The sequence below is a fragment of the Lentzea tibetensis genome (assembly GCF_007845675.1).
Lineage (GTDB): Bacteria > Actinomycetota > Actinomycetes > Mycobacteriales > Pseudonocardiaceae > Lentzea > Lentzea tibetensis.
The window spans coordinates 56,776-112,736 of the sequence record NZ_VOBR01000004.1 but is presented as its reverse complement, the minus strand read 5'-3'; the positions used below and the strand labels follow the sequence as shown (position 1 = coordinate 112,736).

Below are 55,961 nucleotides of genomic sequence, written 5' to 3'. Positions count from 1 at the left end.
GACGTTCAACACCGCGCCGGCGAGCGGCACGCCGTTCACCCGGCCGGCGAACCCGTCGCCGAGCCAGACCCGGTTGAACGAGAAGTACAACTTCGACACCTTCGTGATCGGTGCGTCGAACCGGTTCGCGCACGCCGCGGCAGTCGCCGTGGCGGAGGCGCCCGCTCGTGCGTACAACCCGCTCTTCATCTGGGGCGAGTCCGGTCTCGGCAAGACGCACCTGCTGCACGCGGTCGGGCACTACGCCCAGCGGCTGTTCCCCGGCATGCGGGTGCGGTACGTGTCGACCGAGGAGTTCACGAACGACTTCATCAACTCACTGCGTGACGACCGCAAGGTCGCGTTCCAGCGCCGCTACCGGGACATCGACGTTCTCCTCGTCGACGACATCCAGTTCCTGGAGGGCAAGGAAGGCACGCAGGAGGAGTTCTTCCACACCTTCAACACGCTCCACAACACGAACAAGCAGATCGTGGTCTCGAGCGACCGGCCGCCGAAGCGGCTGGAGACGCTGGAGGACCGCCTGCGCACGCGGTTCGAGTGGGGCTTGATCACGGACATCCAGCCGCCCGAGCTGGAGACCCGGATCGCGATCCTCCGCAAGAAGGCGGCGCAGGACCGGCTCGCGGCTCCGGCCGAGGTGCTGGAGTTCATCGCCGCCCGGATCGAGCGGAACATCCGCGAGCTCGAGGGCGCGCTCATCCGCGTCACGGCGTTCGCGTCGCTCAACCGGCAGCCGGTCGACGTGCAGCTGGCGGAGATCGTCCTGCGGGACCTGATCCCCGACTCGCACGCGCCCGAGATCACCGCACCGACGATCATGGCCGTCACGGCCGAGTTCTTCGGGGTGACGATCGACGACCTGTGCGGCCCTGGTAAGACGAAGGCGCTCGCGCAGGCGAGGCAGATCTCGATGTACCTGTGCCGCGAGCTGACGGACCTGTCGCTGCCGAAGATCGGCCAGACGTTCGGCGGCCGCGACCACACGACGGTCATGCACGCGGACAAGAAGATCCGCAAGGAGATGGCCGAGCGCCGCCGCATCTACGACCAGGTGCAGGAGCTGACGTCGCGCATCAAGCAGCGCGCCCGGCACACTCCCTGACCCACCGACGACGAAGGGGCTTCCCGCCAGGGGAGCCCCTTTTCTCTTGCGCGGCTAACTCCAAGGGATGGGGACAACTAGAAAAGTCTGAGACCTGGAGCACGATCTGGACACGAACCCCTGTGCACCACCCGGGTACAAGTGCCCCGCACCCGGGGACGCACCCGGGGACAACTGTGGACGATCTGTGGACCGAGGGGTGGGCCCGCCGAGTTACCCCCGGGCACGCCGATCTGTCCCCGGGCGCCGTCCCCCCTTAGTCCACATGGTCGAAGGACTCTCGACCTGCGGCGACAGCCTCCGTCCACACAATCCACAGGACTTACTACTACTGCTGTTCATCCCTTGCTTGAAGAAGAACAAAACAAAAACAGGCGAGGGCAGGGCCCAGGGATCAAGCTCGGCTCAGGCTCAACCCCGAAGTGACGAAGAGGGCCAGGACGCTCTACGGTGGATGCTCCGCCCTCGGACACCGAGGGACGAGGCTCCCCGAACCCCCACTGGCACGTTGTCGTGGTTGGGCTTGCCGACTTTGAGGAAAGGACGCCTCATGAAGATCCGCGTCGAGCGCGACGGCCTTGCCGACGCAGTCGCCTGGGTCGCCCGCAGTCTCCCGTCCAGGCCGCCGGTTCCGGTCCTGGGTGGCGTGCTGCTCGATGCCGAGTCCGAGGAGTCGTTGACGGTCTCGGGCTTCGACTACGAGGTGTCCGCTCAGGTCGGCGTCCCGGCCACCATCGCCGACGGCGGCCGCGCGCTCGTCTCCGGCCGGTTGCTCGCCGACATCACCAAGGCGCTGCCCAACCACCCCGTCGAGATCGCGGTCGACGGCTCCCGCATGATGATCAGCTGCGGCAGCGCCAGGTTCAGCCTCCCGACGATGCCGGTCGAGGACTACCCCGCGCTCCCGTCGATGCCGCAGCTCATCGGCGAGCTCCCCGGCGAGGTCTTCGGTGAGGCCGTCGGCCAGGTCGCCGTCGCGGCCGGCAAGGACGACACGCTCCCGATGCTGACCGGCGTCCGGGTGGAGATCGGTGACGGCAAGCTGACGCTCGTCGCGACCGACCGCTTCCGGCTCGCCATGCGCGAGTTCCCCTGGGAGCCGGACGAGTCGCTCGGCGAGGTCGCCGTGCTCGTCCCGGCCAAGACCCTCGGCGACGCCGCGAAGACGCTCGGCGCGTCCGGTGCCAAGGTCGAGATGTCGCTCGCCGCGAACGACGGGCTGCTCGGTCTGTCCGGCACCGGCAAGCGCACGACGACCCGCCTGCTCGACGCGGACTTCCCGAAGTACCGCCAACTCCTGCCGACCGAGCACTCGGCCGCCGCGATCATCGAGGTCGACTCGCTCGTCCAGGCGATCAAGCGCGTGTCGCTCGTCGCCGAGCGCGGAACGCAGGTGCGGCTCGAGTTCGTCGACGGCGGGCTGCGCCTGTCGGCCGGTGGCGACGACGAGGGTTCCGCCGAGGAAGAGCTCCCGGTCGACTACACCGGCGACCCGGTGACGATCGCGTTCAACCCCGGGTACCTGCTCGACGGTCTCGGTGCCGTCCGCACCCCGCGGGCGCATCTTTCGTTCACCACCCCGAGCCGGCCCGCACTTCTCAAGCCGGTGGACGAGGATGGCAACGTGGCGCCGGGCTACCTCTACCTGTTGATGCCCGTCCGCCTTCCTGGCTGAGCAACAAGAACCAATAGGGGAGAACACCGTGCAGCTCGGACTCGTCGGCCTCGGCAAGATGGGTTTCAACATGCGCGAGCGGGTGCGCCGAGCCGGTCACGAGGTGATCGGCTACGACCGCAACCCGGAGGTCACCGACTCGGAGTCGTTGGCGGACATGGTGTCCAAGCTCGAGTCACCGCGCACGGTGTGGGTCATGGTGCCCGCGGGCGAGATCACCCGGCAGACCGTGCAGGAGCTGAGCGAGCTCCTGTCGCCGGGTGACGTCGTGGTCGACGGCGGCAACTCGAAGTTCACCGACGACCGCGTGCACGCGGACCTGCTGGCGCAGAAGCAGATCGGCTACCTCGACTGCGGTGTGTCCGGCGGCGTGTGGGGCCTCGACAACGGCTACGCGCTGATGGTCGGCGGCAGCAAGGAGCTCGTCGAGCGGACCATGCCGATCTTCGACGCGCTGCGTCCGGAGGGTCCGCGCGAGGAGGGCTTCGCGCACGCGGGCGACGTCGGTGCCGGGCACTACTCGAAGATGGTGCACAACGGCATCGAGTACGGCCTGATGCAGGCGTACGCCGAGGGCTTCGAGCTGATGGACAAGTCCGAGGTCGTGCTCGACGTGCCCGCCGTGATCAAGGCGTGGCAGCGCGGAACCGTTGTGCGGTCGTGGCTGCTGGACCTGCTGGTGCGCGCGCTCGAGTCCGACCCCGAGCTGGACGATCTTCGCGGCTACGTCGAGGACTCCGGTGAGGGCCGGTGGACCGTCGAGGAGGGCATCAACAACGCGGTGCCGCTCCCGGTGATCTCCGCCGCGCTGTTCGCCAGGTTCGCGTCGCGGCAGGAGGACTCGCCCGCGATGCGGACGGTCGCCGCGCTGCGCAACCAGTTCGGCGGGCACTCGGTGCAGAAAGCCTGAGGTGTACGTCCGGCACCTCCAGGTCAGCGACTTCCGCTCGTGGCAGCACGCCGACCTGACCTTCGAACCCGGCGTCACCGTGCTCGTCGGGAGGAACGGCCAGGGCAAGACGAACCTGGTCGAGGCGATCGGGTACACGGCGACGCTCGGGTCGCACCGCGTCGCCTCCGACGCGCCGCTGATCCGGCACGGCGCAGCGCGCGCCGTGGTGCGAACGGCCGTGGTCAACGAAGACCGCGAGCTGCTCGTGGAACTGGAGATCACCGCGGGCAAGGCGAACCGGGCGCGGATCAACCGCGGCCCGGTTCCTCGTCCGCGTGACGTGCTGGGCATCCTGCGCACCGTGCTGTTCGCGCCGGAGGACCTGGCGCTGATCAAGGGCGATCCCGGTGACCGGCGGCGGTTCCTCGACGAGATGCTGGTGTTGCGCGCACCCCGGTACGCGGGGGTGCGCAGTGACTACGAACGGGTGCTGAAGCAGCGCAGCGCGTTGCTCAAGACGGTGAAGCACAGCCGGTCCGCGGACCTCAGCACGCTCGACGTCTGGGACGGGCACCTCGCCAAGCACGGCGCCGAGCTGCTCGCGGCCCGGCTGAAGCTCGTCGGAGACATGGCGCCGCACGTCGCCGCCGCCTACGCGGAGGTGGCACCGGAGTCACGGCCGGCGCTCATCAACTACCGGTCCAGCGTCGGCGAGCTGCCGGAGGACCGGGAGAGCATCGAGGACCTCCTGCTCGCCGAGCTCGACCGGGTCCGCAAGCAGGAGATCGAACGGGGAGTGTGCCTCGTCGGGCCGCACCGGGACGACCTCGACCTCACCCTCGGCGAGCTGCCCGCGAAGGGCTACGCCAGTCACGGAGAGTCATGGTCGTTCGCGCTCGCTCTGCGGCTCGGCGGCTACGAGCTCATGCGTGTCGACGGCGTCGAACCGGTGCTCGTGCTGGACGATGTGTTCGCCGAGCTCGACCGCGGCCGGCGTCAGCAACTGGCGAAAGTCGCGTCGGCGGCGGAGCAGGTGCTGATCACGGCCGCCGTCGCGGAGGACGTGCCGGAGGAGCTCAGCGGCGCCCGGTTCGAGGTCCATGGCGGGGAGGTACGACGTGTCTGACGAAGTCCCCCCATCGGGTGTGTCTCATCGCACATCTGGGGACAACCCTGTGGATGATGTGGATAACTCCGTCACAAAAGCGGACTTGTCCACAGGTTCACACACACCTGAGGGTGAACCACTCCGTGGATCCGACCTCGCACGGGCAGCACTCGAGGCGGCCAAGGCCAGCGCGAAGGCACGCGGGCAGGTCCCCGGCAGCAGGTCCAAGGGGCGGCCGCAGGGCCGTCGCCGGCGTCGCTGGTCGGGTGCCGGGCCAGACGACCGCGATCCACAGCCGCTGGGCAGGGTCGCCTCGCGGATGGCCGTCGACCGCGGCTGGACCGAACGTCTGCAGGGTGGCCAAGTGTTCGGTCGATGGGCCAAACTGGTCGGAGAGGACGTCGCCGAGCACGCGAAACCGATCGCGCTCAGTGACGGGGAACTGACGGTTCAGGCCGACTCGACGGCGTGGGCCACTCAGCTGCGCCTGCTGCAGAGGGAACTGCTCAAGCGCATCGCGGCCGGCGTTGGTCACGGCATCGTCAAGAAGCTCAGGATCAAGGGTCCCGACGCGCCGAGCTGGCGACACGGTCCCAGGCACGTTTCCGGGCGCGGCCCACGCGATACGTACGGGTGAGGGACTCGCGCGTCTCAGCGGCGATTCTGCGGCGCGATGAGCGTTCACCAGCGGATTTCAACCCCGTTGGCAGCCGCCCTGACCCATCTTCGTCCACTTCCGGGCTTCTGTGACCAAATCAGGGGTGTCCTAGACGGCATCCTGTCGGGGTGCCCCGGTAGAATCGAGGGGAGCGTCACCATTAACGTGCGGGCAGGTTCCCGCACCAGTCGAGGAGACACCTGCCCGTGTCAGCTAAGAAGAGTGAGTACAGCGCGTCCTCGATCACCGTCCTCGAGGGTCTCGAGGCGGTGCGCAAGCGCCCCGGTATGTACATCGGGTCGACCGGAGAACGCGGTCTGCACCACCTGATCCAGGAGGTCGTCGACAACTCCGTCGACGAGGCCATGGCCGGCTACGCCACCATGGTCGACGTCACCCTCCTGGCGAACGGCGGCGTGCGGGTCATCGACGACGGCCGCGGCATCCCGGTCGACATGCACCCCGTCGAGGGTGTGCCGACCGTCGAGGTCGTCATGACCAAGCTGCACGCGGGTGGCAAGTTCGACAGCGACTCCTACGCGGTGTCCGGCGGTCTGCACGGCGTCGGCATCTCCGTGGTGAACGCGCTGTCCACCGCCGTCGACCTCGAGATCAGGCGCCAAGGTTTCACGTGGACCCAGCGCTACGAAGGCTCCAAGCCCGCGTTCGAGCTGCGCAAGGGTGAGCCGACTGACAAGACCGGCACGACGACCACCTTCTGGGCCGACCCGGAGATCTTCGAGACGACCGAGTACAACGTCGAGACGATCTCCCGCCGCCTGCAGGAGATGGCGTTCCTCAACAAGGGCCTGACGATCGTCCTGCGCGACGAGCGGGTCGAGGAGTCCGACGTCGAGGCCGACGCCGAGGGCCACGTCGCGCGCGTGAAGGAACGGGTCTTCCACTACCCCGGCGGTCTCGAGGACTTCGTCCGGCACATCAACCACACGCGCGAGGCCGTCCACACCAAGGTCATCTCCTTCGAGGCCAAGGGTGAGGACCTCGAGGTCGAGGTCGCGATGCAGTGGAACACCGGCTACACGGCGTCGGTCTACACGTTCGCGAACACGATCAACACGCACGAGGGCGGCACGCACGAAGAGGGCTTCCGCGCCGCGCTGACCCGCGTGGTCAACGAGTACGCGCGCGAGAAGAAGGTGCTCAAGGAGAAGGACACCAACCTCACCGGTGACGACATCCGCGAGGGTCTCGCGGGGATCATCTCGGTGAAGTTGAAGGAGCCCCAGTTCGAGGGCCAGACGAAGACGAAGCTCGGCAACAGCGAGGCGAAGTCGTTCGTCCAGAAGTCCACCAACGAGCACCTCGCCGACTGGTTCGAGCGGCACCCGAACGAAGCCAAGACGATCGTCACCAAGGCGGTCTCGTCCGCGCAGGCCCGCATCGCCGCCCGCAAGGCGCGCGAGCTGGTCCGCCGCAAGGGCGCGCTCGACATCGGCGGCCTGCCCGGCAAGCTCAAGGACTGCCGCTCCACCAACCCGGAGGAGTGCGAGCTCTACGTCGTCGAGGGTGACTCGGCCGGCGGCTCGGCCAAGGAAGGCCGGGACTCCATGTTCCAGGCGATCCTGCCGATCCGCGGCAAGATCATCAACGTGGAGAAGGCCCGCATCGACCGGGTGCTCAAGAACAACGAAGTGCAGAGCATGATCACCGCTCTCGGCACGGGCATCCACGAGGAGTTCGACCTCTCGAAGCTCCGCTATCACAAGATCATCCTGATGGCCGACGCCGACGTCGACGGCCAGCACATCCGCACGCTGCTGCTGACGCTGCTGTTCCGCTTCATGCAGCCGCTCATCGAGCACGGCCACATCTACCTCGCGTCGCCGCCGCTCTACAAGATCAAGTGGCAGCGGACCGAGCCGGAGTACGCCTACTCCGACCGCGAGCGCGACGGCCTGATCAAGGAAGGCCTCGCGGCGGGCAAGAAGCTCGGCAAGGACGACAACATCCAGCGCTACAAGGGTCTCGGCGAGATGAACGCGGCCGAACTGTGGGAGACCACGATGGACCCGGCGAACCGGGTGCTGATGCAGGTGACCATGGACGACGCCGCCACCGCCGACGAGCTGTTCAGCGTGCTCATGGGTGAGGACGTCGAGGCGCGCCGCGCGTTCATCACGCGCAACGCCAAGGACGTGCGCTTCCTGGACGTGTGAGTTCGTCCTTCCCCTAGACATCCACGGCTGGCGAAGAGGAAACAAGAACCGTGACTGAGACGACCCTTCCGCCGGAGCACGACCGCACCGAGCCGGTCGACATCCAGCAGGAGATGCAGCGCTCCTACATCGACTACGCGATGAGCGTCATCGTCGGCCGAGCACTGCCGGACGTTCGTGACGGGCTCAAGCCCGTGCACATCCGCGTGCTCTACTCGATGTTCGACTCCGGCTTCCGGCCGGACCGCGGGTACAACAAGTGCGCCCGCGTCGTCGGCGACGTGATGGGCAACTACCACCCGCACGGCGACTCGTCGATCTACGACGCGCTCGTGCGGCTCGCCCAGCCATGGGCCTTGCGGTACCCGCTGATCGACGGCCAGGGCAACTTCGGCTCGCAGGGCAACGACCCCGCGGCCGCCATGCGCTACACCGAGTGCCGCCTCACCCCGCTGGCCATGCAGATGCTGGCGGACATCGAGGAGGAGACGGTCGACTTCCGGGCCAACTACGACGGCCGGATCGAGGAGCCGACGGTCCTGCCGTCGCGCATCCCGAACCTGCTGATCAACGGCAGCTCGGGCATCGCGGTCGGCATGGCCACCAACATCCCGCCGCACAACCTGCGCGAGGTCGCGTCGGGCGTGGTGTGGGCGCTGGACAACTGGGAGGCCTCCGACGAGGAGACCCTCGAGGCCATGATCGAGCGGATCAAGGGCCCGGACTTCCCGACCTACGGCCAGATCCTCGGCAACTCGGGCATCCAGGACGCGTACCGCACCGGTCGCGGCTCGGTGAAGATGCGCGCGGTCGTCGAGGTCGACGAGGACACCAAGGGCCGCACGATCCTGGTCGTCACCGAGCTGCCGTACCAGGTCAACCCGGACAACCTGGTCGAGAACATCGCCGCGCTGGTGCGCGACCAGAAGCTCACCGGCATCTCGAACATCGCCGACGAGTCGAACAGCCGCCGCGGCATGCGCATCGTGATCACGCTCAAGCGCGACGCGGTGGCGAAGGTCGTGCTGAACAACCTCTACAAGCACACCCAGCTGCAGTACTCGTTCGGTGTGAACATGCTGGCGCTGGTCGACCAGGTGCCGCGCACGCTGCGCCTCGACCAGATGATCCGGCACTACGTGAAGCACCAGATCGACGTCATCGTCCGGCGGACCAGGTTCCGCCTGCGCAAGGCCGAAGAACGCGCCCACATCCTGCGCGGACTGGTCAAGGCGCTCGACCACCTCGACGAGGTCATCGCGTTGATCCGCCGGTCGCAGACCCCGGACATCGCGCGCACGGGCCTGATGGAGCTCCTCGACGTCGACGAGATCCAGGCGAACGCGATCCTCGAGATGCAGCTGCGCCGCCTGGCCGCACTCGAGCGTCAGAAGATCATCGACCAGCTCGCCGAGATCGAGATCGAGATCGCGGACCTCAAGGACATCCTCGAGAAGCCGGAGCGGCAGCGCGCGATCGTGCGCGACGAGCTCATGGCGATCGTGGACAAGCACGGCGACGACCGGCGCACGGAGATCATCCCGTTCGACGGCGACGTGTCCATGGAGGACCTGATCGCGGTCGAGGACGTGGTCGTCACGATCACCCGCACCGGCTACGCGAAGCGCACCAAGACCGACCTGTACCGGGCGCAGAAGCGCGGCGGCAAGGGCGTCCAGGGCGCGCAGCTCAAGCAGGACGACATCGTCCAGCACTTCTTCGTGTGCTCGACGCACGACTGGATCCTGTTCTTCACGAACAAGGGCCGCGTGTACCGCACGAAGGCCTACGAGCTGCCCGAGGCGAACCGCAACGCACGTGGCCAGCACGTCGCGAACCTCCTGGCGTTCCAGCCGGAGGAGGAGATCGCGCAGGTCATCCAGATCAAGAACTACGAGGTCGCGCCGTACCTCGTGCTCGCCACCAAGAACGGCCTGGTCAAGAAGTCGAAGCTGTCCGACTTCGATTCCAACCGATCGGGTGGTCTCATCGGCATCAACTTGCGCGATGAGGACGAGCTGGTCGGCGCGGTGCTCTGCTCGGCCGACGACGACCTGCTGCTGGTGTCCGCGGACGGCCAGTCGATCCGCTTCCACGCGACCGACGACGCGCTGCGCCCGATGGGTCGTGCCACGTCAGGTGTGCTGGGCATGCGCTTCAACGCAGGCGACGAGCTGCTGTCCGTCGGAGTCGTCCAGGAAGGCCTGTTCGTTTTGGTCGCCACCGACGGTGGGTATTCGAAGCGGACGCCGATCGAGGACTACCCGGTCCAGGGCCGCGGCGGCAAGGGTGTGCTGACCATTCAGCACGACCGCCGACGTGGCAGGCTGGTGGGGGCGCTCATCGTCGACGTCGACGACGAGCTCTACGCCATCACCTCGAGCGGCGGGGTCATCCGGACCAGCGCCGAGCAGGTGCGCAGGGCGGGACGGCAGACCAAGGGAGTGCGGCTGATGAACCTCGGCGAAGGCACCACTTTGATCGCTGTCGCACGCAACGCCGACGAGCCCAGCGACGTCCCCAATGGTGAGGGAACCGCCGGAGAGGGCACCGAACCGGCCACGACTCCAACTGACGACGCCAACTGATGCGGACGAGAGGCTAAGGACAGCTCGTGACTCCACCCGAGAACCCGAAAGGTCGGGACGCGGACAAGACCGCGGTGATCACCAAGCCGACGCCGCCGAAGCCTGCGGAGAAACAGGCCGAGTCGGCGCCCTCGGGTGGAGACAAAGCTGAGCAGGTCACGAAGCCGGTCACCCCGCCCGCCGCGACTCAGGCCAAGCCCGGTCCTCCTCCCGTGAAGAAGGACGAGCCGAAGGCGGAGGCTGAGCCGCAGGCCACGGTCGAGGTCAAGACCCCCGAGGTCAAGACCGAGGCCAAGGTCGAGCCCAAAGCCGAGCCCAAGGTGGAACCGAAGGTCGAGCCGAAGGCGGACGAGAAGACCGTGAAGGTCGACAAGCCCGTCACGGTCGAGGACCAGGCGAAGGCGGCGGCGGTCCAGCCCGTCGCGCCGGTCGTCGAGGAACCCGACGTCGTCGCGGCGGCCCCGCCGCCGTGGCAGCGCGTCACCAGCGACGCCGCGGCGTACGAGGCTCCGGTCGCGTCGATCCCGCCGATCTCCGGTGTGCCGTCGGGCCAGGCGGCCGAGTCGCCCGCCTACCCGTCGACCGACCCGGACCGCGGCGGCTACCCGGCGCACGAGCCGGACACCGTCTCGGTCGCCCGGCCGGTCGTCACCGGCACGGCCGCGTCCGCACTCGGCCTCGGCAGCCGCACGTCGGTCAACCTGGGCACCAACGGCCGTCCCGCGGCCGCCACGCCCAGCGCCCGCCGTCCCGGCCGCGGCCCGCGCCGCGCCAGCCTCCAGATCAAGCGCGTCGACCCGTGGTCGGTGCTGAAGCTGGCACTCGTGCTCGGCGTCGCGCTGTTCTTCGTCTGGCTCGTCGCGGTCGGCGTCCTCTACGGCGTGCTGCACGGCATGGGTGTCTGGGACAAGATCAACAGCACGGCGAACGACCTGCTCCAGTCGAGCGAGCCGACCGGCGAACCGCTCATCAGCGCCGGTCGCGTGTTCGGCGTCTCCGCGATCATCGGAGCCGTCAACATCGTGCTGTTCACCGCACTCGCCACCGTCGGCGCGTTCGTCTACAACGTGTCCGCCGACCTGGCGGGCGGCCTCGAGCTCACGCTTTCCGAGCGGGAGTGATCTGAGACCACCCGATTTGGGGCAGCGCAGGCACTTGTTGTAAGGTTCTCTGCGTTGCCCCGAGGGCCTATAGCTCAGGCGGTTAGAGCGCTTCACTGATAATGAAGAGGTCGGAGGTTCAAGTCCTCCTAGGCCCACTCGGTTCTTTATCGACCATCGTGGTTACTCCCACGGGGGCTCAGCCCCCAACACCCAAGCCGTTCCAGGTATGGTGGCTCTGGGTTGGGGCAACAGACTTGAAGGGGAAGTTGTGAAGAAGATCATCGCGCTCGTCGCCGTAGCCGGTGCGGTCCTGTTCTTCGTCAAGCGCAGCCGTTCGGCGAAGGCCGACGCTGACCTGTGGCGCGAGGCCACCGCTCCCACGGAGTGACGACGAGGGCGGTCTGCCGCCCCCGTTGCGGGGACGTAGCTCAATTGGCAGAGCACCGCCTTTGCAAGGCGGGGGTTAGGGGTTCGATTCCCCTCGTCTCCACGTAATAGAGGCTCGCGCCCGAAGAGGGCGCGAGCCTTTGTCATTGTCAGGCCGGCTGTGGTTCCCGCTGAGGCGTCTTGCGCGACGCCAGGAGATGGTCGATCGACCACGCACCCGCGCCCATGAAAGCGATCAGCAGGAACGCCCAGCTGTAGATCGCGGCCAGCTCGCCTCCGTTGGCGATCGGCAGCAACCCCTTCGGCTGGTGCACGACGAAGTAGGCGTACGCCATCGCGCCGGAGCTGAGCAGGGCAGCCCACCGCGTGCCGAGGCCGATCAACACCAGCGTCCCGCCGACCAGCTCGATCAGGCCGGCGGGACCACCGGGCCACTGCGTGATCGGGACCGCCGCTTTGGTCGTGAAAAGTCCGAACACCTTCTGGGCGCCGTGGATCACGAAGAGCAGGCCCACGACGATGCGGAACAGGGCTAACGCGTGATCTCTGCGGCTCTCGAAGAACTTCACGGGTCTGTTCCTTCCATGCAGGGGAAAGGTATAGACCAATGTAACGGTGCCTCATGAAGTTCACGTAGCGGAATCTGGTTGACTGTTGCTCCTATGAAACGAGCCCTGCTGCTGCCGTTGCTCGGAATTCTCGCCGCGTGCGGCACCACCGAGCATCAAGGCGCACCGAGCGCGGAATCAGCGCCCCGACCTGCGACAACGACGAGTGCGGCACCGACGGTGCCTGCCAAGCCGGAGCCTGCGAAGGATGGGACCTGTCCGTACCTGGACACGAAGTTCGTCGCCGAGGCCAACGGTCAACTGGTGCGGAAGACGATGCTGTCGACCGATCAGCCGCACCCGGCGTGTTTCTTCTACGCCAACGCCACCGAAATCCAACTGACCGTACGCGTCTACGTGGGTGACAAGAAGATCGCCAAGACGCTCGTCGACGAGGCCGCGCCGGTCGACCAGTCCAACGAGGCGACCGTGCCCGCGGGCTGGAAGGGCAGCTACATGGCGACGGCGAACGGCGCCGTCTACGCGGTTGCGAAGGACGGCGCCGCTGTCGTGGTGACGACCAACCAGAAGCAGACGATCAAGGCTCGGCGGATCGCGGAGACCGCGATCGGGAACCTCAAGCTCGGTTACTGAACGGGCTCACGCGCCGGCGTCTGCCCGTTGCGGGCGAACTCCGCGGTCTCGTCGGCCGCAGGCGTCTCGTCGTCCTGCAGGTGGATCTCCTGGGGGCGGCGCGTGAGCGCGACGTACCCGGCGGCACCGATCGCGATCAGCAGGCCGAGCACCCACGGCCAGCGGCGGCGACGCCTCGGCGTGCCCTCCGTCAGCCCGGCCGCGGCCTTGCGGATCTCCTTGGCGCGCGCCTTGGCGTCCTTGCGGGCGCCCTTGGCCGCCTTGCGGACCTCCTTGCGCACCTCTTCCGCCCGGCTCAGCAGCTCCGCGCGGGCCTTGTGGCTCTTCTTCGCGAGACGCTTCCGGGCGCGTCGCGTCTGCTTCTCCACCTCTTCGGCCTTGCCCATCAGCACGTCGGCCTTGTCGACGAGCACGCCGCGGAGCTGGTCGGTCGTCACTCCGCGTTCGGCGAGCTTGTGCTCAGCGGCGTGACCAGCACGAACGACACCCTGGCGGGCTGCCTTCAGGCCGGTGCCCACCGCCTTGCCTACGGACTCCCCGGCGCGGGTCATGACGTCCACCTCATCCATCCTGTGCTCCACGAGTTGTCAGCCAGTGATGTTCCTGAAGTACCCATCCTGCCCCTTCCTGAACATTCCTGCCCGTGGATGGCACGATGGGGGTCGTGGCTGACAGCAACGAATCCTTCGTCGGGACCAAGGTGACGGCGACCCTGCACACCACGCAGGGCGACATCCGGCTCATCCTGTTCCCCGACCACGCCCCCAAGACGGTGGCGAACTTCGTCGGGCTCGCCGAGGGCTCCAAGGACTACAGCGATAAGAACGCCTCGGGCGGTGCGTCCGGCCCGTTCTACGACGGCACCCTGTTCCACCGGGTGATCGAGGGCTTCATGCTGCAGACCGGTGACCCGACCGGAACCGGCCGCGGTGGCCCCGGCTACCGCTTCGCCGACGAGTTCCACCCCGAACTGCAGTTCAACCGCCCTTACCTGCTGGCGATGGCGAACGCGGGCCCCAACACGAACGGCTCGCAGTTCTTCATCACCGTCGCGCCGACCACCTGGCTGAACTTCAAGCACACCATCTTCGGTGAGGTGGCCGACCAGGACTCGCGCAACGTCGTCGACGCGATCGGCGCCGCGGCGACCGGTGCAGGCGACCGTCCCGTCACCGACATCAAGATCGAGCGGGTCTCGATCGAGCGGGCGTGACCAACTACCCGGTTCCACCTGGTGAGCCGGTCGGAGCGCAACCGGAACTTCCGGCATGCGCACGTCATTCCGACCGGCCCACCGGGCTGCGTTGCACCCGTTGCGACCGTCCGGCCTGCCCGGAGTGCCTCCGCGAGGCGTCAGTCGGCTACCAGTGCGTCGACTGCGTCCGCGAAGGGCAGCGCACCGTGCGCCGGGTTCGCACGATCGCGGGTGCGGAGCTGAGCACGAAGCTCGTCGTCACGCCCGCACTCGTGGGCCTGAACGTGCTCGTGTTCGTCGCGACGGCCGTGCAGGCCCAAGGCATCGGCACCAACTACACGTCCCAGCTCTTCCACTCGTGGAGCCTGTTCCCGCCCTCGGTCGCGAACGGCGAGTGGTGGCGGCTGTTCACCGCCGGGTTCCTGCACTTCGGCCCGGCCCACCTCGCGCTGAACATGCTGGCGCTGTGGCTGCTCGGCCGTGAGCTCGAACCTGTGCTCGGCAGGCTCCGCTACGTCGGCGTCTACGTGATGGCGTTGCTCGGCGGCAGTGCGGCCGCGTACACGTTCGGCACGATCTGCGGCGAGACCGCGGGCGCGTCCGGTGCGGTGTTCGGCCTGATGGGCGGGTTGCTCGCGGTGCTGCTGCGGCTCAAGCTGAGCCTCACACCCGCGCTCACCACGATCGGCATCAACGTGCTGATCAGCGTCCTGGTGCCGGGCATCTCGCTGCTGGGGCACCTCGGCGGCCTGGTCGTCGGCGGCCTGCTCACCGCCGGGATGGTCTACCCGCCCGCGAAGCAGCGCAACGCGTGGCAGCTGTCCGCGGTGGTGGCGATCCTCGTGCTGCTGGCGATTGTGGTCGTGACGCGAAATTCCGCCCTGATCGACCAGAACATCATCGTGGTGCCGACCGGTGATGGCGACACCGCTTGTCTGGTGCGCCGCTAAGGACGCAATGCGTGCAGGACCTCGGCGACTTCTTCCGGATCGGCGCCGAGGTCCAGCCGCGTCAGCACGAAGAGGTGCTCCTCGGCGTCCAGCTCCAGCGAGGTGGACTCCCTGCCGAGCCTGCGGGTCCGGGTCAGCTTCACCTTCACCCGGTGCCACGGCAGGTGCCGCGAGCCGGTGAGACCCCGCACGGTCATGCCCGTGTCGTCGACCGCGAGGCGCGGACGTGCGACGGAGCCGAACGCGGCCAGTGCGCCCGCCAGCACCGCGGCCAGGCCGAGCAGGAGGCGTCCGGCGTTGTCATCGGCGAGGAACGCGGCCAGCGCGAGCACTGCGGCGAGCGCCCAAGCGGCGGCGATGGCCGGGGCCGGGGTGGACCAGGTGCGTGTCACACCGTCGAGTGTCCCTTATCGGAATGTGGACAACTGAACGGCCGGACCGGCGCTTGTGCAATATCGCGCAAAGTTGTCCACAGGAGTTGTCCCCAGTGGGGATGACTTACAGCCGTGTGCTTCGGTGACACTCAGATGAACGGGGTAAACCCCTGGAGAACAAAGGACGGCCCGGACGGTGTACGTCCGGGCCGACCATTTACTTCTGGTGATTGCGGGCTACCGCCACCGCATGGTCATCAACAGGCCGATGATCATCAACGCGAAGCCGATCGCGAAGTTCCACGGGCCGAGCTCCAGCATGAACGGGATCTTCTCGGCCGCGATGTAGTTGACCACGAGCCATGCGAGACCGAGCAGCATCATGCCGAGCATGACCGCGATGTAGACCGGATGTGACGGACCCGCCGCCTTGACCTTCACCGGCGTGCGGCGGTCAGTGGGTGCGGTGTAGACCGCCTTCTTCCGGACCTTCGACTTGGGCATGCTGTCCTCGCCTGACGTGGATCCCCGTGTGACGCTAGTTTACGTCCACTACTACATGGACACGTTAACGTAGCCGACGTGGTCAGCGAACCACTATGCAGACCCGGCCCGTTCACATTCTGTCCGGAGGTTCTCAGGTGAGCTCGGGACCCCACCAGCCGCCTCCCCGGCGTCCGGCGCCCCGCCGTGATGACCTGCAGCGACTCCAAGGTGGACCGCCCCCGAGGCCGGCACCTCCACCCGCGGACGCCACGCAGTACACGAACACGTTGTCGGGCAACCTTCCGCAGCCCCCGCCGCGCAGGCCCATGCCGCCTCCCCGGCCGCGTCCGATGCCCGTCGACGCGCCGACCGAGGTCATTCCTCGCATCGACGATGAATACGACTACGACGACGACGATTACTACGAGGAAGACGAGAAGCCCGAGCTGCCGCCGGACGGCCCCGTGCGCAAGACCGTGCGCGGCATCGGCGAACTGCTCATCACCGCCGGCCTCGTCGTGCTCCTCTTCGTCGTCTACGAGGTCTACGTCACCGACCTGATCTCCGCGGGCAAGCAGCAGGACGCGACGCTCGCGCTCGACAGCGAATGGGGCTCGAACACCGTCGAGCCGCCGCCCGTCGACCCGCAGCGCCAGCAGAAGCTGAACCTCATCGAGGGCAAGGCGTTCGCGAAGATGTACATCCCGGTCTTCGGCGAGGACTGGGGTTTCTCGATCGTCGAGGGCACCTCGGACAAGCACTTGGAAGTCGGTCCCGGCCACTACATCGGCACCGCCCAGCCCGGCGAGAACGGCAACTTCGCGATCGCGGGCCACCGCGTCGGCAAGGGCGCGCCGTTCAACGACCTCGACCTGCTCGGCTCGTGCGACGCGATCGTCGTCGAGACCCAGACCCAGTGGTTCGTCTACCGCGTGCTGCCGATGCGCGGCGAGGTTGCCGGCTGGGGCGCCGAGGGCAAGGCGAAGACACCCGAGTGCGCCGGCATCTCGCCGCTGCAGACGACGCTGGGCGACGCGTACGCGAAGACCGTCGGCCAGGAGATCGTCGCGCCCACCCAGGGCGAGGTGATCAGCGCCGTCCCGTACGCGAAGGGCGACGCCGTGCCGGTCGAGCAGCAGGCCAGGCTGCTGACGCTCACCACGTGCCACCCGCGGTTCTCCGACAAGCAACGGCTCATCGTGCACGCCGTGGAAACCCAGACGTATCCCAAGAAGGACGGCTTCGTGCCGCCCGAGATGAAGGGGCAGTGATGTACGGGTGGATCTGGCGGCACCTGCCGGGGCCGCTCTACCTCCGCGTCGCCACGGCGTTCGTGCTCGTGCTGGCGGTCGTGGCGCTGCTGATGTTCGTGGTGTTCCCCTGGGCCGAGCCCAAGCTCCCGTTCAACAACGTCACGACCCCGACCCAGTAGCTCAGCGGCTGGCCTCGATCATCGCGTCGCGGTCGACGACCTTGACGCGGTCGCGGTCCTGCGCCGCACCGAGCGCGATCTCGTGCGCGTCGAGCTTCTTCCAGTCCTCGTTGGTCGTGAACGGCACGGCGCGCTGCTCGAGGAACTGCACGATCGCGTCCGGCTCGGTGAAGATCGGCTGCGGCAGCGTGTCCGCGTCCTCGAGCAGGCTGGTGATCGTCTCGAGCGCGTCGCCCTTGGTGTGGCCGATGAGGCCGATCGGACCGCGCTTGATCCAGCCGGTGACGTAGGTGCCGGGCATCGGCACCTCGTCCAGGTCGAGCACGCGGCCCCTGTCGTGCGGCACCGTGCCGGAGTGGTGGTCGAACGGGATGTCCGAGAGGTGCGTGCTGAGGTAGCCGACCGCCCGGTAGACAGCCTGGACGTCCCACTCGGTGAACTCGCCGGTGCCGCGCACGTTGCCGTCGCCGGTCAGCTCCATGGTCTCCGTGCGCAGACCGGTGACCTCGGTCGAACCGAGCACCTCGACCGGCGCCTCGAGGAAGTGCAGGTGCAGCCGGCGGGGCCGGTTGCCGACGTCGCGGATCGCCCACTCCTGGAGCGTCTTCACGATCATCTCGACCTGCTTGTTCGAGCGGATCGTTGCCATAGACGCCGCATCGAACTCGATGCCCTCGGCGTGCACGATGACCTCGACGTTCGGCGAATGGTCGAGCTCGCGCAGCTCCAGCGGCGTGAACTTCGCCTGCGCAGGGCCGCGGCGGCCGAACACGTGCACGTCCGTGACCGGGCTCGACTTCAGGCTCTGGTGGACGTTGTCCGGGATCTCGGTGACGAGCAGCTCGTCGGCCGTCTTCGCCAGGATGCGCGCGACGTCCAGCGCCACGTTGCCGACGCCGAGCACCGCGACCTTCTCCGCGGTCAGCGGCCACTCGCGCGGCACGTCCGGGTGGCCGTCGTACCAGGAGACGAAGTCCGCCGCGCCGAAGCTGCCGGGCAGGTCGATGCCGGGGAGGTCGAGCTCGCGGTCCTTGTCGGCACCCGTCGAGAAGATCACCGCGTCGTAGAACTGGCGCAGGTCGTCGAGCTTCAGGTCGACGCCGTACTCGACGTTGCCGAACAGCCGGATCTCCGGCTTGTCCAGCACCTTCTGCAACGCCGTGACGATGCCCTTGATGCGCGGGTGGTCCGGCGCGACGCCGTACCGGACCAAGCCGTACGGCGCCGGGAGCTTCTCGAACAGGTCGATGCTCACGTCGGCGTCGGACTTGGTCAGGAGGTCAGCCGCGTACACGCCGGCGGGACCGGCGCCTACGACGGCGATGCGCAAAGGGCGGCTCATGCGATCAGTTTAGGTGAGCCTAACCTCATAAAATGCATGAGGTAACTCACGGCCCAGCAGATGAGAATCACAGTGGCGGCCGCCGTCTAGGCTGACGCCATGCGCGTGCTGGTGGTCGACAACTACGACAGCTTCGTCTACAACCTGGTCCAGTACCTGGCGCAGCTCGGCGCCGAGTGCGTGGTGCGGCGCAACGACGCCGTCGAACTGGACGAGATCGACGAGTTCGGTGGCGTGCTCGTCAGCCCCGGTCCCAGCACACCGGACCGCGCGGGCAAGAGCATGGACGTCATCCGACACTGCGCGAAGGCGGGCAAGCCCGTCTTCGGCGTGTGCCTCGGCCACCAGGCCATCGGCGCGGTGTGGGGCGGCACCGTCGACCTCGCGCCGGAGTTGTTGCACGGCAAGACGAGCATCGTCCACCACAACGGCAACGGTGTGCTGAAAGGCGTGCCGGACCCGTTCACCGCGACGCGCTACCACTCGCTGACCGTGCTGCCCGAGACGATCCCGGACGAGTTCGAGGTCACCGGGCGCACCGACACCGGCATCGTGATGGCCATGCGGCACAAGGAACTTCCCGTCGAAGGCGTGCAGTTCCACCCCGAGTCGGTGCTCACCGACGGCGGGCACCGCATGCTCGCCAACTGGCTCGAGGTGTGCGGGTTCGACGTTCCGGAAGAGACGGTCGCGCACCTCGAGAACGGCATGCGCATGCTCGCCGCGGCAGCGCGTCAGTAAGCACAGCAACAAAAAAGGGGGGCGGCCCGAAGGCCGCCCCCCTTTTTCGACGAGATCGGTTACGTCGACGGCGGGATGATCCCGAACTTCCCGACGGTGATCGTGACGGCTGTCTGCTTGCCGATCGACGACCCCTTGGTCGGGTTCTGGTTGATGACCTTGCCGTTCTGAGAGTTGTCCGAGACGGCCTGGTCCTGAGAGTTGAGCTGACCGTTCCAGCCGAGGTCGGTCAGCTTCTTCTTCGCCTGCGACTCGGTGAGACCCGACAGGTCGGGCATCTCGATCTGGTTGCCCTTCGAGACGTTGATCGTCACCGCTGAGCCCTTGGCCACCCGGCCACCCGGCGGGTTCTGCGAAACGACCTGTCCGGCGGGCTTCCCGCTGTCGACCTCGTTGACGGACACCTGGAAGTCCGACAGCTTCGACTTGGCCTCGTCCTCGTCCAGGCCGACGACGTTCGGCAGCTGGACCTTCTCCGGCGCCTTGCCGAGCTGGATCTTGATCTCGGTGCCCTTGGGCTGACGCAGGCCTCCCGCGGGAACCGTGGCCGCGACCTTGCCCACCTTGGCCTCGTCGTCGACCTCGATCTGCGTCGAGTCCTGGGCGACCTTGAAGCCTTCCTTCTCCAGGATCAGCTGTGCCTCGGCGGGCGTCTTGCCCACCACGTCCGGCACCGTGACGTCGCCGGGCTTGGCGCCGACGCGGAGCTTCACCGTCGAGTTCTTGGCGACCTGCGTGCCCTCGGCCGGGTCCGAGCCGATGACCTTGCCGATGTCGTCCGGACCGCACTCGGCGCCCGTGCCGGGCGTGAGCGCGCACTCGACGTTCACCTGAGTCGGCTTCAGGCTCTTCGCGTTCAGGTCGCTGACCGCGGCGCCGTAGTCCTTGCCGCGCAGCGGAGGCACGGGGACCTTCTCACTGGAGTCGCTGCTGTTGTTCATCAGCGTGGTGGTGATCCACGCGGCGAGTGCCAGCACGGCGATGCAGAGCAGCACCACGAGGCCGATCATGAGGGCCTTCTTGCGCCTGGCGCGGCGCTCCTCTTCCTCCTCGGCCAACGGGTCGTAGTCGTCGTCCGGTTCGGAACGCAGCGACGCCGGGCGGTGCCTGCCGCCGGACACGACCTGGGTGCGGGCCTGGTTCTGCTGGTTCATGACCGCGGTGCGGTCCTCGGCCGTCATCACCGCGGGGGCGGACGGACGCTGGCCGGACAGCACGCGCACGAGGTCCGCGCGCATCTCGGCCGCGGACTGGTAGCGGTTCGCCGGACCCTTCGACATCGCCTTCAGCACGATCGCGTCGAGCTGCGGCGACACCTTCGGGTTCAGCGACGACGGAGGCTTCGGGTCCTCCCGCACGTGCTGGTACGCGACCGCGACGGGGGAGTCGCCGGTGAACGGCGGCTCGCCGGTCATCAGTTCGAACAGCACGCAGCCGGCCGCGTAGACGTCGGATCTGGCGTCGACGGACTCGCCGCGGGCCTGCTCCGGCGAGAGGTACTGGGCGGTGCCGATCACCGCGGCGGTCTGCGTGACGGCGGCCTGGCCGTCGTGCACGGCGCGCGCGATGCCGAAGTCCATCACCTTGACCGCGCCCGACTTCGTGATCATCACGTTCGCGGGCTTCACGTCGCGGTGCACGATGCCGTGGCGGTGGCTGAAGTCCAGTGCGGCCGACACGTCGGCCATGACCTCGCAGGCGCGCTTGCCGGTCAGCGGTCCCTGCGTCTTGACGATGTCGCGCAGCGTTCGTCCATCGACGAACTCCATGACGATGTAGGGCAAGGGGCCGTACTCGGTCTGCGTCTCGCCGGTGTCGTAGACGGCGACGATGGCCGGGTGGTTCAGCGCCGCCGAGTTCTGCGCCTCGCGTCGGAACCGCTCCTGGAACTGGGCGTCGCGGGCGAGGTCTGCACGCAGCACCTTGATCGCCACGTCTCTGCCCAGACGGACGTCCCGGCCCTTGTGGACCTCGGACATACCGCCGTAGCCGAGGGTTTCACCCAGTTCGTAGCGGTTGGAGAGCAGTCGCGGAGTGCTCATCGGTGCTTCGTCCCGCTCCTCGTCAACGGTGTTCCCAACTCGGTCTCGGTCATCATCGCGGTGCGCACGTCACCTTCACCTGCGTTCCGACCGCGAGGTCGCCCGTCGGGGCGATGGCAGTGACCTGACATCGCTTCAGGTCGCCGGGTGCGGTGCCCTGCTGGGTCTGCACGCGCGGCTCCAGTTCGTAGTCGGTCAGCTTCGCCTTGACCTCGTCGCCCATGAGACCGATGTAATCGTCCTCGTTGATGCGCACTGCCTTGGCGGGAATCCGATCAGCCGAATCGGATCGCGGCGACCGGCTTTCGGTCGACGGCGCACCCGCTGGCGGGTCGGACGTGTTCCCCACGACCAGCTTCCAAGCGAAGAAAATGCCAAGAGCCAGCATCAGGGCCACCAGGACAGCGACGATAACCCACTGCCCTGCCCGGTTGCGCCCCGGTGGAGGCGGCAGCGGGGGTGGTGGCCTGAAGGTACCGGTGTGAGCCGCACCGACGGGACCGGTTGGCTGCACCGGCTGGATTCCCGGCCGCGAGCCGGGGTTGATCCCCGGATGCGTGTGCGGGTTCCCCTGCGCGGGGTGCCCCATCGGCGGCGACGGTGGAATCGGCAGGGGCATCGACGGCGGTGGTGGGGACATCACCAGACCGGACGGCGTCGGCAACGGCTGGCCGACGCGCACCGCGCTGACCGCCGCCGCGAACTCGCCACCGTTGCGGTAGCGCTGCCGCGGGTCCTTCACCAGCGTCGCCTCGATCAACGCCCGCGCACCCGGCGGCACGTCCACCGGGAGCGGCGGCGCCATGTCGCGGATGTGCATCATCGCGACCGTCACCGCGTTCTCCGACAGGAACGGCCGGTGCCCGGTGAGGCACTCGTAGCCGCACACCGCGAGCGAGTACACGTCGCTCGCCGGCTCGGCCTCGTTGCCGAGCGCCTGCTCGGGTGCGATGTAGTGCGCGGTGCCCATCACCATGCCGGACCGGGTGACCGGAGCGGCGTCGGCGGCCTTCGCGATGCCGAAGTCGGTGATCTTCACCTTGCCGGACGGCGTCACCAGGATGTTGCCCGGCTTCACGTCCCGGTGCACCAGGCCGCGTTCGTGCGCGGCCTGCAACGCGTTCGCGGTCTGCTCCAGCAGGTCCAGCGTCACGTCCGCGCCGAGCCTGCCGCGCGCGATGATCCCCGCGAGCGGCTCGCCCTCGACGAGCTCCATGACGAGGTACGCGGTGTCCTCCGGCCCGTCCGGCACGGATGCCGTCTCGCCGTAGTCGTGCACCGCGGCGATGCCGGGGTGGTTCAGCGACGCGGTCATCCGCGCCTCGACGCGGAAGCGGTGCAGGAACTCGGCGTCACCGCTGAGCTCGGCCTTGAGCACCTTGACCGCGACCTTGCGGTCGAGCCTGGTGTCCGCGGCCTCCCAGACCTCGCCCATGCCGCCGACCGCGATCCGCCTGCTCAGGCGGTAGCGGTCGGCGAGGAGCTGGCCTGAAGTCAGCATCAGCGACCCGCCAGATAAGCGCCCATGACGGCACGACCGATCGGGGCGGCGACTTTGCCGCCGGTGGCACCGAGACCGCGGTCGCCGCCGTCCTCGACGAGCACCGCGATGGCGATCTTCGGGTCGTTCGCCGGGGCGAACGCCACGTACCAGGCGTGCGGGTTCGTCTGCTGCGGGTTCTCGCCGTGCTCGGCGGTACCGGTCTTCGACGCGATCTGCAGACCCTGGATCCGGCCTTCACCGCCGGTGTTCTGCTCCGACAGGATCATCATGTCGCGCAGCGTGTCCGCGTCCTTCTTGTCCATCGCGTCTTCGACCTCGTCCGGGTCGGCCTCGTCGATGGGCTCCAGTCCGGGGCCGAGGATCTTGTCCACCAGGTACGGCTTCATCCGCGTGCCGCCGTTGGCGATCGTCGCGGCGACCACGGCGTTCTGCAGCGGGGTCATCCGCACGTCGCGCTGGCCGAGACCCGTCTGGTACACCGACGGCAGGTCGGCCATGGGGCCGACGTCCGACGCCGCGACCGGCAGCGGGATCGTCTCGCCCTTCTCGCCGATGCCGAACTTCTCGGCCTGCTTGCGCAGCTTGTCCTTGCCCAGCTGGCCCGCCAGTTCCGCGAACGCCGTGTTGCACGACTTCGCGAGCGCGTTCTCCAGCGAGGTCTTCACGCCGTCGCCGCACGGGGTGTTGTTGAAGTTCTCGAGCGTCGTGTTCGTCTGCGGCAGGGTGATCTGCCGCTCGCCGGTGAACTGGTCGTCCTTGGTCTTGCCGTCCGCGAGCGCGGCCGCCGTCACCACGAGCTTGAACGTCGAGCCGGGCGGCTCGGTCGAACCCGTGGCGCGGTTGAACATCGGGTTGCCCGCGCTCTTGGCGTTGTAGTTCTCCCACGCCGCGGTCTGCTCGGCGCCGTCGTGGCTGGCGAGCGGGTTCGGGTCGTACGACGGCGTGCTCGCCATCGCCAGGATCGCGCCCGTCTTCGGGTCCATCGCGACGACGGCGCCCTTGAAGCCCTTCTGCGCGAGCTGCTGGTACGCGACCTCCTGGACCTTCGGCACGATGCTCAGCTGCACCGAGCCGCCCTCGGGGTCGCGACCGGTGATCAGCGCCGACACCCGGCGCGCGAACAGCCGGTCGTCCGAGCCGTTCAGCAGGTCGTTCTCGGTGCGCTCCAGCCCACCCGTGCCGTACGTGACGGAGAAGTAGCCGGTCACCGGCGCGTACACCGCGCCGTTCGCGTACGTGCGGAGGAACCGCAGGCGGTCCGTCGTCTCCTGCACGTTCGCGATCGTCGTGCCCTCGGAGGCGATGATCATGCCGCGCTTGCGCGAGTACTCGTCGAGCAGGACGCGCCGGTTGCGGCTGTCCTTGCGGTAGTCGTCGGCGTTGATGACCTGGACCCAGGTCGCGTTGCCCAGTAGCAACAGGATCATCGCCATCATGGCGAGACCCACGCGGCGGAGCGGTGTGTTCATTTCGGACGCTCCACCATGACAGTGTGCTGGTCGGCGATCGCCGGCTGCGGGAGCTTCGGCTTGGCGACGACCTTCGGGCCGCGCGCCGCGTCGGAGATCCGCAGCAGCAACGCCACGAGGATGTAGTTCGCCAGGAGCGACGAACCACCTGCGGACAGGAACGGTGCGGTGATACCCGTCATCGGGATCAGCTTCGTGACACCGCCGACGATGATGAAGACCTGGAAGCACACGGCGAAGGCGAGACCGCCGCCGAGCAGCTTGCCGAAGCTGTCGCGCACCGCGATGGCACTGCGCAGGCCGCGCAACGCGAAGATCATGTAGATCAGCAGGAGAGCGGCGAACCCGACGAAGCCGAGCTCCTCACCGATCACCGCGGTGATGAAGTCCGTGTTGGACTCCGGGATCATCTCCGGACGTCCGGCGCCGAGACCGGCGCCGCCGATGCCGCCCGTGCCGAGCGCGAACAGCGACTGGGCGATCTGGAACCCCGTGTCGTTGTAGTCCGCGAACGGGTCGAGCCAGTTCTGCACGCGGATCTGCACGTGGGAGAACAGCTTCCACGCGATCACCGCGCCGCCCGAGAACAGCCCGATGCCGAGCACGACCCACGCGGCCCGTTCCGTCGCCACGTAGAGCAGCACGAGCACGATGCCGAAGAACAGCAGCGAGGAGCCGAGGTCCTTCTGCAGGACCATGACGCCGACCGAGACGCCCCACGCGGCGAGCAGCGGACCGAGGTCGCGCGCACGCGGCAGGTCCATGCCGACCACTCGGCGGCCCGCCGCGGTGAACAGGTCCCGCTTCGACACCAGGAACGCGGCGAAGAACACCATCAGGAGGATCTTGGCGAACTCACCGGGCTGGATCGACAGCGGACCGACCCGCAGCCAGATCTTCGCGCCGTTGATGGTCGGCGCGATGAAGCTCGGCAGCACACCGGGCAGCAGCAGCGCGACCAGTCCGAGCAGACCGAACGTGTAGCCGTAGCGGGCCAGCGTGCGGTGGTCGGTGAGGAACTTGAGCACGGCGGCGAACATCGCCAGTGCGATCGCCGTCCAGATGACCTGCTTGAACGCCACCGGGTCCCACTTGGCGGCGTAGTCCTCCTGCGCCAGGTCGATCCGGTGGATCATCACCAGACCGAGTCCGTTGAGCAGCGCGACGCACGGCAGGATCGCCGGATCCGCGTACGGCGCCCACCTGCGCACCGCGAGGTGCGCGAGGCTGAACAGCGCGAGGTACGCGAGGCCCAGGTAGACGATGCGCATCGTCACCGCGCGCTCCTGGTTCAACTCGACCAGGATCAGCGCGAGCGTGACCAGACCTGCCGCGAACGCCAGCATCACCAGCTCGGTACCGCGCTTGGTGGGCGGCTTCAAGCCTGGCGACGTGCTGGTCGCCGCCTGAGCGACTGGCGTGCCTTCCCCGACGGGGATGGGCGAACCCATCAACTACGAACCCTCCCGGCAGTTCACGCCCGGTTGCTGGGTGGACGTGGGGAGCGGGGTCTCGCCGCTCACCGAGGGGTCCGTGGAGGGAACCACTGAGCTGGGTGACGTCGGAGACGTCGGTGACGCGGGGGGCGTGCTGGTGCTCCCCGTGCCGTTCGGCGACTTGTTGTCGCAGGTCGGCAGCAGGTGCTTGGTGCGGAGCAGCCGCACCGCGGCGCGCGCGCCCTCGAGCCCGTCGACGTCGGTGATCCGGTCCGTGACGACGTTGCGGCCGGCGGGCTGCAGGTCGTTGAGCGTGATCTCCGTGCAGCTCGTCGAGCCGCTCGGGCACGAACCCTCGACCTCGGTCTGCAGCTTGATGCCGAAGATGCTGCCGTTCACGCCGCGGAAGATCTTGATCTTGCCGTCCGGCGACGCACCGACGTAGTACTGCCGGTTGATCCACCACCGCGTCGCGAACAGGCCGCCCGCAGCGAGCAGGAGCAGCACGAGGACCACCGCGATGACCTTGATCGCGTTCTTGCGCTTGCGCGCGGGGTCCGGCTGCGGCGCGGGGGGCTCCATGCGCATCGGGGGTGGCGGGCGCGGTGACGTGATCGCACTCGCGCGAGACGCCGCCGAGTCCGGCGGCGGCTGGTGGTCCTCGCTGCCGTCACCGGCGGCACCACCGAGGATCGGGGTGTCCTCGCCGAAGTCGACGTCCTCGACGTCCGCGACGATCACCGTCACGTTGTCCGGTCCGCCGCCCTTGAGCGCGAGCTCGATCATGCGGTCGGCGCACGCCTGCGGGTCCGGGATCCGGATCGCCTCGTCGAGAGTCTCCAGGCTGACCACACCGGACAGGCCGTCCGAGCAGAGCAGGAACCGGTCACCGGCGCGTGCTTCGCGCACGGTGAGGCTCGGCTCGAAGTCGTGCCCGGTGAGCGCGCGCAGCAGGAGTGAGCGCTGCGGGTGGCTCGCCGCCTCGTCGGGCGTGATCCGGCCCTCGTCGATCAGCGACTGCACGAACGTGTCGTCGTGCGTGATCTGCGCGAACATGCTCTCCCGGAGGAGGTACGCGCGAGAGTCGCCGATGTGGACGAGGCCCAGCTTGTTGCCCGCGAACAGGACGGCGGTGAGCGTCGTGCCCATGCCCTCCAGCTCGGGGTCGCTCGCGACGAGCTCGGATATGGCGCCGTTGCCGGCACCGACCGCGTCGCGGAGCTTGCCGAGCAGATCGTCACCCGGCTCGTCGTCGTCGACGTGCGCGAGCGCGGCGATGACCACCTTGCTGGCGACCTCGCCGGCAGCATGGCCACCCATGCCGTCGGCTACCGCGAGCAGGCGGGGACCTGCGTACACGGAGTCCTGGTTGTTGTTGCGAACCAGGCCCCGGTCGCTTCGGGCCGCGTATCGAAGAACGAGGGTCATGAGCGCAGCTCGATCACCGTTTTGCCAATTCGGATCGGGGTGCCGAGCGGGACCCGGAGGGGTGCCGTGACCTTCGCCCGGTCGAGGTAAGTGCCGTTGGTGGAACCGAGGTCCTCCACGTACCAGTCGGTACCGCGCATGGACAGCCTCGCGTGCCTGGTCGACGCGAAGTCGTCGTCCAGCACGAGAGTCGAGTCGTCAGCGCGGCCGATCAGGATCGGCCGTCCGTCGAGGGAGATTCGGGTGCCCGTCAGCGCGCCGTGTGTCACGACGAGCTGGCGAGGCGCCTTGCTGCCCCCTGCCGACTTCTTCGAGTTCCTCCGGAATCCGGGTACGGAGACCCGAAGCCCGGAGGCAGCGTAGAGATCCGAGCGGACCACACGAAGGGCGGCCAGCACGAACAGCCAGAGGAGCACGAGAAAGCCCGCTCTGGTCAGCTGCATCACCAGCTCTGGCACCGGTTGTAACCGCTCCTGCCTTGAGTTGCCTACCGACGCCCGATCGACCTCAGCCCGCGGTGCGGAAGACCAGTGACGAGTGGCCGATGCGGACGACGTCGCCTTCCGCGAGCTGCCAAGTTTGCACTGGAGTGCCGTTCACCGTCGTGCCGTTGGTCGAACCGAGATCAGCGAGCATCGCACTGTGCCCGTCCCAGGTGATTTCCAGGTGCCTCCTGGAGACCCCCGTGTCGGGGAGGCGGAAGTCGGCTTCCTGCCCTCGTCCTACGACGTTTCCACCCTGCTTGAGGTTGTACGTCCGGTTGGATCCGTCATCGAGGTGCAACGTCGCGTTGAGCTGACGGTTGGCGCCCTGGGTGGCCGGAGGAGCGTATCCGCCCTGGCCATAGCCCTGGTCGTACCCCGCGCCCTGCTGACCGTAGCCCGCGCCCTGCTGACCGTAACCCTGGTCATACCCGCCCTGCTGGTACCCCTGCTGGCCGTAGCCCTGGTCGTACCCGCCCTGCTGGTAACCCTGGTCGTAGCCCTGCTGCTGGCCGGCGCCGTAGCCGCCGCCCTGCTGGCCGCCGCCGTAGCCCTGGTCGTAACCCTGCTGGCCGTAGCCCTGGTCATAACCCTGCTGGCCCTGCTGGCCGCCTGCGTAACCCTGGTCGTAGCCCTGCTGGCCGTAGCCCGGCTGACCACCCTGGCCGTAGCCCTGGTCGTAGCCCTGCTGGCCTTGCTGGCCCTGCTGGCCGTACGGGTCAGGCTGGCCGTAGCCCTGGTCGTAACCCTGGCCATAGCCGCCCTGCTGCCCATAAGGGTCCTGGCCGGGCTGGCCCTGTCCTTGTTGTCCGTAGCCGGGAGGCTGGCTCATGGATTTGTCTCCTGCGGTACTAGGTGGTGCTGACCGTCGGCTGGCTGCTTTCACGTCGGGGTCGACGGACGAGCTGGTTCGGAACTGTCCGGTGTGCAGCGCGTCGGAGCGCTCCAGGGAGACTACGACGTCACCATAGGTATCCCACCCGAACTCGGCCAGGTGCTCCTGGAGCTCCTCGGCGAGCAGCTGGGTGATGCGTAGTTCATCCTGCTCGTTCCCGGCAAGCCGATCATGATCCTGGGGGCCGAGCAGAACCTTGTAGTGGTTGGGTGCGAGCAGCCGTCCACCAGCGAGTTCGCGGATGTTGCTCTCGCTTTCCCGCTGCAACTCCTGCGCAACCTCCTGAGGCACCACGTTGCCGCCGAAGACACGTGCGAAGGAGTTGCCGACGAGACCTTCGAGTCGGCGCTCGAAGCGCTGAAGGCCCACGGTTCAACACCTCCGGTCAGGACGGTCCTGACACCGATCGTATCCGGGGTCTTCTGGGCCTACACGGGGCAATTGGAAACCCGCTCACGCACCGTGCTAGTGTTCCTCCCGTCGCCGAGGGCAAGTGGCGGAATGGCAGACGCGCACGGTTCAGGTCCGTGTGTCCGAAAGGACGTGGGGGTTCAACTCCCCCCTTGCCCACTCGATAGCAGGAGAGCCCTGTTCGCGGAATGCGCGAACAGGGCTCTCTTCGTGTGTGTCTTCTGGGGCCAAGCCCCCAGACCCCAGCCGGGGCCCCGCCCCCGGACCCCCGTAAGTTGGCCAGCCAACAGGTGATGTCTGTCACTCGATCGGGGTGCTGCATGTGGGCGATCGCGGCTGATGAGTTCGGCGGACCGGTCCGCTCGGTGGAACTTCCCGAGCCCTCGCCGGGGCCGGGGGAGCTGAAGGTCCGGGTGCTCGCGGCCGGCGTGAACCCGTTCGACCGCAAGGTCGTCGACGGGATGATGCGCGACTCGATGCCGCACGTGTTCCCGCTCGTGCCCGGAACGGACGGCGCGGGCGAGGTCGTCGGGTCCGGTGAGCGGATCTTCGGCACCTTCTTCCACAAACCGGTCGGCGTCGGCACCTTCGCCGAGTACGTCACAGTGCCCTCCACGAACGCGCTGGCGCCGTTGCCGGACGGGCTGGACCCCGTGGTGGCCGCCGCGCTGCCGACGGCAGGGATGACGGCGCTGCAGCTGTTCGACCGGCTCGGTGCCGCGGACAGCGTGCTGGTGGTCGGTGCGCGCGGTGGCGTCGGCTCGTTCCTGACGCAGCTGCTCGGCGACCGCGCGATCCCCATCGGCCGCGGCGACTCGCTCGTCGAGGCGGACGCGCTGGTGGACCTTGTGAGAGACGCGGACGGCTACGCGGCGAACCTCCCGTACGCGCGTTCGCTGGCGTTCACGACGAACTACGCCGCCGCTGATCCGGCGCAGAACTTCGGCATGAAGGGGTCCGCCGAAGCGCTGACCAGGCTCGCTTCCCTGGTGCTGGACGGAACATTGGACGTTCCGATCACTCGACGACTGTCCTTGCGCGACGCCGCGGACGTTTTCGCTGGTAGCGGCGGTGGAAAGACCGTCATCGTCATGTAGGACGCACGTCGTCCGGTCGTTCTGACGCGCTGAGCGGTCGATCACCGGTGAGCGGCGCCACTTGTTCCTACGCGTGCGGCACGCCTGAGCAACCCACTCTGAGCAGCACTTTTGGTGCCGCCGACCGGGTTAACGTCACCCGGACGGCAGCACCGTCGGACCGAACTCCCGACGGCCGCCATCGACCGGTCACCGACCGGTCTGAGCCGCCGATCGCAGGCCCCCATCCGCCCTGGGGGCACGCCGCCCGCTTCCTGGTACCCCTAATCCAGAGCACGAGTCGAAACGCGGCGGAACGCCCGTCGCGGTTGGCGAGGGAGGCCCTGGCGTGAGCAGCACCCCAGCAAGGATCGCGGTCACCGGCAGCGCTCAAGGCCTGTCGGCAACTGCTGTCCCGGTTCCGGAACTGCCTGCCTCCCCCGAGGAGCTGGCGGCCGCCGCGGCGGTCCGCCTCGGCTGGCACGGAGTCGTGCTCCCCGAGATGGTCCTCATGGGCCGCAAGGTGATCGTCGTCGCCGAGTTGCTCGCCGACGCCCACGCCGAGCGCGTCTGCGTCGGTGCGGGTCCCGAGGCCGACAAGACCACCGTCTCCACCTGGGTGTGGCCCGAGATGGAGGGTCGCGTCCCCCCGGCCGCCGTGAAGATCGTCGGTGTGCTGGCCGTCGCCCGTCATTGGCGGACCGCGCTCGCGTCCGCGGTGCCCTTCTCCCGCTACGGCAACGCTGCCGTCGTGCTCCCGTCGTCCGTCGCGTTCTCGCACGACTACCTCGCGAACTGCCTGCCCCGCGTGCGCCGCTACGGCGTCTCGGTGCTGCTGGCCGACGAGGAGACGGACCTGAGCGTCGACGTCACCGGCCGCCAGGAGAACGTGCCCGTCGAGGACACCGCGATCACCCGCTGGGTCAACGAGCTGGTTTACGAGCAGGTGCTGGCGACCGCTTCCTGACCTACGGTCGGTGCATGCGAGTAGTCATAGCCGGCGGGCACGGGCAGATCGCGCTGCTTCTCGAGCAGCTGCTGGCCACCCGTGGAGACGCGGCAACAGCGCTGGTGCGCAACCCAGATCACTTCCTCGACGTGCAGAACGCCGGAGCGGTACCGGTCCTGTGTGACCTGGAGACCTCCGATGCGGACTCCGTCGCCTCGTACCTGAACGGCGCCGACGCCGCGATCTTCGCGGCGGGCGCGGGTGCGGGAAGTGGCAACACCCGCAAGGACACCGTCGACTTCGGCGCTTCGGCCCTCTTCGCTTCGGCGGCCGTCGCGGCCGGAGTGCGGCGCCTCATCCAGGTGAGCACGGTGGGCATCGAGCTCGCGGACTCGCCGACGATGGATCCCGAGTTCGCCGTCTACCTCCGCGCCAAGGGCGCCGCCGAGGAAGACCTGAAGTCGCGCGACCTGGACTGGACGATCCTGCGACCAGGCCCGCTGACCAACGATCAGCCAACGGGCCTGGTCGCGCTCGAACCGAAGCTTCCCCGAGCCTCGGTGAGTCGCGCGGACGTGGCGGGTGTGCTCGTCGCACTGCTCGACGAGCCGCGCACGTCCGGGATGACGCTGGAACTCACGTCCGGCGACACCCCGGTGGTTCAAGCGGTCCGCGCGGTTCTCTAACCGAGTACTCGGTCCAGGTAGGCGTTGGAGAAGGTGCGTCCGGGATCGACCTCGTCCCGGACGCGCAGGAAGTCGTCGAAGTGCGGGTACAGCGGCCGCAGCTCGTCGGCGGTGAGGTTGTGCATCTTGCCCCAGTGCGGGCGGCCACCCACCGACGCCGCGATGCTCGCGTAGGTGTCGAAGAACTCGTGGTAGCCCATGCCGAGCGCCTGGTGCATCGAGATGTACGCGGTGTCGCGGCCCTGCGCGGTCGACAGCCAGATGTCGTCCGCCTGCGCGATCCGCACCTCGCACGGCACGATCAGCGCGTCGCGCACCCGAGCGGCCGCGGCGCGCAGCTCCGCGATGACGTCCATCAGCGACGAGCGGGGGATCGCGAACTCGGTCTCGACGAACTTCACCCGCCGCGGCGTCACGAAGACGTTGTGGGAGTAGTCCGAGTAGGACCGTTCGGAGACGAGCGCACCGCAGATCTCGTTGAGCCGCCTGGTCGAGTTCGGGAACCGCTTGGCGACCTGGCACACCGCGCCGAACGCCGCGTTCTCGAAGACCTCGTACTCGTAGAACTGCCGGAACTTCGACAGCGGCTTCGCGGGCTCGTCGATCCGGTTGTTCCGCTTGAGGATCACCCGGTCGCTGTGGGTGAACCAGTGGAACTCGACGTGGTCCTCGATCGCGCAGAGGTCGTCGAACTCCTCCAGCACCGCGTCCAGCCGGCCAGGTCCCTCGGACGCGCGCAGCACGAACGACGGCACGCAGCGCAGCGTCAACGTGCTGATCACGCCCAGCGCGCCGAGCCCGACGCGCGCGGCGTTGAACAGGTCGGGTCGCTCGGAAGCCGAGCAGTTCACCACCGAGCCGTCCGCGAGCACCAGTTCCATCGACTCGATGAACGTCGCCAGCACGCCGAGCTTGCCGCCCGTTCCGTGCGTCGACGTCGACACCGCGCCCGCGATGGTCTGCGCGTCGATGTCGCCGAGGTTCGGCATCGCGAGGCCCAGCCGGTGCAGGTCGGGGTTCAGCTGGTGCAGCGGCGTGCCGGACCGGACGGTCACCAGACCGGTCTCGGTGTCCGCGCGGACGATGCCGGTCCACCGGTCGAGGTCCATCGCGACCTCGGGTGCGACGGCGATGTCGTTGAAGGAGTGACCGCTGCCGCGAGCGCGGACTCGACCAGCGGACGTGACCGCCGCCGCGATCTCATCTGTGCTGGCTGGGTGCACCACCCGCACCGGGTTGGCCGTGGCCGTGCGCGCCCAGTTCGTCCACACGCGAACCTCCTAGGGAGTGTGACCCATTGCACGCAACGTAGGTGAAAGCTATTCACATTTCAAGGTCTGAAGACGTACCGTGACCCCATGCGCCGAACTCGACTCGACACCGCGACGAAGGAATTCGACCCTCCGTTCGCGGTTGTCGACCTGGACGCCTTCGACCGCAACGCGACGGACCTCGCCCGCCGCGCTGCCGGCAAGCCCATCCGGGTCGCCAGCAAGTCGATTCGAGTTCGGCGCTTGCTCGACCGGGTGATTGAACGCCCTGGTTATGCGGGTGTCATGTGCTACTCGCTCGCCGAGGCGCTGTGGCTCAGCGACCAGGACACGAGCGAAGACCTGCTGGTCGCGTACCCGACGGTCGACCACGCCGCACTGCGCGAGCTGGCCAGGAACGACGTGGCCCGCGCCCGGATCACCATCATGATCGACTCGACCGAGCACCTCGACCTGGTCGACGCCGCGCTCGGCGCGCACCACCCGGACATCCGGGTGTGTCTGGAACTGGACGTCTCCTGGCGGCCGCTGCCGTTCGTGCACATCGGGCCGCGGCGCAGCCCCATCCACACCGCGGCCGAGGCGGGAACGTTCGCCGCGCGCGTCGTGAAGCGCGCCGGGTTCAAGCTCGTCGGCGTCATGGCCTACGAGGGACAGATCGCCGGACTCGGCGACAACCCGCCAGGACAACCCGTTCGAGCGGCCGCCATTCGTGTGATTCAGCGGAAGTCCGGCCCCGAGCTGGTCGAGCGGCGCACCGCTGCCGTCCGCGCCATCAGCCGCGTCGCCGACCTCGAGTTCGTGAACGGCGGCGGCACCGGCAGCCTCGAGCTGACCGGGAGCGACCCGTCGGTGACCGAGCTGGCCGCCGGGTCGGGGCTCATCGGCCCGACTCTGTTCGACGCCTATCAGAAGTTCCACCCCGAGCACGCGGCGCTGTTCGCGTTGCCGGTGGTGCGCAGGCCCGGACCCGACACCGCGACGCTCTACTCCGGTGGTTACATCGCGTCCGGCACGCCGACCGCCGACCGCCAGCCGAGCCCGTACCTGCCGGAGGGTCTCAAGATCCTGGCGCTGGAAGGCGCAGGAGAGGTGCAGACGCCGGTCGTCGGCAAGGCGGCCGACTCGTTGCGGCTGGGGGACCGGGTGTGGATGCGGCACGCCAAGGCGGGTGAGCTGTTCGAGCGCTTCAACGAGGTGCACCTCGTGCGCGGCGACGTCGTCGAGCAGACCGTCCCCACCTACCGCGGGGAAGGCAAGAACTTCGGCTAGCTCGGCAGCCTGGACGACAGGTAGCCCCTGACCAGTGCCTTCGCTTCGGCCAGCACGCGCGGCTCGCCGTTGGGCTCGATGCGGAACGCGAGCTTCAGCACCGCGTCGGCCGCCTCGACGGCGATCGCGATCGGCAGCTGGACCTCGTCCATCGGGATGCCGAAGTTCGCCGAGATGAGCTCGGAGATGCGGTCGGAGATGACGGCGTTGTTGTCCCGGCGGTCGTCCAGCAGGCGCATGTCCACGACGTCACCGAAGTGGAGCTTGCCGAAGCCCGGGATCTCGCGGTGCATCGCGACGAACAGGTCGAAGATCGTGTCGACCGCGTCCCACCAGTGCTCGAGCGTCGTCGTCGCCAGCTTCTCCGTGATGCCCTGTGAGAATCTGTCGACGTTTCGCAAGGTCAGGGCCTGTACGACCGCCCGCTTGTCCGGGAAGAACTGGTACAGCGAGCCGACCGCGACACCGGCACGTTCGGCGATGAGCGTGGTGGTCACCCCGTCGTATCCCACTTCGTCGATCAGCGAAGCGCATGCCTCGAGCATTCGCTCGACGCGTTTGGCGCTGCGCTGCTGGACCGGTTGGCGGCGAAGTGGGGTACTGCTGGTCACGGCGACTCCAACGAGCTCGGGGCTTCCATCTTGCCTGCTCCGGCTGCGATTCACTTCCTTGTGAGGCGCAACACGCCTACGATCCGAATGCGATTCATGTTTCAGGCCGTGAGAAAGAGGCGCCTCATGACCGACTTCCTCTGGGGAGTGTCCACCTCCGCGTTCCAGATCGAAGGCGCATTAGGCGAAGACGGCCGCGGGCCGTCTGTCTGGGACAACTTCCGCAACGTGCACGCCGGGCAGACCGCCGAGGTGGCCTGCGACCACTACCACCGGTGGCGCGAGGACGTGGCGCTGATGACCCAGCTCGGGGTCAACGCCTACCGATTCTCTGTCTCTTGGACTCGGGTCCAGCCCACGGGCAAGGGACCGGTCAACACCGAGGGACTCGACTTCTACGACCGGCTCGTCGACGCGCTCGTCGACGTCGACATCGCACCGGTCGTCACGCTCTACCACTGGGACACGCCGCAACCGCTCGAGGACGAGGGCGGCTGGCTGAACAGGGACATCGTCGAGCGGTTCGCCGAGTACACGGCGATCGTGGCCGACCGGCTGGCCGACCGGGTCAAGCTGTGGATCCCGATCAACGAGCCGGCGATGGTGACGCTGCTCGGCTACGCCACCGGCCAGCACGCGCCGGGCAAGCAGCTGCTGTTCGACGCGCTGCCCACCGCGCACCACCTCAACCTCGCGCACGGCATGTCCGTGCAGGCGCTGCGCGCGGCCGGCGCGAACCAGGTCGGCACGGCCAACAACCACACGCCCGCGTGGACGCTGAACCCCGAAGACGCCGAGGCGGCCGGTGCGTACAGCGCCATCCACAACTGGCTGTACGCGGACCCGATGCTCGCGGGCAGGTACCCGGACGAGCTCGCCGAACTGATGCCGATCGTCGACGGCGACCTCGAGAACATCAAGCAGCCCTTGGACTTCTACGGCGTCAACTACTACAACCCGACGCAGCTCACGTCGCCGTCCGACGGCAACCCGCTGCCGTTCGAGCTGGTCGACATCGACGACTACCCGAGGACGGGCTTCGGCTGGCCGATCGTCCCCGACGGCCTGCGTCAGATGATCAGCGAGCTGCGCGAGCGGTATCCGGACCTGCCGCCCGTCTACATCACCGAGAGCGGCTGCAGCTTCCCGCACGTCGTCGAGGACAGCGCGCGCATCGAGTACCTCGACGGCCACATCAAGGCCGCGCTCGAGTCGGACGTGCAGGGCTTCTTCGTCTGGTCGCTCATCGACAACTTCGAATGGGACTCGGGGTACTCGCAGCGCTTCGGCCTCGTCCACGTCGACTACGAGACGCAGCGCCGCACACCGCGCGACTCGTTCCACTGGTACCGCAGGGTGATCAGCGGTGAGTGAGACGCAGACGAGAGGCGAGGGGTTCGCCGAACCGGTCGTCCCGGTCCGCCGCGGGTGGATGGCGTGGCTGTTCTTCGCGAACCTCGGTCTCTGGCTCGCGATCTACGCGCCGATCCAGGTGCTGCTGCCGCAACAGGCCGAACTGTTCGACCGGGCCAACAAGGAGTTGGTCTTCGGCCTGGTCACGGGCGTCGGCGCGGCCGTGTCGATGTTCGTCGTTCCCCTGATCGGTTTCCTCTCCGACCGCACCACGTCCCGCTTCGGCCGTCGCCACCCGTGGACGCTCGGCGGTGCGCTGATCGGCGCGGCCGGGCTCGGCGTGCTGGCCACCGCAGGGAACATCACCGTGATGACCATCGGCTGGTGCCTCGTGCAGGCGGGCATCGGCGGCATGCTCGCCGCGCTGACCTCCGCGGTGCCGGACCGGGTGCCCGTTCCGCAACGAGCCCAGGTCGGCGGCCTGATCGGCATCAGCCAGATGCTCGGCACCGTGCTCGGCGCGGTCGTGGTGACGTTGCTGGTGAGCGGGATCTTTTCGGGCTACGTCGCGTGCGCGCTGATCGTCGTCACCGGTGCGCTCTTGTTCGTGCTCCGCACCCCGGACACGCAGATCGCCGTTCGTCCGGTGAAGCCGACGTTCTGGATCTCGCCGAAGGAGAACGCGGACTTCGTGTGGGCGTGGGGCGCCCACCTCATGATCAACATGGGCAACGCGTTCGGGACGCTGTACCTCCTCTACTTCCTCAGCGACTACGTGCACCACGAGAGTCCTGAGGACGGTCTGCTGCTGCTGATGTTGTTCTACGGGGTGGCACTCGCCGCAGGAGCGGTGCTGTTCGGCGCACGATCGGACAAAACCGGGCGCCGCAAGCCGTACGTGCACCTCGCCGCTGGTGTGATGGCCGTCGCAGCGCTGCTGCTCGCCATCTGGCCGACCTGGACGGCCGCGCTCATCGCCGCACCGCTGCTCGGCGTCGGCTTCGGCACGTACTGGGCGGTGGCGATCGCGATCCTGACCCAGGTGCTACCCGCGGCCGAGGACCGGGCCAAGGACCTCGGCGTGCTGAACGTCGCGAACGCGCTTCCGCAGGTGATCGCCCCTGTGCTGACGACGTTGATCTTGGCGAACCTCGGCGGCTACCGCGGTTTGTTCACGGTCTCCGCATGCGCCACCTTGGTGGCGGCGGTGTTGATTTCGCGAGTGAGATCGGTGGTCTAGATGCGGTTGGCAGGTAAGCGGGTCCTCGTCACGGGGGCTTCGCAGGGGATCGGCGCGGCCGCAGCTTCGCGCTACGCCGAACGTGGCGCCCACGTCCTCCTTGTGGCCCGCAGCGCCGAAGGGCTGAAGCGACAGGTCGAACGGATCACCGAGTTCGGCGGAAGTGCCGAGGCGATCACCGCGGATCTCGCGAACGCCGACGAGATCCGTTCACTCGGCGAGAGCGTCGAAGCGCCCGATGTGCTGGTCAACAACGCGGGAATCGGGCGCTGGCTGTTCCTCGACGACACGTCGCCCGACGAGCTCCAGCAGATGACCGCCGTGCCGTACCAGGCGGCCTTGTTGCTGACCAGGGCGTTCCTCGGTGACATGCGCGAGCGCGGTTCCGGCTGGATCGTCAACGTCAACTCACCGGTGTCGCGGCTGCCCATCCCCGGTGCGACCGGGTACGCATCGGCCCGCTGGGCGTTGCGCGGACTGACCGCGTCACTGCGGCTCGACCTGCGGGGAACGGGCGTGGGGATCAGCGAGGTCGTGCCGGGCAAGGTGTCCAGCCAGTACTTCGAGAACAACCCCGGTGCCGAAGAGCGGATCCCGCGGATCGCGAAGCTGATCCCGACGGTGACCCCGGACCGCGTCGCCGACGCGATGGTGGCGGCGGTCGAGAAGGAGAAGGCCGAGATCCACCTGCCGTGGCAGCTCAAGGCGTTCGAGCTGAGCGGCCGCATCTTCCCCGGTCTCACGTCCTATCTGACGTGGAAGACGGGTACGCACCGCTGACGTGGAAACGGCCCCCTTGCCTGCGCGGGAGGTGCAGACAAGGAGGCCGATGTTGGTGACCGCGGACCAGCGCCGGTCGGGGAGGGAAGGTGCACGACACCGGTCCGCGGAAATCTGTGGAGTTGTAGTTGAGGCCGGCGGTCCGTGACGTCGCGGTCGGGGGTTCGCCCGTCCCGGACCGCCGGCCATCAGGCGGTTTGCTCTTACCTGGTCGTGTCGGGGGAACGCCAGGTCATCGCGCAAACAGCCCGCTAGTGGGCTCGAGCCACCGCGCGGCGGCTCCTGGTGACAGGAGGGGTCACCGGAGCTGCGCGCAGGTGGCGAGCCGGGCGCGGGGCGAGCCCGCCCGCAACCAGGTGTTCGTACGCGGCGCGCCACACCGAGCAAGGTGACTTCTGCTGGCGCCAACGGCCGGAACATTCAGGGCAGTTGCCCTTCTCGTCCGGCTCGTGCGCTGCCAGCAGAGCACGCCATCCCTCGGTCAGCCGAGGGAGCTCGGATCGAGCCACCGACAGGAGGGACGGGGCGTCAGCGCGGTTGGCCAGCTCCGTGAGCAGGTCCAGCCGCTCCCACACCGCGTTGCGAAGAACTTGTCCGAGGATCTCGTCCATCCGAAACGTCACCGTCACCTTTCCGCCTGGTCGGCGGCTTCGCGTAGCGCAGCCCTGAGCTGTACGAGCTGGTCGTACGAGAGCACTGCCGTCTCGCCGGGAGGACCGACCAGGACAACTCGTCCCCGGTCCACCGTGACGGTGAGGCAGCGGTCCCGATCGACCACGTCGCCGCAGCTGATCTGCCACGAACGTCGTTGCCCGGTCGTGCCGCGCCATGTGGTGTCGGTGTCACCCGACTCCACAATGGAGGTGGAGTACGAGGAGGAACTCAGGTCCACGTTCGGTCGTTCCTCTCCGTGCTCACTCGCTTACCGGAATCTAGATTGCGATGATTCATGCCGGATGTGGACGTCACAGCGCTGACCGGTGGGAGTCTTACGGTGAGCGGTAAGCAGTGTTCGGCAGGGCCGATCAGCTCCGCCGAAGAGACTTCTCGGGCTCGGGGAAATGCCCCTAGTCTGCCGTTGACGCCCAACGGACTGTGAGGGTGCGCGATGAACACCATGGGTTCCCAGGGCTCTCCTATCCCCGCCGAAGTGTGGGATCAGCAGGAGATGCGGGACGCGTTGGCTCGGCGAGAGATCAGCTCGGTCTACCGGCTGCTCCGACGGCACGGCGTGTCCCAGCGCCAGATCGCGGCGCTCACCGGGCAATCGCAGTCTGAGGTCTCAGAGATCCTCAAGGGTCGTCAGGTCATGGCCTACGACGTCCTGACGAGGATCGCCTGCGGCTTGGGTGTCCCACGTGGATACATGGGTCTCGCCTACGACGAGACAACGGCAGTGAGGGTGGCCGCAACCGCGGACACACCCCATCCTGAGGAGGACGAGTCGGTGAAGCGTCGGAAGTTCCTCGCGCACGCCGCCGCCGTGACAGTCGGCGCGGCCGTGCTCGGTACGGACTCCGGGTCGTGGGTTTCTCACCCCACACAGACTCCGGCTCCAGGACGTATCGGCATGACCGATGTGCGGCAGGTGGAGGCGGCTACCCGCGCCCTGCGTGCTCTGGACTACCAGTACGGCGGCGGCTCGTGCCGCGACGCCGTCGTCGCACAGCTGTCCTGGGGACAGCAGATGCTCGGCGCGAACTCGACCGACCTGGTCAAGGACCGGCTCTTCGTCGCGCTGGCTGACCTGCACAACCTGGCCGGATGGACCTCGTTCGACACCGGACTGATGGACTCGGCCCGCAACCACTTCGGCCAGGCGCTCGACCTCGCCAAGCAGGGCAAGAACGAAGCTCTCGTCGCGAACATCCTGTACCGGATGGGCCGCGTGTACTTGCACCAGAACGCGCCGGACGACGCGCTCAAGGTGTTCCAGCTGGGTCAGCTCGCCGCGCAGAACTCGGGTTCCGAGCTCGCCGTCGGCATCCTCTGCGCCAACGAGGCCTGGGCCTACGCGAAGATGGGCTCCGACGAGCAGGCGCTCAAGCTGCTCGGCCGCGCGCGGGACGAGTTCTCCCGCGCCAACATCACCGAGGCCCCGGCGTGGGCGAAGTTCTTCAACGAGATCGACCTGTCGTCGATGGTCGGCACGGTGCACACCGAGCTGGCGCAGACGGTCGACGCGAAGAAGTACACCCGCACCGCCATCCCCGCGCTGACCAAGGCGATCAACGGGTTCGGCGAGGACATGAGCCGCAACCGCACGTTCAACCTCACCTCGCTGTCCATCAACCACCTGCTGGAGGGTGACATCGACCACGGAGCGAAGGTCGGCCGCCAGGCGGTCGAGATGTCCGAGGGCCTCAAGTCGATCCGCACCAAGGACCGCATGAAGCCGCTGCTGCACGAGGCCGAGAAGCGGCGCAACAACCCAGACGCACGCGAGCTGGCAGACCGTCTCGCCCGCTTCACCGGAGCCGACTCGGCCGCCTGATAGCAGCCCGATCGGATGGTGCGGGACACGAACCGGTAACGCTGGACGCTTCGAACACGAATGGACCATCGACGGGCGCGGACATCCGCGCCTAGGGTGCCGGGTGTTTCGGGGCGAACAGCGAGGTGCGGCGCGTGATCTTGACACGGAGGTGGCGGTCCCGCCGGGCTTTGCGCTCCGCGCAGCTGCTCGACGAGGTCGTGGACACGCAGCTCCCGCTGCTCGCGGCGTTCGACGAGGAACGGCGCCGCCGCTCGGCCGACTACCTCGCCGAGCTCGTCGCACTGGCGCAGGACTACCGGTACTACGCGAACGGCTGGATCGACAGCCGCGAGCTGGACCGCCGCGGCCAGCGGGCGATGAACCGCCTCGCCAGGATGCGGGACGAATCTTCAGCGCGACTGATCGCCGACTAGCTCGTTGGGCGCAGCTCGTCGCGCCGATCGATCCACTCGCCGAGTGTGCGGATGTTTCACGTTGAACATCAACTGACCGGCGCGCGGGACAGCACCACCGCGAGCCCGAACGCCACACCCATGATCGCCACCTCGACGGAAGCCCAGGTCACGACCGCCGTCGTCTGGTGCTTCTCGATCTGCGGCAGCAACCGCCACCGCACGTTCGCGCCCAGCAGCGCGATCGCGCCCGCGCACAGCGCCTTCCCGACGAACACCAGCCCGTAGCCCGTCGTGAAGAGCGAGCCGGGCAGCTCGTGCACCGGGCTGAGGCCCAGCTCCAGCAACCCGTTGAACAGGCCGGTCGCGGTGACGACGATCAGGCTGATCGTGGCGACCTTCGAGAACCTCGGCAGCGCCGCCGCCAGCAGTCCCTTGCGGAACGCGACCAGCGTGATGATCGCCGCCAGCCCGCCGGTCCACGCCGCAGCGCCCAGCACGTGCAGCTCCATGGAGACCATCGAGTAGTCGTGGTACTTCCAGTTCGACGCGTGCCCGGTGACCGGGATCGGCAGCAGTCCGAACATCGAGACCAGAATCCGCAGCTCAGCGGGTACGGACTCGCCGCTGCGCACCGCCATGATCCCGATGAGCACGTAGACCAGCGCGCACCCGGCGCTGAACAGCAGCCCCTTGCCCGCGCCGACGGTGAGGACGTAGTTCCACACCGACTCGACCGTCACCGGCGCGCCCGGCCGGATCTCCGCCGCCTGCAGGACGATCGCCATCAGCGCCGCGAGCACCCACACCGCGGCCGCGACCACGGCGGCAGGCCGTGCGATGCGCATGACCGGCTCGGTGTGCGTCGGCCGGTCGAAGCCCAGCAACTTCGGCAGGAGCGACAGGCCGACCACGGCCGTCGCCGCGATGTCCAGCAGCACCCTGACCGCGGGAATCCCGTACCGGACCGCCGCATCCGGCTCGGCCACACCCGCCACCGGGGCGGGCTGGGCGACGATCAGGCCCGCGAGCACGCCGGCTGCCGCTCCCAGCAGCAGACCGGCGAGCACGGTGAACCTGACGGGCGTGGCGGCCCGGATCTGGGTCATCTCTGCAGGCCTCCGCGATCGTGATCAGCACTCGTTCGCAGACCAGTGACTGTCCGCAGACCAACTGTCCACAGGCCCGCAGTTGTCCACAAGCCCGCAGCGGATGCCCCAGAACTGTCGGTGCTCAGCGATACGCTGGAACCGGGGGGCGCCCCCGCGACCTGGGGTTTGTTCACTCGTAGGCGTCCGCACACTCGAGCCAGGGGCGCGACGGCCAGGCCTTTGTGCGCTCGCGCTTGAGACGCAATTGCCCGGCCTTCGCGATCCCGGCCCGCAGTTGTCCACAGGGCCGCAGTTGTCCACAGACCCGCCGCAGGGCGCCCGAAAACGTCGGTCCTCGCCGATACGCTGGAACCGGGGGGCGCCCCCGTGGGCCTGAAGATCATGATGCTGCCGACCGTACGGCGCGTGCCGTCGCGGAGCAGCCCATTTCCGCGGAGCGGCTCATTTCTGAGCGCCCCCGCCGCGCAGCGCGAACCACACGCCACCGCCGAGCAGCACGACCGCACCGGCGATCCACGGCCAGATCGGCATCCCGCCCTCGTCCGCGGGCGTGAGCGGCGCCGCCGACTGGTTCTCGGGAGCCTTGGTCGCGGTACCGGTGCCCGCCTTGGTCAGCGTGAACGTCAGCGAGCCGCTCACCGGGTGCCCGTCAGCCGACAGGATCCGGTAGCCGACGGTGTACTCACCGGCCGCGCCCAGCGCGTTGACCTGCGCGGTCACCACGTTGCTGCTCACCGTCGGCGCGCCGGCGACCTCGTAGTGGCCGCCGCTGCCGTCGGTGACGCTGACGGTGTTGATGCCCTCGCCGCCCTGCACGGGCTGGTCGAACGTCAGCGTGACGGTCGTCGGCCCGGCGTCGAGCGAGGACTTCTCCTTCGGGTCACTGCTGACCAGCACGTTGTGGGCCGCCGCAGGGGCGGCCATGCCGAGCATGGCCGCACCCACGAACAACGCCACGATCAGGCGCTTCACGCGGACTTCTTCCTGGAACGCAGCACCGCACCGGCCCCGAAGCCGAGACCGAGCGCGCCGACCGCGAGACCGGCGCCGCCCAGGTAACGGGCGGTGGAGTCAGCGGTCTTGGCCTCGGCGGTGGTGGCGTGGTCCGACGACGCCGAAGCGGTGCCGTGGGCGTCCGCACCAGCGGGCTTGTCCTTCAGCTTCAGCACCGGCGCTGGACGCTCGGGCTCGTCGGCACCTTCAGCGGCAGGCGGGGCGGCCCAGTCGACGACCTCGCCGTTCTCGTACGTCTGCTTGGTCGCCAAGATCAGCTTGTCCGTGTTGTCCGGCAGCGGGCCGACCGAGATGAAGAACTCCTGGTACTCGGTGGTCCCGATCTTCGTGCCGGGCTCCGCGGTCCAGGTGACCGACTTGGCGGCCTCCTTGATCTCGGTGCCGTGGTTCATGATCGGCTTGTCGAGCGGGCCCTTGACGACCTCGGCCTTCCAGCCGGGCAGCGGCTTGGTGCGCACGGACGCCAGCGGGTGATCCGCGGGCAGCGTCACCTCGATCTTCACCGTGCCCGCGTTCGGGCGCTCGTTCGGGACGCGGAACGCGAACGCGCCGTACCCGCCCTTGGTGAACTCGGCCGGCTGGGCCGTGACGTGCGCCGATGCGGTGCCGGGCAGGGTGAGCACGGCGATTCCGGCAGCGGCGAAGACGGCGAGCGTGCGCACGCCAAATCGATTTGTCGACATGAAGTTGTGTCTCCTGATTGCCTTCGGGGTTGCGGGGATGTCGAGGCGATCAGGACACAGGGGGACCACGGGTGCCGTGCGCCTTCGTGCGCAGCACCGGGGGCAACGCCACGGGTGCCGCGACGGGCACGAGCAGGGGCGCGGTGGCGGGCATCGGCGTGAACGGGCGGGGGACCAACCGTGTCACGGCCGCCACCAGGGAGAACACGGCGTTCTCCGCGTGGAAGAGCAGGATGCCGGTGAGGATCGCGGCGACCACGTGCGCGGCCACCATCTGCGCGGTGAGCGTCGACGTGTGGACGTGGTCGACCCAGGTCAGCAGCAGGTGCTGCGCGAACTGGGAGACGCCGAGCGCCGCGATCACGGAGAGCTTTCCGCTCCTGCGGTCGGCCAGTGACGCCGCCGCACCCGCGATCAGCACCACCAGCGGGACCACTTCGATGAACTCCGACAGGCTGCCGCCGCCCGCGCCGTGCGCGGCGATGGTGAGCGCTCCGGATGTCACGGCCAGGACAGCACCGCGCAGCGCGCGGGTGTGCGTCGGCCGTTTGTTCACGCCGGTGAGGGTAATTGGCGGAGTTTGCACTTGGCTACGGGCGGGTAAACGCTCGCGCGTGACCAACCAATGCGACAAACCGGGCCGCACCGACTGGACGGTGTTCGGCGTCGCCGCAGGGATCACGCTCGTGTTCGTGACCTGGGGCGTTGTCGGAACCGACTCTCTGGCTTCGGTATCCAAGACTGCTCTCGGGTGGGTGATCGCTCACCTGGGCTGGGCCTTCGTGCTCTCAGCATCTGGATTCGTGGTGTTCGCGCTGTGGCTCGCGTTCAGCCGCTACGGCAAGGTGCCACTCGGCAGGGATGACGAAAAACCCGAGTTCAAGACCGTGTCCTGGGTCGCGATGATGTTCAGCGCCGGCATGGGGATCGGGCTGATGTTCTACGGCGTCAGCGAACCGCTCGCGCACTTCACCTCACCGCCGCCGGGCACGTCCGGCGACGAGCTGCAGACCGCGATGGCGACGACGCTGTTCCACTGGACGCTGCACCCGTGGGCGATCTACGCCGTCGTCGGCATCGCCATCGCGTACGGCAGCTTCCGGCGCGGCCGGAAGTCCCTGATCAGCGCCGCTTTCACGCCGTTGCTCGGCAAGCGGGCCGACGGCGCCTGGGGTCGGGTGATCGACGTGCTGGCGATCTTCGCCACGCTGTTCGGCTCGGCCGCCTCACTCGGGCTCGGCGCGCTGCAGATCGGTTCCGGCCTCGAAGCCGCGGGCTGGACGAGCCAGGTCGGCAAGGGCGCGCTGGTCGCCGTGATCGCGGTGCTGACCGTGGCGTTCGTCGCGTCGGCCGTGTCCGGCGTCGCCAAGGGCATCCAGTGGCTGTCGAACATCAACATGGTGCTGGCCGTCGTGCTCGCCGCGTTCCTGTTCGTCGTCGGCCCGACCGTGTTCATCCTCAACGTGCTGCCCAACGCGGTCGGCTCGTACTTCAGCGACCTGGCCCAGATGGCCGGACGCACCGCGGCCGCCGGTGGTGACGCCACCGAGACGTGGCTGTCCGGCTGGACGGTCTTCTACTGGGCGTGGTGGATCTCGTGGACGCCGTTCGTCGGCATGTTCATCGCGCGGATCAGCCGCGGCCGCACGATCCGGCAGTTCGTCGCGGGCGTGATCCTGGTGCCGTCCGCGGTATCGCTGCTGTGGTTCGGGATTCTGGGCGGCACGGCCATCTTCGAGCAGCGGTCCGGTGTGGACCTCGCCGGTCAGTCGTCGCCCGAGTCGCAGCTCTTCGGTCTGCTGGACCAGTTCCCGCTCGCGACCGTCACCGGGATCGTGGTGATGCTGCTCGTGGCGATCTTCTTCGTGTCCGGCGCGGACGCGGCGTCGATCGTGATGGGCACGCTGTCGCAGTCCGGCTCGATCCAGCCGAAACGTCCCGTGGTGATCTTCTGGGGCGTGCTGACCGGCGCCGTCGCGGCGGTGATGCTGCTGGTCGGCGGGTCGAACGCGCTGACAGGTCTGCAGAACCTCACGGTCATCGCGGCGCTGCCGTTCCTGGTCGTCATGGTCGCGTTGTGCGTCTCGCTCGCGCGCGACCTGCGGTCCGACCCGATGATCCGGCGCGAGGAACGCGTCGCCGAGGTGATGGAGGAGGTCACCGCCCACCTCGACCCCGGCGAGATCGTGGAGGACGCCGCGATCCGCGCGGTCGCCGAGGTGGCCGGCAGGTCCTCTAGGAGGTGAGACCGAGGCGGCGGAGCAGGTCCGCCTCGAGCACGTCCAAGTCCGTGGAGACGGCCCGGTGCACGGCTTTGCGCCGGGCCGTCGGCATCCGCTCGGCCGCCTTCACCGCGGCGGCGAGCTTCGCCAGCCGTGCCTCGGTCTGCTCGACGTACGCGCCTTCCTTGGCGCGCAGCTGGTCCAGCGCCTCGCCGAACCCCACGATCCGCGCGTGCAGCCGCGCACCGCGCCCGGTGAACTTGCCGAGATCAGCGACGTCGACCCCGAGCTGCCGGGCCCGATATCGGTCGTACCGGTCACTCAGGACAGATGCCCCGCGAGCGAGAACGGGTGCCAGCACCGGGATGAGCGCAGGCGCCACCACCTTGGCCACACCGACCAGGTTCTTGGCCGACTTCGGGTTCAACCGCGGGCCCTCTTTGCGCGCCATTCGAGTGCACCTCCTCGTCGAAAGAAACTTACTGGCCAGGTTGCCGCCACGTGCGGTCGACTCGCGACATACCCTGCATCCGTGACTTCCCAGGTGCAGCTCGACGCCGGCGTGGTCACTCGTTGTCGGCGGCGGGTGCACCTCGAAAACGCTCCGGAGATGAGGGACGCCGTCAAGGCGCCGCCCGATCCGGCAGGCGAACAGCGCAAGGCCGATGCGGCGCAGCACCGCCGCAACGTGGCCGACGCGCTGGCCAGAATCGTGGGATCGAACCTCATGGAGATCCCCACCGGTCCGGATGTGCGCAGCTCGGACCGCGAACGCGTGACGCTCGCCGCGATGGAGATGGGCGCCCCGTACATCTGGGGTGCCGTGTTCCCGCGCGACACGCTCGGCGGCCGGCGCGGCGGCATCGACCTGCTGGTCAAGGACTCCACCGGCTACGTGCCGGTGCTCGTCGTCCGGCACAAGATCACCGACCCCGGCCAGGGCGCGCGGACCTCACCGCTGAACGTCCCGCTGCCGCACAGCAGCCGCGTCGACCCGATCAGGAAGGTCCGCCCGCAGCCGCGCGACCAGCTCCGGCTCGCCCACGCGCAACGCCAGCTGCAGGCCGCGGGCTACGCGGTCAACGGCCGCGCGACCGGCGGCGTCATCGGCATGGACGCGGACGTCGTCGTGTGGCACGACCTCGAGGCACCGACGTGGCCGGGCGGCCGCACGGCGCTCGGCGAGTACGACGCCCGGTTCTCCGACCGGCTCCTCGTCGCGAATGCAGCCGCCAACCAGCGCGACCCGATGGCCAAGCCGTCGCGCATCGTCGACTGCAAGTCCTGCCCGTGGTGGCCCATCTGCGAAGCGGAGCTCCGCCGCACCCGCGACGTCAGCCTCGTCGTGCGCGGCGAGGACGCGGCCGCGCTGCGCAAGTCCGGTCTGTCCACTGTGGATGACCTGGCCGAGCTCGACCCGAACAACGACCACGTGCCGCTGGTCGGCATGCCGGTCAGCGACGCGGTCACGCTCGCGAAGGCGTGGCTGCGCGACCTGACCCTCGTCCGCCGCAACGAGTCGATGGTCGTGCCGCGCGCGGACGTCGAGGTCGACGTCGACATGGAGAGCTTCGCGGACCTCGGCGCGTACATGTGGGGCTGCCTGCTGTCCGGAAAGGACATCGACGAACCGCAGGGCTACCGCGCGTTCGTCACCTGGGACCCGCTGCCCTGCCAGGACGAGGCGCGCAGCTTCGCCGAGTTCTGGAACTGGCTCACCGGCGTCCGGCTGCGCGCCAAGGCACGCGGTTACAGCTTCAAGGCGTACTGCTACAACGAGCTCGCCGAGAACCGCTGGCTCATCGCGTCAGCGGAGCGGTTCGCCGGCATGCCGGGCATCCCGACCAAGGCGCAGATCAAGGAGTTCATCGACTCGGACGCGTGGGTCGACCTGTTCGGCATCGTGCGCGAGCAGTTCCTGTGCGCGCACGGCAAGGGGCTCAAGACCATCGCACCGGCCGCCGGGTTCACCTGGCGCGACCCGGAGGCGGGCGGCGAGAACTCCATGCGCTGGTACCGCGACGCCGTCGGGCTCGACGGCAGGGAACCGCTGCCGGAGCAGGGCGAGCGCCTGCTGATCTACAATGAGGACGACGTCCGGGCCACCCACCGCTTGCGAGAGTGGATGGGCTCGGACGCCATGTCCACGTTGCCGTTCGCGGGCGACCTCTAGCGAGGCGCCATCCGGAGAGCGCCGTCCATGCGGATGACCTCGCCGTTCAGGTAGTCGTGCTCGACGATCATCAGCGCCAGCTGCGCGTACTCGGCGGCGCCACCGAGCCGCTTCGGGAACGGGATGCCGGCGGCGAGGCTCGCGCGGAACTCGTCGGACACGGTCGCGAGCATCGGGGTGTCCATGATGCCGGGCGCGATCGTCAGCACCCGGACGCCGACGGACGACAGGTCGCGGGCGGCCGGGAGGGTCATGCCGACGACGCCGCCCTTGGACGACGCGTAGGCGATCTGGCCGATCTGGCCGTCGTACGCGGCGATCGACGCGGTGTTGATGACCACGCCGCGCGCGCCGTGCTCGAGCTCCTCGGTCTTGGCCATCGCGGCGGCCGCGAGGCGCAGCACGTTGAACGTGCCGACCAGGTTGACCTGGACGACCTTCGCGTACAGGTCGAGGTCGTGCGGGCCGGTCTTGCCGAGGGTGCGGACGGCGGGGGCGATGCCCGCGCAGCTCACCGCGATCCGCAGCGGGGCGCCGGAGCCGGCGGCCGTGTCGATCGCGGCCTGGACCTCTTCACCGGACGTGACGTCGGCGGCCAGGTAGGTGACGCCCTCCACGGCGGGGGCGTTGGCGATGGCGTTCGGCAGGTCGAGCGCGAACACCTGCGCTCCACGCGCGGCCAGTGCGGCCGCGGTCGCACCGCCGAGACCGGACGCACCGCCGGTGACGACGGCTGCGGTACCCGAGATCTCCATGACGACATCCTCCTCGAAGCGAAGTGCTCGCGAGGAGGTTAACGGGCGTTACCCGAAACTCATCTATCGGACCAGTGCAGCAGCGCCACCAGCGGCACCGCGGCGAGCAGCGCCAACCCGACGAAGAGCATCGCGACGACCAGGACTCCCATGTGAGAACTGTGCCTCGCAACACACCCGAGACGCATCGGCCGCCGAGGTAGTCCTCTGGGACCACGTTTGTCACGGACAGCTACAACGAAAGTCGGATGCCGTTCTCCAGGCGGCCAACTGGGGCTGTCACGGTCCACCCATGTTCGCGCGGCGTGTCGCTGTGGTGGGAACCGGCTACGTGGGACTGACCACGGGAGCCTGTCTGGCGTCTCTGGGGCACCGCGTCGTGTGCGCGGATCTCGATGCACTCAAGGTCGCCAGGCTCAAGGCGGGTCAGGTCGACATCCTCGAACCGGGACTCAACGAGCTCGTCGTCGAAGGCCAGGCGGCCGGACGGCTGGAGTTCGTCGTCGGGGCGAGAAACGCCGTGGCGGACGCGGAGGTCGTGTTCCTCTGCCTGCCGACGCCGATGGGCGCGGGCGGTGCCGCGGACCTGAGCGCCGTCGAGTCGGTCGCCGAGGAGATCCGCGAGGTCCTGCCGTACGGCTGCGTCGTCGTCTGCAAGTCGACCGTCCCGGTCGGCACGTCCGAGCGGGTCAAGGCGCTGCTGCAGCGCGAGGACGTCGCCGCGGTGTCCAACCCGGAATTCCTCCGCGAGGGCACGGCCGTGCGCGACTTCCTGCACCCGGACCGGATCGTCGTCGGCAGCGACTCACCGCAGGCCGCCGAACGCGTGGCCGCGCTGTTCGCGAAGCTCGGCGCGCCGACCGTGCTCATGGACGCCGCGAGCTCCGAGATGGTCAAGTACGCCGCCAACTGCTTCCTCGCCATGAAGCTCTCCTACGTCAACGCCGTCGCGGAGCTGTGCGAGCTGCTCGGCGCGGACGTCACGTCGGTGTGCGAGGGCATGGGCTACGACAAGCGCATCGGTCAGTCGTTCCTCAAGCCGGGACCGGGCTGGGGCGGGTCCTGCCTGCCGAAGGACACGCACGCGCTGGTGCAGATCGCCGAGTCCGTCGGCGTCGACTTCACGTTGATCAAGTCCACCATCGAGGCCAACGTCCGGCAGCAGCAGCGGATCGTCGGCAAGGTGCGCGACGCCGTCGGCGGCGAGCTGGCCGGTGTGCGCGTCGGGGTGCTCGGCCTCGCGTTCAAGGCCGGGACGAACGACCTGCGCGACTCGCCCGCGCTGGCCGTGGCCGAGCAGCTGGTGCTCGAAGGCGCGGACCTGTCCGCGTACGACCCCGAGGTCACCGGCCCGCTCGCCGGGATGCTGGTGGTCGACGACCCGTACCAGGCGGTCAAGGGTGCGGAAGCCGTCGTGGTGCTCACCGACTGGCCGGTGTTCCGCACGCTCGACTGGGTGCGCATCGCCGACCTGACGGACGGCCACGCGATCATCGACTCGCGCAACCACCTCGACGAGGACGCGTTGGTCCGCGCTGGACTAGTCCATTCAGGTGTAGGACGTGCGCCACTTGCTCGTCCACAATTTAGTTAGCCTCGCATAGTTTGTTGGGGTGTTCACCACCCGTCCTGAGCTCGTCGGCATCTTCGGCATGGTTGCCTCCACCCACTGGCTGGCCTCGTCGGCGGCCATGGCCGTGCTCGAGGACGGTGGGAACGCCTTCGACGCGGCGGTGACCGCCGGTTTCGTGCTGCAGGTCGTCGAACCGCACCTCAACGGACCCGGCGGCGAGGTGCCGATCGTCTTCGCCGCGGCCGGTGAGGCCGCGCCGCGCGTGCTGTGCGGCCAGGGCGTCGCCCCGGCCGCCGCGACGATCGAGCACTACCGCGGCCTCGGGCTGGACCTGGTGCCCGGCAGCGGTCTGCTGGCCGCGACCGTGCCCGGCGCGTGGGACGGCTGGCTGACGCTGCTGCGCGACTACGGCACCAAGACGTTGCGCGAGGTGCTGGACAAGGCGATCGGCTATGCCCGCGACGGTTTCCCGCTGGTGGAGCGCGCCGCGTTCACGATCTCGACGGTCGCGGACCTGTTCCGCGAGCACTGGCAGACCTCGGCCGCCCAGTGGATGCCCGGCGGTGCCGCACCTGTTGCGGGCGCTCGGTTCCGCAACACCAAGCTCGCCGAGACCTGGGAGTGGCTGCTCGCCGCCGCCGAGGCCGCGGGCTCGGACCGTGAAGCGCAGATCGAGGCCGCGCGCCGCGCCTGGTCGCAGGGCTTCATCGCGGCCCAGGTCGACGAGTTCTCCCGCCGGTCGTTCCGCGACGACTCCGGCGCCGACCACGCGGGCGTGCTGACCGGCGAGGACATGGCCACCTGGGAGGCCTCCTACGAGGACGCGCTGTGCGTCGACGTCGACTCCTCGTGGACGCTCGTGAAGGCGGGCGCGTGGACGCAGGGACCCGCTCTGGCGCAACAGCTCCGGCTGCTGGAAGGCCTTGATCTGTCCTATGTGGATGGTGTGCCGACAGCGGAGACGATCCACCTCGCCACCGAGGCCGCGAAGCTCGCGTTCGCCGACCGCGAGGCCTGGTACGGCGACGTCGACGACGTGCCGCTGGAGACGCTGGTCTCCCGTGCGTACGCCGACGAACGCCGCAAGCTGATCACCGCGGAGGCGTCGCTCGAACTGCGTCCCGGCACGCCCGCTGGTGTCGCGCCGCAGCTGGCCTCGCACATCACGCGGGGACCTGGCGTGCTCGTCACGGACCCGACCGGCGCGATCGGTGAGCCGACGGTGGCGCGCTCCGGCGTGACGCGCGGCGACACCGTGCACGTCGACGTCGTGGACCGCTTCGGGAACATCGTGTCCGCGACACCGTCCGGAGGCTGGCTCCAGTCGTCGCCGACGATCCCGTCGCTCGGCTTCTGCCTCGGCAGCCGCGCGCAGATGTTCTGGCTGGACGAAGGCCTGCCGAACTCGCTCGCTCCCGGCAAGCGCCCGCGGATCACGCTGTCGCCGTCGCTCGCGTTGCGGGACGGCCTGCCCGCGCTGGCGTTCGGCACGCCGGGCGGTGACCAGCAGGACCAGTGGCAGCTGGGGTTCTGGCTCGCGCACGTGGTCGGCGAGATGAACCTGCAGGAGGCGATCGACTCGCCGATGTGGCACTCGAACGCGTTCCCCAGCTCGTTCTTCCCGCGGGCGTGGACGCCTGGTGAGCTGGTGGTCGAGTCGCGCGTCGGCGCGGCGGTCATGGACGACCTGCGCTCGCGCGGTCACTCGGTCGTCGACGCCGGCCCGTGGACGCTGGGCCGGATGTCCGCCGTGGCGCAGGACTCCCGAGACGGACTCCTGCGCGCCGGTGCGAATCCACGCGGCGCGCAGGGGTATGCGGTGGGGCGCTAGGGAAGCAGGTCGCTGCCTTCACGCGGGACGTAGGTGGCGTCGATGCCGCCGCCCGTGTTGTGCAGGGTGCTGATGCCCGCGCTGCCCGCGACCTCGCTGACCTTGTCGATCGGGTCGATCTCGACGGCCTGCGCGGTGCTGCTCATCGCCGCGAGCGCGCCGGCGGCGAGGCCGGCACTGGCCACGATCTTCTTGATGCTCAAGGAAAGCTCCTGCTGCGAAAGTGGAACGGCCCCCGATCCGAGGGGGAGGGGATCGGGGACCGTCCCGGCCAGGAAGTTCAGGTCAGGGCGTGGTGTTGACGTGCACGTGGCCCGGCTTGCCGGGGGTGGAGTCGTAGCCCAGTGCGTTCGCGATGACGTCCGCGTCGAGGTTCTCGGCGGCGGCGTCGACGACGTTCATGTTGCGGTCGTTGAGCGCCTGGACCTTGCCATCCGCGTTGTTCGTGTCGACCGAAGCGAGGCCGCCGGCCTCCGCCGCCTCGCCGAGGTGCAGCGGGAGGTTCGGGTTGCTCTCGGCGCCGGCACCGATGGGGCCGGCCAGAGCGGCGGTGCTGCCCAGGCCGAGCATGACGGTAGCGCCGCCGAGGGCGACAGCGGCCCCCGTGATGGTCTTCCTGAGGTTCATGGGCGCGAAAGTTTCGCATCGGGGACCCCTGCAGCAAGCTCCGTAACTCGCGAGAGCGAACTTCTTCACTCGTCGGAGGGGTGCTGTGCGAGGCGTGTTGATCGAGACGCTGCGACGGGGCAGACAAGTAGTCTCCCCGTGGGGGTCCACCGAGAGGTAGGGATCAACGTGTCTGTCGAGATCTCCATCAAGGGCTCGATGTTCCGCGTGCGCGACTCGAAGAACAAGTCCGGCGAGGTCGTGACCCTCCCCGGCTGGGACACGTTCCTGGCGGCGATCAAACGCGGCCAGTTCAGCCGAGTGCACTAGCCGTTAACCCGCATACCCGGCAAACGGGTACGGATGTGAAAGAGCGTCTGAGTTGCTCGCATTCAGATATCTCTGAATGCTCAAAACAAGACAGGGTTTGTCATCAGCGAGCTAGGCGATGGCTCCTGGTGGAAGCTTCAACTTAAATGGCAGCGTCGTGACGACGGCCAAATCGGAAGCGGTCCGCTGCATCAGCGTCGGCGCATTGCGCGAGCCGGGCTCAGGAAGGTCGAGCAGGCGATCCACGGCCTCGACCAGAGGGCCTTCGTAGATCCACACGGCCTGTGCCGGACGGGCGCTGTCGCGCACCGCGGGCAGGCGACCCGCGCGGGCCTCGGTCTCCGACCAGAACAGGATCGAGTCGATGAAGCCTCTGCGCTGCTTGAACGCCATGATGCGATCGAGCTGCCCGTCGTCGTCCCGCAGGTGCAGGAACTGAAAACCGCTCTCGCGCAGCTCGATGACCTTGCTCAGTGCGTGGTCCATGGCGCACCTACCCCTGTGAGGTCCCCGTCAGAAGACCGTTCAGTCATACGACCCAAAAGGATCCTACGGTAAGTCGACGTTCCAACGTAAGCCGTAGTCCGTTCGAGCGATCTCAATTGGTGGACGTCCGTGGCTTACCGTAGTCACCAGACCGCTTTCCTGAGGAAACGGCTCGAACAACCACTACGGTTCGCGTCAGAAAGGCCAAACTCGCCAATGTGACTAACATCACTGTCAGGACCATCGAGTCCTCCACCAGCTTCGGGGTGCTGTCGATGGTAGAGACGCATCGTACCGATGGCAGGTTGCCGCTCCGAAGCGCCCACTATCCTGCGCCTCGTGATCTCGTACGCGCAGAACGCCGAGGACGTCGTCCTCGATCGGTTGTTCCACGGCCGGACGACCGGTCGCTACGTGGACGTCGGGGCGTCCGACCCGGTCGCGGACTCGGTCACGAAGCACTTCTACGACCTCGGCTGGCGCGGGATCAACATCGAACCGATTCCGGCCCAGGTCGAGGCACTCAAAAACGCCCGACCGGGTGACGTCACCCTGGCCGTCGCGCTCGGCGCCGAGAAGGGCACCGCGACCCTGCACCACGTCCTCAACCGCGACGGCTGGTCCACGCTCGACGGTGATCTCGCCCGCAGCTACCACCACGAGTCCGCGCTCGACATCGTCGAGCTCCAGGTCGAGGTCCGCACGCTCGCGGACGTGCTGGACGCGCACCCCGGCCCCGTCGACTTCCTCAAGATCGACGTCGAGGGCGAGGAGCGCAGCGTCATCGAGGGCGCGGACTGGACGAAGCACCGGCCGCGCGTCGTCGTGGTCGAGGCGACCGAGCCCGGTTCGCCGACGCCCGCGCACGAGAGCTGGGACCCGCTGATGGTGAGCGCCGGCTACCGGTGCGCGCTGTTCGACGGGCTCAACCGGTTCTACGCGCAGGAGGACGACGCCGAGGCGCTCGACGTCCTCAGCGTGCCCGCGAACGTGTTCGACAAGTTCACCCGCGCCGAGGTCGCCGAGCAGCGCGCGGCCCGGTTCGCCGAGATCGCCTACATCCGGCGGTTAGAGGACGCCGTGCACGAGGCCCAGGAGGCGCAGGCCAAGGACGCCGCGTGCATCGAGGAGCTGCGCGGCACGACGCGCGACGCCGAGCTCCAGCTCGCAAAGGCGAATCAGCGCATCGCCGCGCTGGAAGCCCGCCTCACCGAGCTGGAGTCGTAGATCTCCGCGACGCGTGACTTGATCAGCTTGCCGACGGCCTCGTAGCTGCAGCGCTCCCAGATCGCCTGCCGGGCGGCCTCGCCCATCCGGGCGCGCAGCGCGGGGCTGTCGGCCAGGCGGCGCAGCCAGCCCGCGGCCTGCGCGACGTTCGGCTCCGCCCACAGCAGACCCGGCCGGTACCAGTCGGCGAACCTCTCGTCGTAGCGGTGGTCGGCCATGGTGATCGGCCTGATGGTGTACCCGACCATCGCGGCCGAACCGGGCGGCATGAAGTCGGTGTTGCCGCTGTACCCGGTGGCCACGACCGGCTTGCCGATCGACATCGCTTCGGCCATGCCCATCCCGAAGCCCTCCGACCGGTGCAGCGACGCGTAGACGTCGCACGAGGCCAGCAGCGAGTCCATCTCGGCACGCGTCAGGTCACCGGTGATCAGGATGCCGTTCACGGACGCCACCGCGTCCTGCAGGGCGGCTGCCATCAGCGGGAAGATGTCCAGGTCGACGACCTTGATCACGAGCTGGGCCGTCGTCCCGCGCTCATGAGGTGCGAACGCGCGCTTGAACGCCTCGATCACACCCCACGGGTTCTTCCGCGCGTCAGAAGAAGAAGCGCTGAACGTGAACAGCACGACGAACGCGTCCTCGGACAGCCCGAAGCGCGCGCGGTCCGGCGTCGACGAGATCTCGGTGACCACGTTCGGCACCACGGTGATCGGCACGGACGTCGCCGTGCGGAACGC

The 55,961-nt window shown here is 68.4% G+C and carries 55 protein-coding genes, 3 tRNA genes and 1 pseudogene (2 of these 59 only partly in view); 33 read left to right on the top strand and 26 right to left on the bottom strand.

From position 1 onward, the window contains the following. From dnaA to FKR81_RS06850, 11 genes and pseudogenes are all read left to right on the top strand, one after another. Positions 1 to 1,105: the 3' portion of a chromosomal replication initiator protein DnaA gene (gene dnaA / locus FKR81_RS06895; RefSeq protein WP_146350094.1), read on the top strand. The gene continues 407 nt to the left of window position 1, outside the view; 1,105 of the gene's 1,512 nt are visible here — the last part of the coding sequence; its start codon lies off the left edge, out of view; the stop codon is at positions 1,103 to 1,105. Positions 1,106 to 1,655: 550 nt separating this feature from the next. Then, a complete protein-coding gene (gene dnaN, locus FKR81_RS06890) occupies positions 1,656 to 2,780 on the top strand; it encodes a DNA polymerase III subunit beta (protein WP_146350093.1) in 1,125 nt (374 codons plus the stop codon). A 28-nt stretch (positions 2,781 to 2,808) separates the two neighbouring features. Continuing rightward, positions 2,809 to 3,690: a phosphogluconate dehydrogenase (NAD(+)-dependent, decarboxylating) gene (gene gnd / locus FKR81_RS06885; RefSeq protein WP_146350092.1), complete on the top strand. Its 882-nt coding sequence runs from the start codon at positions 2,809 to 2,811 to the stop codon at positions 3,688 to 3,690. 1 nt (position 3,691) lies between these two features. Beyond that, a complete protein-coding gene (recF, locus tag FKR81_RS06880; protein WP_146350091.1) occupies positions 3,692 to 4,798 on the top strand; it encodes a DNA replication/repair protein RecF in 1,107 nt (368 codons plus the stop codon). Continuing rightward, complete coding sequence (locus FKR81_RS06875; RefSeq protein WP_186762814.1) at positions 4,773 to 5,417, top strand: DciA family protein; 645 nt, start codon at positions 4,773 to 4,775, stop codon at positions 5,415 to 5,417. The genes recF and FKR81_RS06875 overlap by 26 nt, the downstream gene beginning before the upstream one ends. A 227-nt stretch (positions 5,418 to 5,644) precedes the next feature. Then, positions 5,645 to 7,615, top strand: coding sequence for a DNA topoisomerase (ATP-hydrolyzing) subunit B (gene gyrB / locus FKR81_RS06870; RefSeq protein ID WP_146350090.1), 1,971 nt, complete (start codon positions 5,645 to 5,647; stop codon positions 7,613 to 7,615). Between the two features lie 50 nt (positions 7,616 to 7,665). Further along, on the top strand, positions 7,666 to 10,203 hold the full coding sequence (gene gyrA, locus FKR81_RS06865) for a DNA gyrase subunit A (protein WP_146350089.1): 2,538 nt from the start codon (positions 7,666 to 7,668) through the stop codon (positions 10,201 to 10,203). A 26-nt stretch (positions 10,204 to 10,229) separates the two neighbouring features. Continuing rightward, positions 10,230 to 11,324 carry a DUF3566 domain-containing protein gene (locus FKR81_RS45945; RefSeq protein ID WP_407936506.1) on the top strand — a complete coding sequence of 365 codons (1,095 nt, stop codon included), beginning with the start codon at positions 10,230 to 10,232 and terminating at the stop codon, positions 11,322 to 11,324. Between the two features lie 63 nt (positions 11,325 to 11,387). Then, positions 11,388 to 11,461, top strand: a tRNA-Ile gene (locus tag FKR81_RS06855). Positions 11,462 to 11,574: 113 nt separating this feature from the next. Next, positions 11,575 to 11,691, top strand: a pseudogene (locus tag FKR81_RS44300) (DLW-39 family protein); the annotation flags it as partial. Positions 11,692 to 11,723: 32 nt separating this feature from the next. Next, positions 11,724 to 11,796: transfer RNA gene (locus tag FKR81_RS06850), tRNA-Ala, on the top strand. A gap of 46 nt (positions 11,797 to 11,842) precedes the next feature. Here FKR81_RS06850 and FKR81_RS06845 read toward each other — a convergent pair. Beyond that, positions 11,843 to 12,262, bottom strand: a complete 420-nt coding sequence (locus FKR81_RS06845; RefSeq protein WP_146350088.1) for a DoxX family protein — start codon at positions 12,260 to 12,262, stop codon at positions 11,843 to 11,845. A gap of 93 nt (positions 12,263 to 12,355) precedes the next feature. Between FKR81_RS06845 and FKR81_RS06840 the strand changes: the two genes are divergently transcribed. After that, on the top strand, positions 12,356 to 12,895 hold the full coding sequence (locus FKR81_RS06840; RefSeq protein WP_146350087.1) for a DUF2020 domain-containing protein: 540 nt from the start codon (positions 12,356 to 12,358) through the stop codon (positions 12,893 to 12,895). On the opposite strand, the gene FKR81_RS06835 is transcribed toward FKR81_RS06840, so the two are convergent. Then, positions 12,889 to 13,464: a hypothetical protein gene (locus tag FKR81_RS06835; RefSeq protein WP_235921355.1), complete on the bottom strand. Its 576-nt coding sequence runs from the start codon at positions 13,462 to 13,464 to the stop codon at positions 12,889 to 12,891. The two genes, FKR81_RS06840 and FKR81_RS06835, sit on opposite strands and share 7 nt — an antisense overlap. An 86-nt stretch (positions 13,465 to 13,550) precedes the next feature. Between FKR81_RS06835 and FKR81_RS06830 the strand changes: the two genes are divergently transcribed. Both FKR81_RS06830 and FKR81_RS06825 read left to right on the top strand, forming a co-directional pair. Continuing rightward, positions 13,551 to 14,108 (top strand): peptidylprolyl isomerase, encoded by a 558-nt coding sequence (locus FKR81_RS06830; protein WP_146350086.1) that lies wholly within the window; start codon positions 13,551 to 13,553, stop codon positions 14,106 to 14,108. 188 nt (positions 14,109 to 14,296) lie between these two features. Further along, entirely contained in the window at positions 14,297 to 15,040 is a 744-nt protein-coding gene (locus FKR81_RS06825; protein WP_328593130.1) for a rhomboid family intramembrane serine protease, read from the top strand. Here FKR81_RS06825 and FKR81_RS06820 read toward each other — a convergent pair. Together FKR81_RS06820 and crgA are read right to left on the bottom strand one after the other, a co-directional pair. Beyond that, positions 15,037 to 15,432, bottom strand: coding sequence for a PH domain-containing protein (locus tag FKR81_RS06820; protein ID WP_146350084.1), 396 nt, complete (start codon positions 15,430 to 15,432; stop codon positions 15,037 to 15,039). The two genes, FKR81_RS06825 and FKR81_RS06820, sit on opposite strands and share 4 nt — an antisense overlap. Before the next feature lie 219 nt (positions 15,433 to 15,651). Continuing rightward, positions 15,652 to 15,918: a cell division protein CrgA gene (crgA, locus tag FKR81_RS06815; protein ID WP_146350083.1), complete on the bottom strand. Its 267-nt coding sequence runs from the start codon at positions 15,916 to 15,918 to the stop codon at positions 15,652 to 15,654. Between the two features lie 269 nt (positions 15,919 to 16,187). Between crgA and FKR81_RS06810 the strand changes: the two genes are divergently transcribed. Continuing rightward, positions 16,188 to 17,171 carry a class E sortase gene (locus tag FKR81_RS06810; RefSeq protein WP_235921354.1) on the top strand — a complete coding sequence of 328 codons (984 nt, stop codon included), beginning with the start codon at positions 16,188 to 16,190 and terminating at the stop codon, positions 17,169 to 17,171. Then, entirely contained in the window at positions 17,171 to 17,332 is a 162-nt protein-coding gene (locus tag FKR81_RS43365; protein WP_186762813.1) for a hypothetical protein, read from the top strand. Before FKR81_RS06810 ends, FKR81_RS43365 begins: the two co-directional genes overlap by 1 nt. A gap of 1 nt (position 17,333) precedes the next feature. Here the strand turns inward: FKR81_RS43365 and FKR81_RS06805 are convergent, their stop codons facing one another. Beyond that, a complete protein-coding gene (locus FKR81_RS06805; protein WP_146350082.1) occupies positions 17,334 to 18,674 on the bottom strand; it encodes an FAD-dependent oxidoreductase in 1,341 nt (446 codons plus the stop codon). Positions 18,675 to 18,773: 99 nt separating this feature from the next. Between FKR81_RS06805 and FKR81_RS06800 the strand changes: the two genes are divergently transcribed. Continuing rightward, on the top strand, positions 18,774 to 19,415 hold the full coding sequence (locus FKR81_RS06800) for an aminodeoxychorismate/anthranilate synthase component II (RefSeq protein ID WP_146350081.1): 642 nt from the start codon (positions 18,774 to 18,776) through the stop codon (positions 19,413 to 19,415). 59 nt (positions 19,416 to 19,474) lie between these two features. Here FKR81_RS06800 and pknB read toward each other — a convergent pair whose 3' ends face one another. From pknB to FKR81_RS06765, 7 genes are read right to left on the bottom strand one after another with little or no spacing between them, the layout of a single operon-like run. Then, the gene (gene pknB / locus FKR81_RS06795) at positions 19,475 to 21,457 is read right to left on the bottom strand and encodes a Stk1 family PASTA domain-containing Ser/Thr kinase (RefSeq protein WP_146350080.1); all 1,983 of its coding nucleotides are present in this window, start codon (positions 21,455 to 21,457) and stop codon (positions 19,475 to 19,477) included. Positions 21,458 to 21,509: 52 nt separating this feature from the next. Further along, positions 21,510 to 22,958, bottom strand: a complete 1,449-nt coding sequence (locus FKR81_RS06790; RefSeq protein WP_146350079.1) for a serine/threonine-protein kinase — start codon at positions 22,956 to 22,958, stop codon at positions 21,510 to 21,512. Next, positions 22,958 to 24,430 carry a peptidoglycan D,D-transpeptidase FtsI family protein gene (locus FKR81_RS06785; protein WP_146350078.1) on the bottom strand — a complete coding sequence of 491 codons (1,473 nt, stop codon included), beginning with the start codon at positions 24,428 to 24,430 and terminating at the stop codon, positions 22,958 to 22,960. The genes FKR81_RS06790 and FKR81_RS06785 overlap by 1 nt, the downstream gene beginning before the upstream one ends. Further along, on the bottom strand, positions 24,427 to 25,881 hold the full coding sequence (locus tag FKR81_RS06780) for an FtsW/RodA/SpoVE family cell cycle protein (RefSeq protein WP_146350077.1): 1,455 nt from the start codon (positions 25,879 to 25,881) through the stop codon (positions 24,427 to 24,429). The genes FKR81_RS06785 and FKR81_RS06780 overlap by 4 nt, the downstream gene beginning before the upstream one ends. Before the next feature lie 3 nt (positions 25,882 to 25,884). Beyond that, positions 25,885 to 27,294 (bottom strand): PP2C family protein-serine/threonine phosphatase, encoded by a 1,410-nt coding sequence (locus tag FKR81_RS06775; protein WP_146350076.1) that lies wholly within the window; start codon positions 27,292 to 27,294, stop codon positions 25,885 to 25,887. Beyond that, positions 27,291 to 27,752 (bottom strand): FHA domain-containing protein FhaB/FipA, encoded by a 462-nt coding sequence (locus FKR81_RS06770; protein WP_146350075.1) that lies wholly within the window; start codon positions 27,750 to 27,752, stop codon positions 27,291 to 27,293. The genes FKR81_RS06775 and FKR81_RS06770 overlap by 4 nt, the downstream gene beginning before the upstream one ends. 49 nt (positions 27,753 to 27,801) lie before the next feature. Next, a complete protein-coding gene (locus tag FKR81_RS06765) occupies positions 27,802 to 29,040 on the bottom strand; it encodes a DUF3662 and FHA domain-containing protein (protein ID WP_146350074.1) in 1,239 nt (412 codons plus the stop codon). Between the two features lie 118 nt (positions 29,041 to 29,158). Here FKR81_RS06765 and FKR81_RS06760 point away from each other — a divergent pair. From FKR81_RS06760 to FKR81_RS06745, 4 genes are all read left to right on the top strand, one after another. After that, a tRNA-Leu gene (locus tag FKR81_RS06760) sits at positions 29,159 to 29,241 on the top strand. Between the two features lie 161 nt (positions 29,242 to 29,402). Further along, the gene (locus FKR81_RS06755) at positions 29,403 to 30,179 is read left to right on the top strand and encodes an alcohol dehydrogenase catalytic domain-containing protein (RefSeq protein WP_146350073.1); all 777 of its coding nucleotides are present in this window, start codon (positions 29,403 to 29,405) and stop codon (positions 30,177 to 30,179) included. 328 nt (positions 30,180 to 30,507) lie between these two features. Then, the gene (locus FKR81_RS06750; RefSeq protein WP_146350072.1) at positions 30,508 to 31,125 is read left to right on the top strand and encodes a hypothetical protein; all 618 of its coding nucleotides are present in this window, start codon (positions 30,508 to 30,510) and stop codon (positions 31,123 to 31,125) included. Positions 31,126 to 31,139: 14 nt separating this feature from the next. Then, entirely contained in the window at positions 31,140 to 31,793 is a 654-nt protein-coding gene (locus FKR81_RS06745) for an NAD(P)-binding oxidoreductase (protein WP_146350071.1), read from the top strand. Here FKR81_RS06745 and FKR81_RS06740 read toward each other — a convergent pair. Further along, entirely contained in the window at positions 31,790 to 33,064 is a 1,275-nt protein-coding gene (locus tag FKR81_RS06740; RefSeq protein WP_146350070.1) for a D-arabinono-1,4-lactone oxidase, read from the bottom strand. The two genes, FKR81_RS06745 and FKR81_RS06740, sit on opposite strands and share 4 nt — an antisense overlap. Positions 33,065 to 33,151: 87 nt before the next feature. On the opposite strand from FKR81_RS06740, the gene FKR81_RS06735 reads away from it, so the two are divergent. Beyond that, positions 33,152 to 34,336: an amino acid deaminase/aldolase gene (locus FKR81_RS06735; RefSeq protein ID WP_146350069.1), complete on the top strand. Its 1,185-nt coding sequence runs from the start codon at positions 33,152 to 33,154 to the stop codon at positions 34,334 to 34,336. Here FKR81_RS06735 and FKR81_RS06730 read toward each other — a convergent pair. Continuing rightward, positions 34,333 to 34,947: a TetR family transcriptional regulator gene (locus FKR81_RS06730; protein WP_235921353.1), complete on the bottom strand. Its 615-nt coding sequence runs from the start codon at positions 34,945 to 34,947 to the stop codon at positions 34,333 to 34,335. The genes FKR81_RS06735 and FKR81_RS06730 overlap by 4 nt on opposite strands. 126 nt (positions 34,948 to 35,073) lie before the next feature. Between FKR81_RS06730 and FKR81_RS06725 the strand changes: the two genes are divergently transcribed. From FKR81_RS06725 to FKR81_RS06715, 3 genes are read left to right on the top strand one after another with little or no spacing between them, the layout of a single operon-like run. Continuing rightward, positions 35,074 to 36,321, top strand: coding sequence for a GH1 family beta-glucosidase (locus FKR81_RS06725; RefSeq protein ID WP_146350068.1), 1,248 nt, complete (start codon positions 35,074 to 35,076; stop codon positions 36,319 to 36,321). Beyond that, entirely contained in the window at positions 36,314 to 37,540 is a 1,227-nt protein-coding gene (locus FKR81_RS06720) for an MFS transporter (protein WP_407936505.1), read from the top strand. Before FKR81_RS06725 ends, FKR81_RS06720 begins: the two co-directional genes overlap by 8 nt. After that, on the top strand, positions 37,541 to 38,320 hold the full coding sequence (locus tag FKR81_RS06715) for an SDR family NAD(P)-dependent oxidoreductase (protein WP_146350067.1): 780 nt from the start codon (positions 37,541 to 37,543) through the stop codon (positions 38,318 to 38,320). 251 nt (positions 38,321 to 38,571) lie between these two features. On the opposite strand, the gene FKR81_RS06710 is transcribed toward FKR81_RS06715, so the two are convergent. Together FKR81_RS06710 and FKR81_RS06705 are read right to left on the bottom strand one after the other, a co-directional pair. After that, positions 38,572 to 38,931, bottom strand: coding sequence for a hypothetical protein (locus FKR81_RS06710; RefSeq protein ID WP_146350382.1), 360 nt, complete (start codon positions 38,929 to 38,931; stop codon positions 38,572 to 38,574). A gap of 14 nt (positions 38,932 to 38,945) precedes the next feature. Then, positions 38,946 to 39,212: a hypothetical protein gene (locus FKR81_RS06705; RefSeq protein ID WP_328593129.1), complete on the bottom strand. Its 267-nt coding sequence runs from the start codon at positions 39,210 to 39,212 to the stop codon at positions 38,946 to 38,948. 216 nt (positions 39,213 to 39,428) lie between these two features. Here FKR81_RS06705 and FKR81_RS06700 point away from each other — a divergent pair, with 216 nt between their 5' ends. Beyond that, positions 39,429 to 40,814 carry a helix-turn-helix transcriptional regulator gene (locus FKR81_RS06700; protein ID WP_146350066.1) on the top strand — a complete coding sequence of 462 codons (1,386 nt, stop codon included), beginning with the start codon at positions 39,429 to 39,431 and terminating at the stop codon, positions 40,812 to 40,814. Positions 40,815 to 40,948: 134 nt separating this feature from the next. Further along, positions 40,949 to 41,230, top strand: a complete 282-nt coding sequence (locus FKR81_RS06695) for a hypothetical protein (RefSeq protein WP_146350065.1) — start codon at positions 40,949 to 40,951, stop codon at positions 41,228 to 41,230. Between the two features lie 68 nt (positions 41,231 to 41,298). Here FKR81_RS06695 and FKR81_RS06690 read toward each other — a convergent pair whose 3' ends face one another. The 4 genes from FKR81_RS06690 to FKR81_RS06675 all read right to left on the bottom strand — a co-directional run bounded on the left by FKR81_RS06690 (position 41,299) and on the right by FKR81_RS06675 (position 44,574). Beyond that, positions 41,299 to 42,318, bottom strand: coding sequence for a copper resistance D family protein (locus FKR81_RS06690; RefSeq protein WP_146350064.1), 1,020 nt, complete (start codon positions 42,316 to 42,318; stop codon positions 41,299 to 41,301). Positions 42,319 to 42,762: 444 nt separating this feature from the next. Continuing rightward, positions 42,763 to 43,293, bottom strand: coding sequence for a copper resistance CopC family protein (locus FKR81_RS06685; protein WP_235921352.1), 531 nt, complete (start codon positions 43,291 to 43,293; stop codon positions 42,763 to 42,765). Further along, positions 43,290 to 43,997, bottom strand: a complete 708-nt coding sequence (locus FKR81_RS06680; RefSeq protein WP_328593128.1) for a YcnI family protein — start codon at positions 43,995 to 43,997, stop codon at positions 43,290 to 43,292. Before FKR81_RS06680 ends, FKR81_RS06685 begins: the two co-directional genes overlap by 4 nt. A gap of 70 nt (positions 43,998 to 44,067) precedes the next feature. Continuing rightward, on the bottom strand, positions 44,068 to 44,574 hold the full coding sequence (locus FKR81_RS06675; protein WP_186762850.1) for a hypothetical protein: 507 nt from the start codon (positions 44,572 to 44,574) through the stop codon (positions 44,068 to 44,070). Positions 44,575 to 44,632: 58 nt separating this feature from the next. Between FKR81_RS06675 and FKR81_RS06670 the strand changes: the two genes are divergently transcribed. Beyond that, positions 44,633 to 46,264, top strand: a complete 1,632-nt coding sequence (locus FKR81_RS06670; protein WP_235921351.1) for a BCCT family transporter — start codon at positions 44,633 to 44,635, stop codon at positions 46,262 to 46,264. Here the strand turns inward: FKR81_RS06670 and FKR81_RS06665 are convergent. Further along, entirely contained in the window at positions 46,254 to 46,691 is a 438-nt protein-coding gene (locus FKR81_RS06665; protein WP_146350060.1) for a DUF6474 family protein, read from the bottom strand. The two genes, FKR81_RS06670 and FKR81_RS06665, sit on opposite strands and share 11 nt — an antisense overlap. An 81-nt stretch (positions 46,692 to 46,772) precedes the next feature. Here FKR81_RS06665 and FKR81_RS06660 point away from each other — a divergent pair, with 81 nt between their 5' ends. Then, positions 46,773 to 48,413, top strand: a complete 1,641-nt coding sequence (locus FKR81_RS06660) for a TM0106 family RecB-like putative nuclease (protein WP_146350059.1) — start codon at positions 46,773 to 46,775, stop codon at positions 48,411 to 48,413. On the opposite strand, the gene FKR81_RS06655 is transcribed toward FKR81_RS06660, so the two are convergent. Continuing rightward, on the bottom strand, positions 48,410 to 49,168 hold the full coding sequence (locus FKR81_RS06655) for an SDR family NAD(P)-dependent oxidoreductase (protein ID WP_146350058.1): 759 nt from the start codon (positions 49,166 to 49,168) through the stop codon (positions 48,410 to 48,412). The two genes, FKR81_RS06660 and FKR81_RS06655, sit on opposite strands and share 4 nt — an antisense overlap. 292 nt (positions 49,169 to 49,460) lie before the next feature. Here FKR81_RS06655 and FKR81_RS06650 point away from each other — a divergent pair, with 292 nt between their 5' ends. Together FKR81_RS06650 and FKR81_RS06645 are read left to right on the top strand one after the other, a co-directional pair. Further along, on the top strand, positions 49,461 to 50,762 hold the full coding sequence (locus tag FKR81_RS06650; RefSeq protein ID WP_146350057.1) for a UDP-glucose dehydrogenase family protein: 1,302 nt from the start codon (positions 49,461 to 49,463) through the stop codon (positions 50,760 to 50,762). Positions 50,763 to 50,781: 19 nt separating this feature from the next. Continuing rightward, a complete protein-coding gene (locus tag FKR81_RS06645) occupies positions 50,782 to 52,572 on the top strand; it encodes a gamma-glutamyltransferase family protein (protein WP_146350056.1) in 1,791 nt (596 codons plus the stop codon). On the opposite strand, the gene FKR81_RS06640 is transcribed toward FKR81_RS06645, so the two are convergent. Together FKR81_RS06640 and FKR81_RS06635 are read right to left on the bottom strand one after the other, a co-directional pair. Next, the gene (locus FKR81_RS06640; RefSeq protein ID WP_146350055.1) at positions 52,569 to 52,775 is read right to left on the bottom strand and encodes a hypothetical protein; all 207 of its coding nucleotides are present in this window, start codon (positions 52,773 to 52,775) and stop codon (positions 52,569 to 52,571) included. The genes FKR81_RS06645 and FKR81_RS06640 overlap by 4 nt on opposite strands. Before the next feature lie 82 nt (positions 52,776 to 52,857). Further along, entirely contained in the window at positions 52,858 to 53,199 is a 342-nt protein-coding gene (locus tag FKR81_RS06635) for a hypothetical protein (RefSeq protein WP_146350054.1), read from the bottom strand. A gap of 168 nt (positions 53,200 to 53,367) precedes the next feature. Between FKR81_RS06635 and FKR81_RS06630 the strand changes: the two genes are divergently transcribed. Next, positions 53,368 to 53,508, top strand: a complete 141-nt coding sequence (locus FKR81_RS06630) for a DUF397 domain-containing protein (protein WP_146350053.1) — start codon at positions 53,368 to 53,370, stop codon at positions 53,506 to 53,508. A gap of 111 nt (positions 53,509 to 53,619) precedes the next feature. On the opposite strand, the gene FKR81_RS06625 is transcribed toward FKR81_RS06630, so the two are convergent. Beyond that, positions 53,620 to 53,994, bottom strand: coding sequence for a hypothetical protein (locus FKR81_RS06625; RefSeq protein ID WP_146350052.1), 375 nt, complete (start codon positions 53,992 to 53,994; stop codon positions 53,620 to 53,622). Positions 53,995 to 54,333: 339 nt separating this feature from the next. Here FKR81_RS06625 and FKR81_RS06620 point away from each other — a divergent pair, with 339 nt between their 5' ends. Next, the gene (locus FKR81_RS06620) at positions 54,334 to 55,221 is read left to right on the top strand and encodes an FkbM family methyltransferase (protein ID WP_146350051.1); all 888 of its coding nucleotides are present in this window, start codon (positions 54,334 to 54,336) and stop codon (positions 55,219 to 55,221) included. Here the strand turns inward: FKR81_RS06620 and FKR81_RS06615 are convergent. After that, a protein-coding gene (locus FKR81_RS06615) for a glycosyltransferase family 4 protein (protein ID WP_235921350.1) crosses the window boundary here: on the bottom strand, positions 55,173 to 55,961 show its 3' end. It continues 1,527 nt past the right edge of the window; 789 of the gene's 2,316 nt are visible here — the last part of the coding sequence; its start codon lies beyond the right edge, outside the window; its stop codon occupies positions 55,173 to 55,175. The genes FKR81_RS06620 and FKR81_RS06615 overlap by 49 nt on opposite strands.

Bases quoted from the DNA above. Each gene is read 5' to 3' on its own strand.
- crgA (WP_146350083.1), bottom strand. From the start codon at position 15,918: ATGCCCAAGTCGAAGGTCCGGAAGAAGGCGGTCTACACCGCACCCACT.
- FKR81_RS06780 (WP_146350077.1), bottom strand. From the start codon at position 25,881: ATGGGTTCGCCCATCCCCGTCGGGGAAGGCACGCCAGTCGCTCAGGCG.
- FKR81_RS06625 (WP_146350052.1), bottom strand. From the start codon at position 53,994: ATGGACCACGCACTGAGCAAGGTCATCGAGCTGCGCGAGAGCGGTTTT.
- FKR81_RS06650 (WP_146350057.1), top strand. From the start codon at position 49,461: ATGTTCGCGCGGCGTGTCGCTGTGGTGGGAACCGGCTACGTGGGACTG.
- FKR81_RS06735 (WP_146350069.1), top strand. From the start codon at position 33,152: ATGCGCCGAACTCGACTCGACACCGCGACGAAGGAATTCGACCCTCCG.
- FKR81_RS06665 (WP_146350060.1), bottom strand. From the start codon at position 46,691: ATGGCGCGCAAAGAGGGCCCGCGGTTGAACCCGAAGTCGGCCAAGAAC.
- FKR81_RS06655 (WP_146350058.1), bottom strand. From the start codon at position 49,168: ATGGAGATCTCGGGTACCGCAGCCGTCGTCACCGGCGGTGCGTCCGGT.
- FKR81_RS06710 (WP_146350382.1), bottom strand. From the start codon at position 38,931: ATGGACGAGATCCTCGGACAAGTTCTTCGCAACGCGGTGTGGGAGCGG.
- FKR81_RS06835 (WP_235921355.1), bottom strand. From the start codon at position 13,464: ATGGATGAGGTGGACGTCATGACCCGCGCCGGGGAGTCCGTAGGCAAG.
- FKR81_RS06805 (WP_146350082.1), bottom strand. From the start codon at position 18,674: ATGAGCCGCCCTTTGCGCATCGCCGTCGTAGGCGCCGGTCCCGCCGGC.
- FKR81_RS06790 (WP_146350079.1), bottom strand. From the start codon at position 22,958: ATGCTGACTTCAGGCCAGCTCCTCGCCGACCGCTACCGCCTGAGCAGG.
- FKR81_RS06875 (WP_186762814.1), top strand. From the start codon at position 4,773: ATGGCGGGGAGGTACGACGTGTCTGACGAAGTCCCCCCATCGGGTGTG.
- FKR81_RS06635 (WP_146350054.1), bottom strand. From the start codon at position 53,199: ATGAACCTCAGGAAGACCATCACGGGGGCCGCTGTCGCCCTCGGCGGC.
- FKR81_RS06830 (WP_146350086.1), top strand. From the start codon at position 13,551: ATGGGGGTCGTGGCTGACAGCAACGAATCCTTCGTCGGGACCAAGGTG.
- FKR81_RS06755 (WP_146350073.1), top strand. From the start codon at position 29,403: ATGTGGGCGATCGCGGCTGATGAGTTCGGCGGACCGGTCCGCTCGGTG.
- pknB (WP_146350080.1), bottom strand. From the start codon at position 21,457: ATGAGCACTCCGCGACTGCTCTCCAACCGCTACGAACTGGGTGAAACC.
- FKR81_RS06840 (WP_146350087.1), top strand. From the start codon at position 12,356: ATGAAACGAGCCCTGCTGCTGCCGTTGCTCGGAATTCTCGCCGCGTGC.
- FKR81_RS06690 (WP_146350064.1), bottom strand. From the start codon at position 42,318: ATGACCCAGATCCGGGCCGCCACGCCCGTCAGGTTCACCGTGCTCGCC.
- FKR81_RS06800 (WP_146350081.1), top strand. From the start codon at position 18,774: ATGCGCGTGCTGGTGGTCGACAACTACGACAGCTTCGTCTACAACCTG.
- FKR81_RS43365 (WP_186762813.1), top strand. From the start codon at position 17,171: ATGTACGGGTGGATCTGGCGGCACCTGCCGGGGCCGCTCTACCTCCGC.
- FKR81_RS06745 (WP_146350071.1), top strand. From the start codon at position 31,140: ATGCGAGTAGTCATAGCCGGCGGGCACGGGCAGATCGCGCTGCTTCTC.
- dnaN (WP_146350093.1), top strand. From the start codon at position 1,656: ATGAAGATCCGCGTCGAGCGCGACGGCCTTGCCGACGCAGTCGCCTGG.
- FKR81_RS06725 (WP_146350068.1), top strand. From the start codon at position 35,074: ATGACCGACTTCCTCTGGGGAGTGTCCACCTCCGCGTTCCAGATCGAA.
- FKR81_RS06775 (WP_146350076.1), bottom strand. From the start codon at position 27,294: ATGACCCTCGTTCTTCGATACGCGGCCCGAAGCGACCGGGGCCTGGTT.
- FKR81_RS06715 (WP_146350067.1), top strand. From the start codon at position 37,541: ATGCGGTTGGCAGGTAAGCGGGTCCTCGTCACGGGGGCTTCGCAGGGG.
- FKR81_RS06785 (WP_146350078.1), bottom strand. From the start codon at position 24,430: ATGAACACACCGCTCCGCCGCGTGGGTCTCGCCATGATGGCGATGATC.
- FKR81_RS06700 (WP_146350066.1), top strand. From the start codon at position 39,429: ATGAACACCATGGGTTCCCAGGGCTCTCCTATCCCCGCCGAAGTGTGG.